General features: G+C 61.6%; 64 protein-coding genes and 1 pseudogene. 11 read left to right on the plus strand and 54 right to left on the minus strand.

What is annotated here, in order from left to right; all coding sequences use genetic code 11:
• Positions 1-149: 149 nt before the first annotated feature.
• The 4 genes from J2X56_RS26295 to J2X56_RS26310 form a co-directional block, all read right to left on the minus strand.
• Entirely contained in the window at positions 150-1,079 is a 930-nt protein-coding gene (locus J2X56_RS26295) for a branched-chain amino acid ABC transporter permease (RefSeq protein ID WP_310164073.1), read from the minus strand.
• 132 nt (positions 1,080-1,211) lie between these two features.
• On the minus strand, positions 1,212-2,150 hold the full coding sequence (locus J2X56_RS26300; RefSeq protein ID WP_121037782.1) for a delta(1)-pyrroline-2-carboxylate reductase family protein: 939 nt from the start codon (positions 2,148-2,150) through the stop codon (positions 1,212-1,214).
• Positions 2,151-2,168: 18 nt separating this feature from the next.
• Positions 2,169-3,179 (minus strand): trans-3-hydroxy-L-proline dehydratase, encoded by a 1,011-nt coding sequence (gene lhpH / locus J2X56_RS26305; protein WP_134134509.1) that lies wholly within the window; start codon positions 3,177-3,179, stop codon positions 2,169-2,171.
• Positions 3,180-3,385: 206 nt separating this feature from the next.
• Positions 3,386-4,522 (minus strand): branched-chain amino acid ABC transporter substrate-binding protein, encoded by a 1,137-nt coding sequence (locus tag J2X56_RS26310; protein ID WP_121037777.1) that lies wholly within the window; start codon positions 4,520-4,522, stop codon positions 3,386-3,388.
• Between the two features lie 379 nt (positions 4,523-4,901).
• Between J2X56_RS26310 and J2X56_RS26315 the strand changes: the two genes are divergently transcribed.
• On the plus strand, positions 4,902-5,366 hold the full coding sequence (locus J2X56_RS26315; protein WP_008334229.1) for an Lrp/AsnC ligand binding domain-containing protein: 465 nt from the start codon (positions 4,902-4,904) through the stop codon (positions 5,364-5,366).
• Here the strand turns inward: J2X56_RS26315 and J2X56_RS26320 are convergent.
• Positions 5,356-6,360, minus strand: coding sequence for an AraC family transcriptional regulator (locus tag J2X56_RS26320; protein ID WP_310164078.1), 1,005 nt, complete (start codon positions 6,358-6,360; stop codon positions 5,356-5,358). The two genes, J2X56_RS26315 and J2X56_RS26320, sit on opposite strands and share 11 nt — an antisense overlap.
• A gap of 152 nt (positions 6,361-6,512) precedes the next feature.
• Here J2X56_RS26320 and J2X56_RS26325 point away from each other — a divergent pair, with 152 nt between their 5' ends.
• Positions 6,513-7,046: a carboxymuconolactone decarboxylase family protein gene (locus J2X56_RS26325; protein ID WP_034340480.1), complete on the plus strand. Its 534-nt coding sequence runs from the start codon at positions 6,513-6,515 to the stop codon at positions 7,044-7,046.
• A gap of 180 nt (positions 7,047-7,226) precedes the next feature.
• On the opposite strand, the gene J2X56_RS26330 is transcribed toward J2X56_RS26325, so the two are convergent.
• From J2X56_RS26330 to gpmA, 7 genes are all read right to left on the minus strand, one after another.
• Positions 7,227-9,266, minus strand: coding sequence for a TonB-dependent receptor (locus tag J2X56_RS26330; protein ID WP_134134513.1), 2,040 nt, complete (start codon positions 9,264-9,266; stop codon positions 7,227-7,229).
• Between the two features lie 185 nt (positions 9,267-9,451).
• A complete protein-coding gene (locus J2X56_RS26335) occupies positions 9,452-9,853 on the minus strand; it encodes a hypothetical protein (RefSeq protein ID WP_121037766.1) in 402 nt (133 codons plus the stop codon).
• An 80-nt stretch (positions 9,854-9,933) separates the two neighbouring features.
• The gene (gene dksA, locus J2X56_RS26340; RefSeq protein WP_182993485.1) at positions 9,934-10,419 is read right to left on the minus strand and encodes an RNA polymerase-binding protein DksA; all 486 of its coding nucleotides are present in this window, start codon (positions 10,417-10,419) and stop codon (positions 9,934-9,936) included.
• Positions 10,420-10,849: 430 nt separating this feature from the next.
• Positions 10,850-11,605 (minus strand): HesA/MoeB/ThiF family protein, encoded by a 756-nt coding sequence (locus J2X56_RS26345; protein ID WP_204726237.1) that lies wholly within the window; start codon positions 11,603-11,605, stop codon positions 10,850-10,852.
• 83 nt (positions 11,606-11,688) lie between these two features.
• Positions 11,689-13,185, minus strand: a complete 1,497-nt coding sequence (locus J2X56_RS26350) for a S41 family peptidase (RefSeq protein WP_039789587.1) — start codon at positions 13,183-13,185, stop codon at positions 11,689-11,691.
• Positions 13,186-13,188: 3 nt separating this feature from the next.
• The gene (locus J2X56_RS26355) at positions 13,189-14,568 is read right to left on the minus strand and encodes a peptidoglycan DD-metalloendopeptidase family protein (protein WP_199724995.1); all 1,380 of its coding nucleotides are present in this window, start codon (positions 14,566-14,568) and stop codon (positions 13,189-13,191) included.
• A gap of 125 nt (positions 14,569-14,693) precedes the next feature.
• A complete protein-coding gene (gene gpmA, locus J2X56_RS26360) occupies positions 14,694-15,440 on the minus strand; it encodes a 2,3-diphosphoglycerate-dependent phosphoglycerate mutase (RefSeq protein ID WP_006464885.1) in 747 nt (248 codons plus the stop codon).
• Between the two features lie 160 nt (positions 15,441-15,600).
• Here gpmA and J2X56_RS26365 point away from each other — a divergent pair, with 160 nt between their 5' ends.
• From J2X56_RS26365 to J2X56_RS26385, 5 genes are all read left to right on the plus strand, one after another.
• On the plus strand, positions 15,601-16,014 hold the full coding sequence (locus J2X56_RS26365) for a rhodanese-like domain-containing protein (protein ID WP_145607766.1): 414 nt from the start codon (positions 15,601-15,603) through the stop codon (positions 16,012-16,014).
• Positions 16,011-16,271: a glutaredoxin 3 gene (grxC, locus tag J2X56_RS26370; RefSeq protein WP_034340510.1), complete on the plus strand. Its 261-nt coding sequence runs from the start codon at positions 16,011-16,013 to the stop codon at positions 16,269-16,271. Before J2X56_RS26365 ends, grxC begins: the two co-directional genes overlap by 4 nt.
• A 51-nt stretch (positions 16,272-16,322) precedes the next feature.
• Positions 16,323-16,817, plus strand: coding sequence for a protein-export chaperone SecB (gene secB / locus J2X56_RS26375; RefSeq protein ID WP_013232209.1), 495 nt, complete (start codon positions 16,323-16,325; stop codon positions 16,815-16,817).
• Between the two features lie 118 nt (positions 16,818-16,935).
• Positions 16,936-17,385 carry an SH3 domain-containing protein gene (locus J2X56_RS26380; protein WP_039789605.1) on the plus strand — a complete coding sequence of 150 codons (450 nt, stop codon included), beginning with the start codon at positions 16,936-16,938 and terminating at the stop codon, positions 17,383-17,385.
• 17 nt (positions 17,386-17,402) lie between these two features.
• Positions 17,403-18,407, plus strand: coding sequence for an NAD(P)H-dependent glycerol-3-phosphate dehydrogenase (locus J2X56_RS26385; protein ID WP_310164092.1), 1,005 nt, complete (start codon positions 17,403-17,405; stop codon positions 18,405-18,407).
• Between the two features lie 163 nt (positions 18,408-18,570).
• On the opposite strand, the gene J2X56_RS26390 is transcribed toward J2X56_RS26385, so the two are convergent.
• The 6 genes from J2X56_RS26390 to J2X56_RS26415 form a co-directional block, all read right to left on the minus strand.
• Positions 18,571-18,825, minus strand: coding sequence for a hypothetical protein (locus J2X56_RS26390; RefSeq protein ID WP_034340521.1), 255 nt, complete (start codon positions 18,823-18,825; stop codon positions 18,571-18,573).
• Positions 18,826-19,262: 437 nt separating this feature from the next.
• On the minus strand, positions 19,263-19,853 hold the full coding sequence (locus tag J2X56_RS26395) for a GNAT family N-acetyltransferase (RefSeq protein WP_121037753.1): 591 nt from the start codon (positions 19,851-19,853) through the stop codon (positions 19,263-19,265).
• Between the two features lie 67 nt (positions 19,854-19,920).
• Complete coding sequence (locus J2X56_RS26400; protein ID WP_310164096.1) at positions 19,921-20,568, minus strand: HAD-IA family hydrolase; 648 nt, start codon at positions 20,566-20,568, stop codon at positions 19,921-19,923.
• A gap of 58 nt (positions 20,569-20,626) precedes the next feature.
• Positions 20,627-21,781, minus strand: a complete 1,155-nt coding sequence (gene ccsB / locus J2X56_RS26405) for a c-type cytochrome biogenesis protein CcsB (protein WP_134221062.1) — start codon at positions 21,779-21,781, stop codon at positions 20,627-20,629.
• 93 nt (positions 21,782-21,874) lie between these two features.
• Positions 21,875-24,040 carry a cytochrome c biogenesis protein ResB gene (locus J2X56_RS26410; protein WP_121037744.1) on the minus strand — a complete coding sequence of 722 codons (2,166 nt, stop codon included), beginning with the start codon at positions 24,038-24,040 and terminating at the stop codon, positions 21,875-21,877.
• A gap of 277 nt (positions 24,041-24,317) precedes the next feature.
• Complete coding sequence (locus tag J2X56_RS26415; protein WP_121037741.1) at positions 24,318-24,980, minus strand: cytochrome c; 663 nt, start codon at positions 24,978-24,980, stop codon at positions 24,318-24,320.
• A 204-nt stretch (positions 24,981-25,184) separates the two neighbouring features.
• Between J2X56_RS26415 and yihA the strand changes: the two genes are divergently transcribed.
• Positions 25,185-25,934 (plus strand): ribosome biogenesis GTP-binding protein YihA/YsxC, encoded by a 750-nt coding sequence (gene yihA / locus J2X56_RS26420; RefSeq protein WP_121037738.1) that lies wholly within the window; start codon positions 25,185-25,187, stop codon positions 25,932-25,934.
• 291 nt (positions 25,935-26,225) lie between these two features.
• Complete coding sequence (gene hemB / locus J2X56_RS26425) at positions 26,226-27,245, plus strand: porphobilinogen synthase (RefSeq protein WP_039789615.1); 1,020 nt, start codon at positions 26,226-26,228, stop codon at positions 27,243-27,245.
• A 168-nt stretch (positions 27,246-27,413) separates the two neighbouring features.
• Here hemB and J2X56_RS26430 read toward each other — a convergent pair whose 3' ends face one another.
• The 3 genes from J2X56_RS26430 to J2X56_RS26440 all read right to left on the minus strand — a co-directional run bounded on the left by J2X56_RS26430 (position 27,414) and on the right by J2X56_RS26440 (position 31,613).
• Positions 27,414-28,625 carry an ABC transporter substrate-binding protein gene (locus tag J2X56_RS26430; RefSeq protein WP_121037735.1) on the minus strand — a complete coding sequence of 404 codons (1,212 nt, stop codon included), beginning with the start codon at positions 28,623-28,625 and terminating at the stop codon, positions 27,414-27,416.
• A gap of 118 nt (positions 28,626-28,743) precedes the next feature.
• Entirely contained in the window at positions 28,744-30,333 is a 1,590-nt protein-coding gene (locus J2X56_RS26435) for an aldehyde dehydrogenase (NADP(+)) (RefSeq protein ID WP_121037732.1), read from the minus strand.
• Between the two features lie 140 nt (positions 30,334-30,473).
• A complete protein-coding gene (locus J2X56_RS26440) occupies positions 30,474-31,613 on the minus strand; it encodes an iron-containing alcohol dehydrogenase (protein WP_121037729.1) in 1,140 nt (379 codons plus the stop codon).
• Positions 31,614-31,815: 202 nt separating this feature from the next.
• Between J2X56_RS26440 and J2X56_RS26445 the strand changes: the two genes are divergently transcribed.
• Positions 31,816-32,760 (plus strand): LysR family transcriptional regulator, encoded by a 945-nt coding sequence (locus tag J2X56_RS26445; protein WP_121037726.1) that lies wholly within the window; start codon positions 31,816-31,818, stop codon positions 32,758-32,760.
• A gap of 67 nt (positions 32,761-32,827) precedes the next feature.
• Here J2X56_RS26445 and J2X56_RS26450 read toward each other — a convergent pair whose 3' ends face one another.
• The 3 genes from J2X56_RS26450 to cutA all read right to left on the minus strand — a co-directional run bounded on the left by J2X56_RS26450 (position 32,828) and on the right by cutA (position 35,748).
• The gene (locus tag J2X56_RS26450; RefSeq protein ID WP_006464905.1) at positions 32,828-33,466 is read right to left on the minus strand and encodes a peroxiredoxin; all 639 of its coding nucleotides are present in this window, start codon (positions 33,464-33,466) and stop codon (positions 32,828-32,830) included.
• 110 nt (positions 33,467-33,576) lie between these two features.
• Positions 33,577-35,367, minus strand: a complete 1,791-nt coding sequence (gene dsbD, locus J2X56_RS26455) for a protein-disulfide reductase DsbD (protein ID WP_121037723.1) — start codon at positions 35,365-35,367, stop codon at positions 33,577-33,579.
• Between the two features lie 33 nt (positions 35,368-35,400).
• A complete protein-coding gene (gene cutA / locus J2X56_RS26460) occupies positions 35,401-35,748 on the minus strand; it encodes a divalent-cation tolerance protein CutA (RefSeq protein WP_121037721.1) in 348 nt (115 codons plus the stop codon).
• Between cutA and J2X56_RS26465 the strand changes: the two genes are divergently transcribed.
• Positions 35,747-35,881 carry a hypothetical protein gene (locus J2X56_RS26465; protein WP_256497793.1) on the plus strand — a complete coding sequence of 45 codons (135 nt, stop codon included), beginning with the start codon at positions 35,747-35,749 and terminating at the stop codon, positions 35,879-35,881. The genes cutA and J2X56_RS26465 overlap by 2 nt on opposite strands.
• A 16-nt stretch (positions 35,882-35,897) precedes the next feature.
• Here J2X56_RS26465 and rplQ read toward each other — a convergent pair whose 3' ends face one another.
• From rplQ to J2X56_RS26615, 30 genes and pseudogenes are all read right to left on the minus strand, one after another.
• Complete coding sequence (gene rplQ, locus J2X56_RS26470; RefSeq protein ID WP_008334167.1) at positions 35,898-36,293, minus strand: 50S ribosomal protein L17; 396 nt, start codon at positions 36,291-36,293, stop codon at positions 35,898-35,900.
• Positions 36,294-36,480: 187 nt separating this feature from the next.
• Complete coding sequence (locus tag J2X56_RS26475) at positions 36,481-37,458, minus strand: DNA-directed RNA polymerase subunit alpha (protein ID WP_006464909.1); 978 nt, start codon at positions 37,456-37,458, stop codon at positions 36,481-36,483.
• Positions 37,459-37,564: 106 nt separating this feature from the next.
• On the minus strand, positions 37,565-38,188 hold the full coding sequence (gene rpsD, locus J2X56_RS26480) for a 30S ribosomal protein S4 (protein ID WP_008334157.1): 624 nt from the start codon (positions 38,186-38,188) through the stop codon (positions 37,565-37,567).
• Positions 38,189-38,350: 162 nt separating this feature from the next.
• Positions 38,351-38,755: a 30S ribosomal protein S11 gene (rpsK, locus tag J2X56_RS26485; protein ID WP_006464911.1), complete on the minus strand. Its 405-nt coding sequence runs from the start codon at positions 38,753-38,755 to the stop codon at positions 38,351-38,353.
• A gap of 42 nt (positions 38,756-38,797) precedes the next feature.
• Positions 38,798-39,163 carry a 30S ribosomal protein S13 gene (gene rpsM, locus J2X56_RS26490; RefSeq protein ID WP_006464912.1) on the minus strand — a complete coding sequence of 122 codons (366 nt, stop codon included), beginning with the start codon at positions 39,161-39,163 and terminating at the stop codon, positions 38,798-38,800.
• Positions 39,164-39,191: 28 nt separating this feature from the next.
• On the minus strand, positions 39,192-39,305 hold the full coding sequence (gene rpmJ / locus J2X56_RS26495; RefSeq protein ID WP_013232189.1) for a 50S ribosomal protein L36: 114 nt from the start codon (positions 39,303-39,305) through the stop codon (positions 39,192-39,194).
• Positions 39,306-39,335: 30 nt separating this feature from the next.
• On the minus strand, positions 39,336-39,554 hold the full coding sequence (gene infA, locus J2X56_RS26500) for a translation initiation factor IF-1 (RefSeq protein ID WP_005663428.1): 219 nt from the start codon (positions 39,552-39,554) through the stop codon (positions 39,336-39,338).
• A gap of 32 nt (positions 39,555-39,586) precedes the next feature.
• Entirely contained in the window at positions 39,587-40,918 is a 1,332-nt protein-coding gene (gene secY / locus J2X56_RS26505) for a preprotein translocase subunit SecY (RefSeq protein ID WP_013232188.1), read from the minus strand.
• Positions 40,919-40,937: 19 nt separating this feature from the next.
• On the minus strand, positions 40,938-41,372 hold the full coding sequence (gene rplO / locus J2X56_RS26510; RefSeq protein ID WP_008334147.1) for a 50S ribosomal protein L15: 435 nt from the start codon (positions 41,370-41,372) through the stop codon (positions 40,938-40,940).
• A 26-nt stretch (positions 41,373-41,398) separates the two neighbouring features.
• Entirely contained in the window at positions 41,399-41,578 is a 180-nt protein-coding gene (gene rpmD / locus J2X56_RS26515; protein ID WP_006464916.1) for a 50S ribosomal protein L30, read from the minus strand.
• Positions 41,579-41,588: 10 nt separating this feature from the next.
• Positions 41,589-42,107: a 30S ribosomal protein S5 gene (gene rpsE, locus J2X56_RS26520; RefSeq protein WP_006464917.1), complete on the minus strand. Its 519-nt coding sequence runs from the start codon at positions 42,105-42,107 to the stop codon at positions 41,589-41,591.
• A 12-nt stretch (positions 42,108-42,119) separates the two neighbouring features.
• Positions 42,120-42,482, minus strand: a complete 363-nt coding sequence (gene rplR, locus J2X56_RS26525; RefSeq protein WP_008334143.1) for a 50S ribosomal protein L18 — start codon at positions 42,480-42,482, stop codon at positions 42,120-42,122.
• A gap of 12 nt (positions 42,483-42,494) precedes the next feature.
• Complete coding sequence (gene rplF, locus J2X56_RS26530) at positions 42,495-43,028, minus strand: 50S ribosomal protein L6 (protein ID WP_008334141.1); 534 nt, start codon at positions 43,026-43,028, stop codon at positions 42,495-42,497.
• 10 nt (positions 43,029-43,038) lie between these two features.
• Complete coding sequence (gene rpsH / locus J2X56_RS26535) at positions 43,039-43,434, minus strand: 30S ribosomal protein S8 (protein ID WP_006464920.1); 396 nt, start codon at positions 43,432-43,434, stop codon at positions 43,039-43,041.
• A gap of 14 nt (positions 43,435-43,448) precedes the next feature.
• Positions 43,449-43,754 (minus strand): 30S ribosomal protein S14, encoded by a 306-nt coding sequence (rpsN, locus tag J2X56_RS26540; protein WP_008334139.1) that lies wholly within the window; start codon positions 43,752-43,754, stop codon positions 43,449-43,451.
• Positions 43,755-43,761: 7 nt separating this feature from the next.
• On the minus strand, positions 43,762-44,301 hold the full coding sequence (rplE, locus tag J2X56_RS26545; protein WP_006464922.1) for a 50S ribosomal protein L5: 540 nt from the start codon (positions 44,299-44,301) through the stop codon (positions 43,762-43,764).
• 5 nt (positions 44,302-44,306) lie between these two features.
• On the minus strand, positions 44,307-44,621 hold the full coding sequence (gene rplX, locus J2X56_RS26550; protein ID WP_121037719.1) for a 50S ribosomal protein L24: 315 nt from the start codon (positions 44,619-44,621) through the stop codon (positions 44,307-44,309).
• A gap of 9 nt (positions 44,622-44,630) precedes the next feature.
• Positions 44,631-44,999 carry a 50S ribosomal protein L14 gene (gene rplN, locus J2X56_RS26555; protein WP_006464924.1) on the minus strand — a complete coding sequence of 123 codons (369 nt, stop codon included), beginning with the start codon at positions 44,997-44,999 and terminating at the stop codon, positions 44,631-44,633.
• A gap of 196 nt (positions 45,000-45,195) precedes the next feature.
• On the minus strand, positions 45,196-45,468 hold the full coding sequence (gene rpsQ / locus J2X56_RS26560; protein ID WP_034333526.1) for a 30S ribosomal protein S17: 273 nt from the start codon (positions 45,466-45,468) through the stop codon (positions 45,196-45,198).
• Positions 45,465-45,659, minus strand: a complete 195-nt coding sequence (gene rpmC / locus J2X56_RS26565) for a 50S ribosomal protein L29 (RefSeq protein ID WP_006464926.1) — start codon at positions 45,657-45,659, stop codon at positions 45,465-45,467. Before rpmC ends, rpsQ begins: the two co-directional genes overlap by 4 nt.
• Before the next feature lie 13 nt (positions 45,660-45,672).
• Entirely contained in the window at positions 45,673-46,092 is a 420-nt protein-coding gene (gene rplP / locus J2X56_RS26570; RefSeq protein ID WP_008334136.1) for a 50S ribosomal protein L16, read from the minus strand.
• Positions 46,093-46,094: 2 nt separating this feature from the next.
• Positions 46,095-46,913: a 30S ribosomal protein S3 gene (rpsC, locus tag J2X56_RS26575; RefSeq protein ID WP_008334135.1), complete on the minus strand. Its 819-nt coding sequence runs from the start codon at positions 46,911-46,913 to the stop codon at positions 46,095-46,097.
• Between the two features lie 9 nt (positions 46,914-46,922).
• A complete protein-coding gene (gene rplV, locus J2X56_RS26580) occupies positions 46,923-47,255 on the minus strand; it encodes a 50S ribosomal protein L22 (protein WP_008334132.1) in 333 nt (110 codons plus the stop codon).
• Positions 47,256-47,261: 6 nt separating this feature from the next.
• On the minus strand, positions 47,262-47,537 hold the full coding sequence (gene rpsS / locus J2X56_RS26585; protein WP_006464930.1) for a 30S ribosomal protein S19: 276 nt from the start codon (positions 47,535-47,537) through the stop codon (positions 47,262-47,264).
• A 10-nt stretch (positions 47,538-47,547) separates the two neighbouring features.
• Positions 47,548-48,375, minus strand: coding sequence for a 50S ribosomal protein L2 (rplB, locus tag J2X56_RS26590; protein ID WP_006464931.1), 828 nt, complete (start codon positions 48,373-48,375; stop codon positions 47,548-47,550).
• The gene (rplW, locus tag J2X56_RS26595; protein WP_006464932.1) at positions 48,375-48,692 is read right to left on the minus strand and encodes a 50S ribosomal protein L23; all 318 of its coding nucleotides are present in this window, start codon (positions 48,690-48,692) and stop codon (positions 48,375-48,377) included. The genes rplB and rplW overlap by 1 nt, the downstream gene beginning before the upstream one ends.
• A complete protein-coding gene (rplD, locus tag J2X56_RS26600; protein WP_006464933.1) occupies positions 48,689-49,309 on the minus strand; it encodes a 50S ribosomal protein L4 in 621 nt (206 codons plus the stop codon). The genes rplW and rplD overlap by 4 nt, the downstream gene beginning before the upstream one ends.
• A 2-nt stretch (positions 49,310-49,311) precedes the next feature.
• On the minus strand, positions 49,312-49,980 hold the full coding sequence (gene rplC, locus J2X56_RS26605) for a 50S ribosomal protein L3 (RefSeq protein ID WP_013232185.1): 669 nt from the start codon (positions 49,978-49,980) through the stop codon (positions 49,312-49,314).
• 151 nt (positions 49,981-50,131) lie between these two features.
• Positions 50,132-50,449, minus strand: a complete 318-nt coding sequence (rpsJ, locus tag J2X56_RS26610) for a 30S ribosomal protein S10 (RefSeq protein ID WP_006464935.1) — start codon at positions 50,447-50,449, stop codon at positions 50,132-50,134.
• Between the two features lie 98 nt (positions 50,450-50,547).
• A pseudogene (locus J2X56_RS26615) lies at positions 50,548-50,644 on the minus strand (elongation factor Tu); the annotation flags it as partial.

Raw genomic sequence — 50,644 nt, forward strand, 5'->3', positions numbered from 1 at the left:
ATCAGCGCCAACAGCGCCAGCAGGCTGAACCGCGCCTGCTGGGGGTTGCGCTTCATGTCGAAGGTCATGAGAGCCATAGTGTTCTCTTCCGATTTCTTAAGTTTCTAAGTTTCTGTTTTTAAGTTTTTAAGGTTTTAAATCTTAAAAACTCAGGCCCGATCCGCCACACGCTCACCCATGATCCCGGACGGACGCAAGGTCAACACGATGATCAGCACGATGAAGGCGAAGATGTCCTGATAATTGCTGCCCAGGAAGTTGCCAGTCAGGTCTCCGATGTAACCGGCACCCAGACTCTCGATCAGGCCCAGCAGGATGCCGCCCAGCATGGCGCCGTAGATGTTGCCGATACCACCCAGCACGGCCGCCGAGAAGGCCTTCAGGCCCGGCACGAAGCCCATGGCGAATTGCGCAGTGGAGTAATTGGCAGCCCACATCACGCCGGCAATCGCGGCCAGTGCGGCACCGATGGCGAAGGTGACGATGATGACGCGATTGGCGTCCACGCCCATCAAACCGGCGATGCGCGGGTTCTCGGCGGTGGCGCGCATGGCGCGGCCCATCTTGGTCTTCTCCACGATCAGCACCAGGCCGATCATCGCGGCCAGGGCCAGGATCAGCAGCATGATCTGGGTCGGCGAGATCAGGGCACCGGCGATGTTGACCGGGGTCGAGGGCATGATCTGCGGGAACGGCAGCGGCCTGCGGCCCCAGATCATCATGGCGAAGGTCTGCAGCAGGATCGATACGCCGATGGCGGTGATCAGCGGCGCCAGGCGCGGCGCATTGCGCAGCGGACGGTAAGCGATGCGTTCGATCAGCAAGCTCACGATCACGCACACCGGAATGGCTCCGACGATGGCGATGATCAGCTTGACGATGCCCGGCAGGTCAGGCGCGACCTGCTGCACCAATTTGAGGATCGACAGGCCGACCATGGCGCCCACCATCAGGATGTCGCCGTGGGCAAAGTTGATCAGGTTCAGCACCCCGTACACCATGGTGTAGCCCAGGGCGATCAGTGCGTACATGCTGCCTAGCACCAATCCGTTGATGATCTGCTGGATGAAAATGTCCATGAAACGGTGTCTCCTTCAGGAGGATGATTGTTGTGAAACGTCAGGAAACTGCAAGGAAACCGCAAACGCACGGGCGTTCGCGAAAAAAGCGTAAATTATTTATCAAATTAAGCGCGCATGCACGCGCAATTTTCATATCCCCAGTGTGGTGCGCATCACGCGCGCTGCCGCCAGGTCCCACGCGGCCTGGCCCACGGTCTTGAACACCGGCAGCGCCCCCGCGCTGTCGAGCGTGTTCACCGCCGTCTTGCCGGCCAGCACATCGCCGATGCCGACCACCCCCGCCCAGTCCACCTTGGCCTGGATCAGGTCGCCTGCTTCGTGATGCGCGCCGGCGAGGTCATCGACCACGATACGGCGTGCATGCAGCAGGCTGGCCGGGAACTCCACCATGTCCGGCTTGAAGGCACCGACGCCGATGGCCAGCGTATCGGCCGCGATCTGTTCGGGAATCACGGCCACGCGCGACGTAGTCAAGGCAATCACCACATCGGTGCGCGGCAAATCCTGTTGCAACATCTGTGCCGGGAGCGGACTGGCCACGACTTGCGGATGGCGTTCGCTGATGGCCTGGCAGAAAGCCTGGGTACGCGCGAGGTCACGCGCGGCCACCCAGAACTGACGGACACCAAACACTTCCGCCAGCGCATCGGCATGCGCCGCCGCCTGCGCGCCGGTACCGATCAACAGCGCCGATTGCGGCGTGCGCGGCAACAGCGTGCGAATGCCCAGCAGACTCATGGCTGCGGTGCGGCGCGCCGTGACGGTCGGGCCATCCATCAAGGCCAGGCGGCGGCCGGTATCGGTTTCGAAGGCAATCACCTCACCCTGGATCGCCGGCAGCTGATGGCGGGCATTGTCGCCATGCACGGTGATGAGCTTGGTCACCGAGAGATCCTCGGCAATGGCCGGCATGCCCAGCAAGACGCTGTTGGCATCAATGGGAACGACCTGGCGTTCCGGGGCGCGAATCGCACCGCTGGCCAGTTCCTGCGCGGCGCGTGCGAGGGCATCGACCAGCGCGGAATAAGGCAGTGCCTGCGCGGTCTGGAGGGAATCGAGGATGTGCATGGGAATCCTGTGGGGAAGTCAGCGCAGGAAGAAACCGGTCGGGAAGGGATCGGAGTCTTCCAGCACCCACTGGTTGGTACTCATGATGTGGGCATGGCCGCTCACCTCGGTGAGCGCGCCATCGAAGTCACCCACCTTGGTGGCAGCAGTCACGCGCACGCCGAAGTTGCTGCCGACGATGCTGCCGTTGACGTAGTGCTGGTTCAGCGCCAATTGTCCGCGCAGGAACAGCTGGGCCGCGCGGCCCGAGGTACCGGTGCCGGTGGGCGAGCGGTCCACTTCGCGGTCGGCGAAGATGCAGACGTTGGACTGGTCCGCGCCGGGGAAATTGGGTTCGCTGTCGATGATGGTGCCATACAGCGTATTGAGGCCCGGCTCCAGCGGATGCGCGATGGCGACCTTGGCCATGACGGCGGCCTTGGTCTCGGCACCCAGCTGGATCAGCTGGCGCACCAGTTCAGGCTTGACGGTGAGGCCGGCCTGCGCCGCGTTGATGTAGTAGTAGAAGGCACCACCGAAGACGATGTCACCGGTGATCTTGCCAAACCCGGACGTCTCGACTTCGACGTCGCGGCGATAGATGAAGGCGGGCACGTTGTTGAAGCTGACCTTGCCGGCGCGCACGCCATCCCACTCGACGAAGGCTTCGATGAAGCCGGCCGGGGCATCAAAGCAGATGCGCGTCCGCGGCTGGGTACGTTCAACGTAGCCCATCTCGACCAACACCTTGCCGAGGGCGATGATGCCGTGGCCGCACATGTCGCTGTAGCCTTCGTTGTGGATGAAGATGACGCCGAAGTCGGCGCCGGCCGTGACCGGGGGCAGCAGGTAGGCACCATACATGTCGGCATGGCCGCGCGGCTCGTTCATCAGGAAGCGGCGCAGGTCGTCGCGATGTTCGCGCAGCCAGGCGCGCTGTTCCAGGATGGTGCCGGCCGGGATCTTGGGCAGGCCCGAGACAACGATGCGCAGCGGCTCACCGCCGGTGTGGGCATCGATGGTCTGGACGGTACGGGTATAGCTGAGCATGGTCTTCCTTCCGGGTATGCTGCGGGTCCGCCTGGGCAGAGGGTAACACTGCGGACCGGACATGGGCCCTGCAAGCGGGTACGGCAAGCCGCTCCCGGCCGGTCGGAGCCGGCGGGAAGCGGGACACTGCAATGTGGAGCTGGGATCTGGGCCTGGCGCGCCACCCGCGACTGCGGGCGGCGGGATCAAGCCCGGGGAAGGACCGATCAGTAGCTGGTCAGGGGAACCGGCAGACCATCCTTGAAGCGATAGACCGTCACGGGCGATTGCTTCAGGTCGTGGTTGGCGTCGAAGTCGTACTGGCCGGCCACGCCCTTGTAGCTGATCTTGGCCATGGCCGGACCGAAGGCTTTCGGATCGACCGAGTTGGCCTGCTTCATGGCTTGCGCGATCAGCATCATGCCATCGTAGAAGGAAACTGCATAGGTTTCAGCAGGACGGCTGTACTTCTTCTGGTAGTCGTCAGCGAAGACCTTGCCATCCTTGGCCTTGTCCAGCATGGTGCCGCCCTGGGTGCAGTAGACGGTTTCACCGATGGCATCGCCACCCAGGCGACCCATTTCCGGCGAACAGATGCCGTCGCCGCCCATCAGGGGTACGTCAATGCCCAGCTGCTTCATCTGGCGCTTGATCGGGCCGCCTTGGGGAGCGTAGCCGCCCAGGAACACGGCGTCGGGCTTCTTGCCCTTGATGGAGGTCAGGATGGCGGTGAAGTCGGTAGCCTTGTCGTTGGTGAAGTCCTTGCTGATGACTTCGATGCCGTTGGCCTTGGCGACCTTGGCGAATTCCTCGGCCAGGCCCTGGCCGTAGGCGGTGCGGTCATCGATGACGGCCACGCGCTTGAGTTTCAGTTCCTTGGCTGCGTACAGGGCCATCTTGCCGCCCAGCTGGCTGTCGCTGGCAGCCACGCGGAACAGGGTGGCAAAACCTTGCTGGGTGATCTTGGGGTTGGAGGCCACGGTGGCCACCACGATGCCGGCATCGTTGTAGACGCGCGAAGCAGGAATGGTCACGCCCGAGTTGTAGGGACCGACGATGGCCTTGACGCCCTGGTCAGCCAGCTTCTGTGCCACCGCCACGCCTTGCTTGGGGTCGGCCTGGTCATCTTCGGCCAGGACTTCGAACTTGATCTTCTTGCCACCCACGGTGATGGGTTGCGCATTCAGACGCTCGACGGCCATCATCAGGCCGCCCTGGTTGTCCTTGCCGGCCGATGCCTGGGGACCGGTCAACGGGCTGGAGAAACCGATCTTGACGACCTGGGTTTCCTGCGCCATGGCGAAAGCAGGGATCAGCGCCAGCGAGGCGGCGATGATGTTGAGTCCGGAGACGCGCTTGAACATGGGGTGTTTCCTCTCTTCTAGAAAGTCAGACTGCGGTGGGTGATTGCATTGAAAACGCCGGAAAAGCAGGATTTGCGCCATCCCCCGCCTCGTGGGCAGGAGCGGTGCATTCCGTTGATGCCGGGCCGACCGCGTCAGGCCGGTTTTCACCGCCGCGCGCAGGCTGGACCTGGCAAACAAAACTCGTCAAATCTGTTGTCGAGATACTGCTGTGATCCGCGCAGAAACGAGGTGAACTTCGCTTCATGCCCGCATTACGTTATGTTTTTTATGAGGGAGGATTCTATTGACTCTTCCTTGATATTAGGCGCGCTTATTCCCCTTATAATCGGAATAAAATTTTCTCTATATATTTTTAACTGAATAAAGTTCAGAAACCATGGCCGGACTCGACAAGATCAGCAAGAAAATTCTGGCGGAGCTGCAAAACGACGGCCGCATCAGCAACGTCGACCTCGCCGCTCGCGTGAACCTGTCGCCGGCCGCTTGCCTGGAGCGGGTTCGCAAACTGCAGGAAGCCGGCTATATCCTGGGTTATGCGGCGCAGTTGAATCCGGAATTGCTGGATGTCTCCCTGCTGGTCTTCATCGAGGTGGTGCTGGACCGCACCACGCCGGATGTTTTTGCCGAATTCAAGAAGAGCGTGCAGAGCATCCCCGAGATCATGGAATGCCACATGGTGGCCGGTGGCTTCGATTACCTGGTCAAGTCGCGGGTCAAGGACATGAACGCCTATCGTGAATTCCTGGGCAAGTCGCTGCTGCAATTGAAGGGTGTGCGCGAGACGCATACCTATGCGGTGATGGAAGAAGTGAAGAACACCATCCGCCTGCCTATCCGCTGATCCCCACGGCATCCACGGAATCGTTCCCCGCCACAGCCTGTCCCTGCTCCAGCCTGCCCCTGCGCCGGTACGCCCCCGGCCCCATTCCGCTGAACTTCTTGAATACCCGGTTGAACGCTGCTTCGGACTGATAGCCCACAGTTTCGCCGATCTGTGCCGTGCCCATTTTGCTGTAGCTCAATAGCTGCGCGGCACGCGCCATGCGCAATTGCTGCAGGAGTTCGCTTGGCGTAGTGGCGCCGACCTCCTGGAAGCGCCGCACGAAGGTCGCGCGCGACATGTGGCACAACGCTGCCAGCCGAGGCAGCGTCCAGTCCTGCTGCGGGGCCTCCAGCATGGCCTGCATCGCATGTTGCAGGCCGGGATGGGCCAGCAGCGCCAGCAAACCCGGCTGCGGTCCGCCCTGGGCCAGCCAGGCACGCAGGGCCAGTCCGAACAGCGCCGCCGCCAGCCCGGCCACCACCGCCTGCGCGCCGGCGCGCAATTCTCCGCGGCCATCGGCGCCCCCGCACTCGTTGCGCAGCAGGGTGGCCAAGGTGTGCAGACCATCCCCTTGCGGCAGCTGCTGGCCCCGTACCAGCAAGACTTCCGGCAGCGCCTGCATCAAGGCGTTGGAGTGCGGGGCATCGAAATGGAACTGCCCGCAGAGGAAATCCGACAGGGGCTGCGCGCCGCCGCCATCCTCATCATTCACATTCAGTTGCACCGGCGCTGCAGTCACGCCCGGGCGCGCCGCAATGGCTTCGCCGACAGGCGCGATGAAGAGATCATGCGCTGCGCCACGGGTGAGCACCACCAGGTCGCCAGCCTCCAGCAGCACAGGCTCGCCCGCCGCCAGGCGCAGCTGCGCCCGGCCCTCCAGGATGAAGTGATACGGCGCCACGCCCGCTGGCAAGGCCGCATGCGGCAGGTTCCAAGGCTGGCCGAAACGGCAGCGGATATCCAGCGCGGCACGCACCGGATGCAGGGAAAGGAGGCGGCTGAGGGCATCCATCATTTTCCTTGATTGAGCTTTTTGAGCAATTTTATGTCATTTTCAGGCATTCATAATTCCAATCTGTAAGCCTACAGTACGTCCATGCGCAACACGGACCAGCGGCAATCCTGCCCCGGCCAAGGCGCTGACCTTCACCAAGGAGAAATATCATGCCCCGTTTGAACACTGCCCCCATCAGCGAAGCCAGCGGCCAGGCCGCCCAACTGTTTGCCGCCATCAAGTCTGCAGTCGGCATGGTGCCCAATGCCTACGCCGGCATCGGCAGCCTGAGCCCGGTAGCGCTGGAGTCGGCCCTGCACCTGGATGGCGCCCTGCGCAAGAGCAGCCTGTCGGCCAAGGAAATCGAAGCCATCAAGCTGGCCGTGAGCGAACAGTCCGGTTGCGATTACTGCCTGGCCGCCCACGCGCTCATGGGCAAGAAGGCCGGCCTCTCCGCCCAGGCCATCGACGGTGTGCGCCATGACCGCCCCTCGGGCGATGACCGCCTGGATGTGCTGGCCGACTTCGCGCGCCGCCTGGTCGCTACCCGTGGCACCGTTCCCGCCGATGTGGTCGAACGCGTGCGGGCCGTCTACAGCGATGCCCAGATCGTCGATACGCTGCTGGCCGTCACTGCAATTACCTTCACCAATCTGTTCAATCGTGTGAACGATACTGTTCTGGATTTCCCGCCGGCACCGTAATCGGCCAGTAAAAAATCCGGAAAATTGACTCATTGCTTCATACGCGCCATACAGGCGAAAAAAAGCCCGGCAGCCTCCTTGCGGAGACGGCCGGGCAAGCTGCGCTGGCGGGAGGCGCAGTCTCCCGCCGGCACCCGGTGACGCCGCTGCCCGGGGCAGCTGGCGTTTCATTCATATCGGTCAAAAGGCGGTGCGTACCCCCACGATGAAGTTGCGGCCACCCAGCGGTACCGTTTCGCGTAACACCGACGTGGACAAACGGATGTCCTGGTTCAGCAGGTTGCGGGCCAGTGCGAACCAGGTCAGCTTCACGCCGTTGAGACGCTGGGTATAGGACAGGTTGGCGTCCAGCTGGGTGTAGGACGGGGTTTCGTAGGTTTCGAAGGACGCCAGGCGATCCTGCTTCTGCGCGCGCAAGACCTTCACGCCGCTGGCCCAGGGACCGGTCTTGTAGCCCAGCTCGATGCCGTAGCGGGTGGACGGCTGCAGGGGCAGGTTGCCGAGATTGTCGAGCGTGCCGCGCGAGGTATCGGCAAAGACCCGGCCGGAAACGCCTTCGCCGTTCCAGTTGTACGTGACCTCGGCTTCCACGCCGCGGATGGTGGCATCTCCCTGCGACCAGAAGCGCTGGGTGAATTCGCCATTGGGATCGGCCGCGCCAGTATCGTCCACCTGGCCGTTGGTACGGCCGTAGATGTAGTTGTTGACCTTGTTGCGGAACACATTGCCCTTCCAGCGCACCAGTCCTTCGGTCTTCTGCAGGCTCAACTCGATGTTGTGTGAAGTTTCCTTCTTCAGCTGGTTGTCGCCGATGTCGTAGGTGGAGGTCGATTCATGCGGGCCGTTGGAGTACAGCTCTTCCACCGTCGGTGCGCGCTGAGCGAAGGAATAGGTCAGGCCCAGGCCATAACCGGGCTGGAAGGTCCACAGACCGCCGGTAGACCAGGAGATCAGGCTGAAATCGCGTCCCGGCAGGCCGCTGCCGCTGTCCGGTCGGCGGCTCACGCTCTCGGCGCGCAGGCCGGCACTGGCCAGTACCTGGCCGAACTGCCGCTCTTCCACCAGGAAGCCGGCAAACGAGGTCGAACGCGTGGGCGGAGTCAGCTCGGAGACCCCGGTATCGGGCGTGAGGGCCGAGTAGTTGCTTTGCTCGGTCTGCACGCCGAAAGTGCCGTGCCAGCCGGCCAGCGGTGCGTGCGTCAGTTCCCAGCGGGTCTGCAGGGCGCGGTTGGAGAAGACCGTGTTGGGCGTGCCATCCTCCGCCTTCTCGATGTGGGTGTAATCGGTGTATCCCATGCGGAAGCGGAATTTCTCGATGCCGGCGAAGGGATGATTGACGACGGTATCGAGGTCGTAGCGGTTCTGGTGCAGGTCGATGAAGGATTTTTCATCGGTCGGAATCCCGTAGTGATCGTCCAGGGTCGCCACCGACAGGCCGACGTAACCCCAGTTGGTCACATAGGAAATGCCGCCACCCAGGCTGGTCTCGTGGGTGAAGGAATTGGGCAGGCGGCCCGATGCGCTGCTGCTGTCGCCCTGACGGGCGTTACCGGGGATCTTGTAATTGTCGGTATCGCGGTAGTTGCCGTCCAGGTGCAGGCCGATCTGGCCGGCCGAGGTATCCAGCGAGAAGGACGTGTTCTTTTCGCCATCGACGGTACCATAGCGGCCTTCGACGGTGCCGGTGGGCTTGCCGACCAGCTCGGTGGGGATACGGTCATTGACCACGTTGACCAGGCCGCCGATGGCACCCGAGCCATACAGCAGCGCGGCCGGACCGCGCAGGATTTCGATCTGGCGGGCGGTAGCGGCTTCGGTGGCGACCGCATGGTCGTTGGAGACGGTGGAGACGTCGGAGACGCCCATGCCGTTCTGCAGGATCATCACGCGCGGACCTTCCATACCGCGGATGATGGGACGCGAAGCGCCGGCACCGAAGGCGCTGGCGGACACGCCCAGTTCACCCGAAAGGGTGTCGCCCAGCGAGTTGCCGAGCTTGTTGCGCAGTTCGTCCCCGGCGATGACCTTGGCGGGCGTGAGGACTTGTACATCCTCCTGAGAGGCGAAGGGGGTGGCAGTGACGACGATGGGTTGCAGCGCCGGTTGGGCAGCGGTTGCAGGGGTCGCGGTGGTGTCAGCCGTCTGGGCCGAAGCCGAAGCGGACCAGGCCGCCAGAGCCGAGAAGACGGCCGAGGCGATGCGTTGGCGTTGAAGAGCCATGTGAATTCCTTGTTATGCGCGAAGCGCCGCCCGCCTTGTCGTGAGGGTGGATGGGGCGGCGCGGATACACCGGCCGTCGGCACGCGATCGCACGCAGCGGCGGCGTCAGGACGACGCCGCGCCACGCACGGATGCGCGAGCGACAACCGGTAACCAGTAATGCGGGTCTTGCAGGGAGAAGGAATTCAGCGCGGCGGGGCGCGCGAGGAGAAATGGCAGTTCAGCGGCGCGTCCCAGGATGCGAAGGCCAGCCACAAGGCCAGCACGCGCACCGGCGGCAGCAACGGAAGGGGAGGAAAATCGACATGCACACCCGCCGACAAGGCGGCGGCGTCATAGGCCACGCAGGAGTGGTGCAGGCCATGGGCGTGGTGGTGATGGGCATCATGCCCGTCGGCGGCAGCGAGTTCGGCGTGCGCCTCCTCGCCCTCGTCGAACAGGGCTTCGCTGATCAGCGAATGGACCGTCCCCGGTGCCCAGCCGGCGTGCGCAATACCGTGCACGAAACCCAGCATCTGCGCGAACAGCAGCGACATCGCCAGCAGGGCGATGACGGTGGAGCTTCGCAGGGCGCGCAGACGGTGCATGAGGCGGGACCAGGTTGGAAACGACAGCGGCACTGCGCCTGCGCACCGCATGGCGCAGGCGTCATCGTGCGAGGCGAGTATCAGTCGCCGTAGAGTTTCTGCTTCAGTTCGCGGCGTTGCTGGGCTTCCAGCGACAGGGTCGCGGTCGGACGCGCCAGCAGGCGCGGGATACCGATCGGTTCGCCCGTTTCTTCACACCAGCCGTACTCGCCGTTGTCGATGGAGACGATGGATTGCTGCACCTTCTTGAGCAGCTTGCGCTCGCGGTCGCGGGTGCGCAGTTCCAGCGCGTGTTCTTCCTCGATGGTGGCGCGGTCAGCCGGGTCCGGCACCAGCACGGTTTCGCGCAGGTGTTCGGTGGTTTCATCCGCGTTCTTGAGCAGATCCTTTTCCAGCTGCTGGAGACGGGCCTTGAAGAAAGCAAGCTGCGCTTCGTTCATGTAGTCCTTCTCGTCCATCTTGAGGATTTGTTCCTCGGTCAGCAACTGCGCTGCAGGGGTAGTTTTGGGAGTCTTGGTTGCCACTTCGCTTACTTTCAATACTACGGGTTTTTCAACTATATCCATTCCCGGCTGATGCACGGCTGCCGGAACAGGTCGCTTGTGAATCCACTTCCCTTGCCGCGTTGGCACCTCTTCGATTGACGTTGACGCGATCAGTGCGCAGGTCCGGGCCGTCAGGACCGGGGCGCGCTGCCGATGGCGTACGCTTTTTCGCGGTCAAGGATTGTACACCAACGATTCCGTATGCCAAGCCTTTGGCGCGGCGGCCCGCTGGCCATCTCCTCGGGCGGCGTTCCGGTTCATGGAGCGGTTCATGACTTCCCCTGTGACGGGCTAGGCGGGGCGGGCTGATCGCGCTTGTGAATTGTCGTCGTTCGGAACATCAGCCTGGCGCATGCTGCATGCTATTTGCATTGCAACATCCATCCGTGTTTATACCAGAAGAACGGGGGCCGATGGAAGCGACGATGCGTGCCATCCACAGCGCCCGCGTCTATCCGTGCCGCCGGGCACACACCGGGCACTGGCGGTCGCGGCCGATGCCGATGCGGGTCCATTCCATCTCGCGCGCATCCAGGATCAGGAGGCGTCCCGCCAGCGAGCGGCCGATACCGGCCACCAGCTTGATGGCCTCGGCCGCCTGCATGGTGCCGATGATGCCGACCAGAGGCGAAAACACGCCCATGGTGGAACATTGCACCTCCTCGAACTCGCGCTCGGGCGGGAACAGGCAGGCATAGCAGGGGCTGGCCTCCTGGCGCGGGTCGAAAACGCTGATCTGGCCATCAAAGCGGATCGCTGCCCCCGACACCAGCGGCACCCCGGCTGCCACGCAGGCGCGGTTGACCGCATGGCGGGTGGCGAAGTTGTCGCTGCAGTCCAGCACCACATCGGCCGCCGCTACCAGCGCCTGCAGGCGCTCGCCTTCCACCCGCTCGGCCAGCGCCGTGACCTGCACGCCGGGGTTGATCTGCTGCAAGGCTTCGCGCCCGGACGCCACCTTGGGCTGGCCCACGCGCGCGGTGGTATGCATGATCTGGCGCTGCAGGTTGGTCAGATCGACGGTGTCGTGATCCACCAGGGTGATGTGGCCCACCCCGGCCGACGCCAGGTACATGGCCGCCGGCGAGCCCAGGCCGCCGGCACCGATGACCAGCGCATGGCCTTGCAGCAGGCGGGTCTGGCCTTCGATGTCGATCTCGTCGAGCAGGATGTGGCGCGAGTAGCGCAGCAGCTGTTGGTCATCCATCGTCATATCCGACACGGTTGAGATGAAAAAAAGGGCCGCTGGCAAGTGCTAGCGGCCCGATGTGCCTGCCCGCAGGCGGCGTATTACTTGGTGGTGTCGATCTTCTCGGCGGGCGCCTTGTTGTCCTTGCGCTCGTCCTTCACCGGGGTGTCGTTCTTGCCTTCTTCATTGCGCACTTCCGGCTTGGCGTTGGAAACCTTCACCGGCAGGCCCTTCAACTGGTTCAGGGCCTGGGTCAGCTGGAAGTCGTCCTTGCTGCCGAAGTCGAGCGGCTTGCGCTTCTTCTCGGCGGCAATCAGGCGCTCTTCGGACTGCTCATCCATGGCCTTGGCCTTGACCTCGGCGGACTTGTCGGTGTCGTTGGTCAGGTGCTTGGAGAGATCGGCTTCACGCAGGCGCAGGCCGTTCAGGCCGTCGCCATCGGGGTACTCGTCCACCATGATGTCCGGCACGATGCCGCGCGCCTGGATGGAACGGCCCTTGGGCGTGTAGTAACGGGCGGTGGTCAGCTTGACGGCGGTGTTCTTCTCCGGCGGCAGCGCGATCACCGATTGCACCGAGCCCTTGCCGAAGGACTGCGTACCCATGATGGTGGCGCGCTTGTAATCCTGCAGGGCACCGGCCACGATTTCGGAAGCCGAGGCCGAGCCGCTGTTGATCAGGACCACCATCGGCACCTTCTTGATGGCATCCGGCAGGCGCGACAGCGGATCCGACAGGGGATTGGCGGCGTAATACTCGCGCTTGGCGTAAAAGGTCTGCTTGGAGCTCGGCAGCTGGCCATTGGTGGAGACCACCACCGAATCCTTGGGCAGGAAAGCCGCCGCCACGCCGATGGCGCCCGGCAGCACGCCGCCCGGGTCATTGCGCAGGTCCAGCACGATGCCCTTCAGGTTGGGTTCCTGGGCGTAGATGGCGGCCAGCTTCTTGGACATGTCGTCCACCGTCGGCTCCTGGAACTGGGTCACGCGCAGCCAGGCGTAGCCGGGTTCGACCACCTTGGACTTGACGCTCTGCACGCGGATCTCCTGACGAGTGATGGTCAGGATGATGGGCTTGTCTTCTTCCTTGCGGGCGATGGTCAGGGTGATCTTGGTGTTGGGTTCGCCGCGCATCTTCTTGACGGCTTCATCCAGGGTCAGGCCCTTGACCGGGGTGCTGTCCAGGCGGGTGATCAGGTCACCGGCCTTGATCCCGGCGCGGAAGGCCGGTGAATCCTCGATGGGGGAGATGACCTTGACGTAGCCATCTTCCATGCCGACCTCGATGCCCAGGCCCACGAACTTGCCCATGGTCCCTTCGCGCAGCTCCTTGTAGGCCTTCTTGTCCAGATAGGCGGAGTGCGGGTCGAGCGAAGCGACCATGCCGGAAATGGCTTCGGTCAGCAGCTTCTTGTCATCGACCTGCTCGACATAATCTGACTTGATGAGACCGAACACGTCGGCCATCTGGCGCAGCTCCTCCAGGGGCAGCGACGCCGTTGCATTCTTTTGCGCGATGGCGTCGAACTGAATCATCGCAGTGGCACCTGCCACCATGCCCAACCCGATCAAACCGATATTCTTGAGTTTGCTGCCCATGTGTCACCTAGAAGTTACCCACCCCTGTGGGTCGAATGCGCGGCCTTGATACCGCATTTCAAAGTATAAACCCGATTGCTCATTGCCGCCGCTGTTGCCTGCAGTGGCAATGGTTTCCCCGGTCTTGACCAGGTCACCGGCGCGTTTCAATACCGACTGGTTGTTGCCGTAAATCGTCATGTACTGGTTGCCGTGATCGACGATGATCAGGTTGCCGAAACCGCGCAACCAGTCCGCGAAGACCACGCGTCCTGCTGCCACTGCCCGCACTTCCGCGCCTTCCTGGGCGCGCAGGAACAGGCCCCGGCTGGTCGGTCCGTCGCCGCGGCGGCTACCGAATTTCGATACCAGCTCGCCCCTGACCGGCAGATGCAATTGTCCGCGCAGGCTGGCAAAGGGCTTGCCGAAATTGTCCGCCTGCGGCTCGGGCAGCGTGTCGTTGCGTCCCAAGGAAGCCTGTTGCGGCGGTTCGTCATCATCGATGGCGTCGGCCGGATCGGGCATCTTCGGCGCCGGCTTGCCTTCCTTGGCGGCCTTGGCCGCTTCGGCGGCGCGCTTCTCGGCGCGGGCACGCTGTTCAGCCAGACGCTTCTCGCGTTCGGCCTTGGCTTTGGCCAATTGTTCCTGGCGACGTTTCTCGCGAGCTTCGGCTTCGGCCTTTTTCTGCTGCTCGATAATCTGCGCCAGCTTGTCCACCAGACTGGAGAGGCGCTGCTGATCCTGCTCGATGCGGCCGGCTTCCTGGCGCTGGGCATTGAGTTTGGTGGAAAGCTGCGAAAGCAAGGTCTGGCGGCGGCCCTTCTCGCGTTCCAGTACCTTCTTCTGTTCCTGTTCTTCCTGGGCGATTTCATCCAGTTCGAACTTGGCATTCTGGGTGTCGGCCTTGTTGGCGCGGATCGCCTGCTGGTTGGCACGCAGGGTTTCAATCAGTTTGGCCTGGGCTTGCGAGACATAGCCCATGTACTGCAGCTCGCGATTGATGCGATTGGGATTGTCGCCGGAGAGCAGCAGCTTGATGCGGTCCTCGTTGCCGGCCACGTATTGCTCGCGCAGCAGCTTGGACAGCTGCGCCTGCTGGGCGTTGACCAGCGCGGTCAGTTCGTTCAACTGCTTGACCAGCTGCGCCAGGCGCGCTTCGGTGGCCTGCTGCTCCTGCGCCAGATCGCGCAGCGAACGATTGGCTTTGGAGATCGCCTGTTCGGAAGCGGCCAGGGCGTCGGCGGCATTGTCCTTGGCAGTCTCGGTCTGGTCGATATCGCGCTTGAGCGTAGTCAGGCGCTGTTGCAGGTCGGCCTGTTCCTTCTCGGCGGCCTGCTTCTGCCGGGTCCGCTCGGTGATCGGCTGGGCCTGCACCGCGGCACACAGCAGCAGACCGCAAGCCATCGTCGCCAGCAAGCGAAAGGCTCCCCGCGGCGCGCCCGACAGGAGGGCGGAGCGCGCCGGTGGAATGCACTTTCCGGAAAGGGACGCCGCCTGTGCGGCGGGCGTCTTGCTGGAGCAACGCAGTTTTATTTCGACTTCCCTTGATTGGCCACGGCCTTGAGCGCTGCTTCGATGGCGGACTGGTCGCCCAGGTAGTAGCTCTTGATCGGCTTGAGGTCGGCGTCCAGTTCATAGACCAGCGGCTGGCCGTTGGGGATGTTCAGGCCGACGATGTCGTTGTCGCTGATGCCGTCCAGGTACTTGATCAGGGCGCGCAGGCTGTTGCCGTGGGCCGAAATGATGATCTGCTTGCCAGCGCGAATGGCCGGGGCGATGGAGTCATTCCAAGCCGGCAGCACACGCGCCACGGTGTCCTTCAGGCATTCGGTCAGCGGCACCTGCTCGCGCGAGAGGCCGGCGTAGCGGGCGTCGCCGAAGGCATCGCGCTCTTCGCCCGGGGTCAGCGGGTTGGGCGGGGTATCGTAGCTGCGGCGCCAGACCAGCACCTGCTCGTCGCCGTACTGGGCGGCGGTTTCGGCCTTGTTCAGACCTTGCAGGGCGCCGTAGTGGCGTTCGTTGAGGCGCCAGTCGTTCTTGATCGGGATGTACATCTGGTCCATTTCGTCCAGCGTCGTCCAGAGGGTGCGGATGGCGCGCTTCAACACCGAGGTGTAGGCCAGGTCGAAGGAGAAACCGGCTTCCTTGAGCAGCTTGCCGGCCTGGCGGGCTTCAGCCACGCCCTTTTCGGTCAGGTCGACGTCGACCCAGCCGGTGAAGCGGTTGGCCAGGTTCCAGGTCGATTCGCCGTGGCGCATGAATACGATTTTGTACATAGCAGGACTTGTATTGATGATGGATAAACCGCTGCGGCTGCCCCAAAGATCGACTACGCGAGACCGGGTGCACGCCTTAAACTAGACTGTTCGGTCCGGATGCAAACCGCGAATGCTTCTATTTTATAATGCCGGGATTCAGTAAACTCATTGGACTGCCGTGAAATTCATCATCGACAATATTTTCCTGATCGCCCTGGCCTTGGTCTCGGGCGGTGCGCTGCTGGTTCCCTACCTGCAGCAGCGCGGCAACAAGCTGAGCCTCTTGCAGGCCACGCAGATGCTCAACCAGGGCAAGGTGCTGGTGCTGGATGTGCGTGAACCCGAGCAATTCGCCGCCGGCCACCTGCGCGACGCCCGCAACATCCCCTTGAAAGAGTTGCCGCAGCGCATCGGCGAGCTCGACAAGCTCAAGGGCCGCCCGGTCATCGTGGTGTGCCAGACCGGCACCCAGGCCAACCGTGCCGAAGCGTCGCTGAAGAAGGCCGGCTTCACCGAAGTCTACGGCTTGAACGGCGGCATCGCCGCCTGGCAAGGCCAGGGCCTGCCGCTGACCACCAAGGAGGCAAAATGAGCGCTCCCGTGACCATGTACTGCACCGCCGTGTGCCCGTATTGCATGATGGCCGAGCGTTTGCTGGCCAGCAAGGGAATCACGCAGATCGAGAAGATCCGCGTGGATCTCGAACCTCAGCAGCGTGAGCTGATGATGCAAAAGACCGGCCGCCGTACCGTGCCCCAGATCTATGTCGGCGACACCCATGTCGGTGGCTTCGATGACCTGAGCGCACTGGACCGTGCCGGCAAGCTGGACCCGCTGCTGCAAGCCTGACGCCAGGGCAGCACACTCCCCCTATCGATTCACCGAACCTGAAAGAGATCCATGTCGGAACAGAACCAAGAAGCCCAACAGCAACCCGTTTTCCAGATCCAGCGCGTCTACCTGAAGGATCTGTCGCTGGAACAGCCGAATTCCCCGGCCATCTTCCTGGAACAGGAAGCCCCTTCGATCGAAGTGTCGGTGGACGTCGGTGCCGAAGCGCTGGCTGAAGGCGTGTTCGAATCGACCGTGACCATCACCGTGACCGCCAAGGTCAAGGACAAAGTCGCCTTCCTGGTCGAGGGCAAGCAAGCCGGCATCTTCGAGATCCGCAACGTGCCGGCCGAACAGCTGGACCCGCTGCTGGGCATCGGCTGCCCCAACATCATCTACCCGTACCTGCGCGCCAACATCGCCGACGCCATCACCCGCGCCGGTTTCCCGCCGGTGCACCTGGCCGAGATCAACTTCGAGGTGTTCTACCAGCAGCGCCTGCAGGCACTGGCCGAGCAACAAGGCGCGACCCTGGTCAACAACGGCTCCACCGCCGTCAACTGATCGGGTTTCACCCCCTGTCCGCCTGCCGGGCCGGCCGCATCCTCTGCGGCAGCCCGGCACGACAACGAGCCGCCGCAGCCTGTGCTGCGGCGCTTTCCCTTCTGCGGAGACCTTCACGATGAAACGCCTGCCCCTGATTCTTTGCGCAACCCTGCTCGGCGCCTTCATGGCCAAGGATGCCCTGGCCCTGGACTTCAAGTCGGTCGGCGCCTCGCCCGCCATCATGTATGACGCCCCGTCCGAAAAGGGCCGCCGTGTCTATGTCGCGCCGCGCGGCATGCCGGTCGAGGTGGTGCTGACCTATGGCGACTGGAGCAAGGTCAGGGATGCCGCCGGCACGCTGTCCTGGATCTCCTCCAAGGCCTTGACGCCCAAGCGCATGCTGGTGGTGTCGGTGGCCAATGCGCGCATCTTCAATGCTGCCGATGAAGGCAGCCCGGTGGTCTTCACGGCCGACAAGTCGGTCCTGCTGGAGATGCTGGAAAGCCCCAACAACGGCTGGGTCAAGGTCCGCCACCGCGACGGCCAGAGCGGCTTCGTGAAGGCCGGCGATGTCTGGGGCGATTGAGCGAAGAGCGGCCTGAGATGAAAATCACCATTCTGGGCGCTGGCGCATGGGGTACCGCGCTGGCCATTCCCCTGGCGCGTAAGCATCAGGTCGTGCTGTGGGGGCGCAATGCCCTGGCCATGAAGGCCGCCAGCGAGCAACGCGAAAACGGCCTCTACCTCCCCGGATTCGCGCTGCCGCCCGAACTGGCGGTGAGTTCGGACTTCGATGCCGCCGTGCGCCACGTCTGCGACGACCCATCCGATTCGCTGCTCATTGCCGCCTCATCGGTGTCCGGCCTGCGTGAGCTGGCGGGGCATTTGCGCGCCTATGCCATTCCCAACCTGGTGTGGCTGTGCAAGGGCCTGGAAGAAGGCACGCGCCTGCTGCCGCACCAGGTGGTGCAGGAAGTGCTGGGTTCAGGCGTGGCTGCCGGAGTGCTCTCCGGCCCCTCCTTTGCCCAGGAAGTGGCGCGCGGCCTGCCCTGCGCGCTGACCATCGCCGGTGCCGATGCGGCGCTGTGCGAGCGTGTGGTCGCGGCGGTGCATGGCAACAACATCCGCATCTATTCCAGCGATGATCTGGTGGGGGTGGAGATCGGCGGCGCGGTCAAGAATATCCTGGCCATCGCCACCGGCGTGGCCGATGGCCTGCAACTGGGCTTGAACGCCCGTGCAGCATTGATCACCCGCGGCCTGGCTGAAATCACGCGCTTGGGCGTGGCGCTGGGCGGACGTGCAGAAACCTTCATGGGACTCTCAGGGGTGGGCGACCTCATCCTGACCTGCACCGGCGACCTCTCGCGCAACCGGCGCGTCGGTCTGGGACTGGCTCAAAACAAGAAACTGGACGATATCGTCGCCGAACTCGGCCACGTGGCCGAAGGCGTGCGCTGCGCACAGGCCGTGCGGGCGCTGGCGCGCGAAAAAGGCATCGAGATGCCGATCACCGATGCGGTGGCGGCAGCCTTGTTCGACGGCGTGTCGGTGCAGGACATGGTGGCCCGGCTGCTGGCGCGGGATCCGCGCGAAGAAAGCCTGTAAGACAGCCTCTCCCGCTCGCACACTGGGACGGGAGATTCACCAAACCTCACCTGAAAGTGAAGCGGAGAAAATGACAGCCGGAGCAGAAATGCCTCCGGCTGTTTTTTATCGCCCGAGAATTCGGAGAGGATTCAGGCGGGTTGTTGCCTGAATCCGCCCTGCTTCAACGCGCGATGATGTCGCTTTCCATCTTGGGACGCTTGAAGCGTTGCGGCGAACCGCCTTCGAGCGCGTCATCCATCTGCTTGGAGATCTTGTCGTAGCGCGCGCTGCAGTCATCGTCCTGAGGGACGGCTTCTGCGCCCTTCAGGCGCTTGGCCAGACGGGTACTGCGCGCTTCCCCGCCCATGACGTATTGCTGGGCGGCGCGGCCGGCGTGGTTATTGTTCGTGGTCTTGTTGCGTTGTATGGCTTGCATCGTATTTCCTCTTACGTCGCTGACGCTCAACGTTCTTCCATCCTGAGTTGTTGTTCGGAAGAACACGCAGCGCCCCGGAAGATGTTGCCTGCTGCCTTGATTCCGGGAGACTGCTCCAGATACACAAGCACTGCGTTTCTTGACAGTGCTTTAGGTATGTAACGCCCGAGCGGCATTTTGGAATACGCGAAAAGTCAGTATTTTGTCAGCCAAATTGAAATTACTGCTCGCCGGCAAATTCATGCGGCTGCGCAAAAAATGACGCAAACCCGCTACCATCAAGGCTGACAGCGCTGTCAGAATGCGCAGGATTGTGCACTTTTGCTGAACAAAAAAAAGAGAAAAAAAATGTTGCGAAACGTATCTTCCTTCACGAGACGCATCAAAAATACGACGAAAAATTACCAAGAAGAATATTTATCACCCGCTGCGACAACTCATCCGTGCACCGGCACGGGCAGACCGAGATCCGCCGGGACGAGTGAAAAAACCTTCGCATCGCGCGGCTCACCATGAAAGACCAGGCGATTGCGCGCCAGGCATTCCAGCGTGGCACCCGCCTTCTCCGCCACCCTCTGGCTACGCAGGTTGCCAGCCTGGGCCACGATTTCCAGGCGGGTGAGCCCGGTCCTGGAGAAGGCGAAAGCCGCCGCCGCCCGCGCGGCAAGGGCGGCGATGCCGCGGCCGGTGTAGCCCTCACGCACCCAGTAGCCCAGGTTGGCCATCTGGTTCAGCTGGCTGACCTGATTGATGGCCACCGAGCCGATCACCAGGCCGTTGCTGCGATCGATGATGTTGAAATCGTAAGCCGCGTGTACATGCCATTGCTCGATGGAGCGCTGCAGGAACAGCTTGGCGTCCAGCAGGCCGTAGTCGGGCGTACACCAGGCTTCCCACTGGCCGATGGCATCGCGCGACTGGCGCACCGCGTCATACAGCGCCGGGGCCTCGCGCAGGCCGAGCGGGCGCACTTCGATGGCGCGGTCGCAGTAGATGATTTGCCGTTCGCGGTCGATGGAGCGGAGCATGGGATCCGTGGATGAAGTTTCTTTCAGATCTTACCGAAATTGGACGGTGCCGGAACTGTCCCTGCGGTCAGCCCAGTTGCGCCCGCAATTGCGCCAGATGGGTGATGACCGCCACTTCCGCGGGCAGCTCCGGATGCACGCCATGCTCCTGCAAGGCGATCACACGCATGCCCGCTGCCAGCCCGGCTTGCACGCCCGGCAGGCTGTCTTCCACCACGGCGCAGCGCCGGGGCGGGACGCCCAGGCGTTCTGCGGCGAACAGGAACAGGGCGGGATCGGGTTTCCAGCGTTGCACGTCGTAGGCGCTGAAGATGCGGCCGGCAAAATGCGGCAGCAGTCCGGTCACGCGCAGGCACAGCTCGATCTTGTGATGCGGGGCGTTGGACGCCAGGGCAAAGGGCAGGTGCAGCTGCTCCACCATCTCGACGGCACCGCTGATGGGTTGCAGGTGCTGCTCCAGCATGCCGCCCATGAGGGCGCGCAGTTCCTGCTCGAAGTGGCCCGGCAGGGTCTGGCCATGCAATTGCTCGATGTGCGAGATGCACCACTTCATGCTCACGCCGCGAAAACGCGCCAGCGCCTCGTCGGGGCTGAGGGTGACGCCGTAAGTGGCCACGTACTCGGACCAGGCCCGGGCGGCCACCACTTCGCTGTCGACCAGGGTGCCGTCACAGTCGAAGATGACCAGTTCGGGCGCGGCAGGGGGCTGCTTCATCATTGCTCCTTGTTGTTCGGGGGCGTTGGCCGCCCTCTTCAAGGAGCCGCCAAACCCATCAAAGTTCGCCGTAGGAATGCAGGCCCGAGAGGAACATGTTCACTCCCAGGAAGGCAAACGTCGTCACCAGCAGGCCCACCAGCGCCCACCAGGCGGCGGTGCGGCCACGCAGGCCCTTCATGAGGCGCATGTGCAGCCAGGCGGCATAGTTGAGCCAGACGATCAGGGCCCAGGTTTCCTTGGGATCCCACGACCAGTAACCGCCCCAGGCTTCAGCGGCCCACAGCGCCCCCAGGATGGTGGCGATGGTGAAGAAGGCAAAGCCGACGGCGATGGCCTTGTACATCACGTCATCCAGCACTTCCAGCGTGGGCAGGCGATCGGCCAGGATGCCGCGCTCGCGCAGCAGGTAGGCCACCGCCACCATCGCCGCCAGGGCGAAGGTGCCGTAGCCGATGAAGTTGGCCGGCACGTGGATCTTCATCCACCAGCTCTGCAGCGCCGGCACCAGCGGCTGGATCTCGGCCGCATCCCGCGAGACGGTATACCACATCAGGAAAGCGACCGCCGCCGTGATGACGGTCAGCACAAAAGCACCCAGCTGGCGCGTGGCGTAACGTTCTTCGTAGTACAGGTAGAAAAGGGCCGTAATCAGGCAGAACAGGACGAAAACTTCATATAAATTGGAAATGGGGATGTGGCCTACATCCGGGCCGATCAGGTAGGACTCGTACCAGCGCACCATCATGCCGGTGAAGCCCAGCACCACGGCCGCCCAGCACAGGCGCGAGCCGATCGCGCTGCCGGTGCCGGCGGTGGTGGCCAGGCCGCCCCAGTAGAACAGCGTGGAGAGGCAGAACAGCGCGCTCATCCACAGGATCGCGGACTGGCTGGAGAGCATGTACTTGAGGAAGAATTTCTTGTCCGCCAGTTCCAGCGCGCCGCCATACATGGCGATGGCCCCCAGCGAGAGCACGGCGATCACCAGCATCAGCAGGCGAACCGGCTTCCAGTGCCAGCCCAGCCAGGCGAAGGTCGGTGCGGCCAGCAGCAGCACGGCCTTCTCGTAGTAATCCATATAGCTGCCGAAGCGCCCGAAGGCGTACAGCGATCCGGCCACCAGCGCGGCGGCGTAGATCCAGTCGACGAGACTGAGCCGCCGGAAAAAGCCTTGCTCTTGCTCGTAGGCCTGGTTTGCTTGGGTCAGTTGCATTGCGTTCTCCACTGCTGCTGTCCCGGCACATGCGCAAGCCAAGCCTGCCCCATGTGCCGGGGGATCGCCGCCATTACCGGCGGCATGAAGGGTTCAGGCCGAGGGACCGGGGGCGGGCTGGCCCGCGCCGGTCAGACGGTCTTTCATCTGTTCGAATTCCTTGTCGAAGTCCAGCGTGCGGCGCTGCGTGCTCATGGCCAGCAGGGCCTGGCTGCCCTGGCCATCGGGACCGGGCTTGATCCAGATCCACAGGCGCCGTTCACGAATGTACAGCATCGCGAACACGCCCAGTACCAGGAACAGGCAACCCAGGTAGACCACCTTCTTGCCCGGTGAACGCGTCACCTGCAGCACCGAGGCCTTGATCTCCTGGAAACTCGTGAGCTGCAGGAACACCGGTGCCGGATAGAAGGCCGCATCGGCCAGGGCATTGATGGCCAGTTGCAGGTAGCGGCCATGCTTCTCGTCGCTGGCTACCGGAGCGAGACCCTCTTGGGCGCGCGCGGCTTGCCACAGCTCCCACATGCTGCCGTTGAGGATCTTCATGAAGATGTCGGCGGCCTTTTCCTGTTCGGCCGCGGGCAGTTGCTCCAGGAAGCGCGTCACGGCGATGTAGCCGGAGACCTTGCCGTCGCCGGCAAAAATGGTCAGCCCGCGCAGGGCCGATTGTTCCAGTTGCTCCCGCAACACGGGCGAGGCTTCGCGCCCGCTGCTGATGGCCTGCCGCGCATAGCGGCGTGCGGCTTCCTGGCGCAAAGCCGGATTGGCCAAGGCCGCGCGCAGGCGCATCCACTCGGCGACGCTGTCGTTGTCATCGGCGGGAATGCGCAGGTAACGGAAGGGCTGGTCGGGCTGCTCGCGCATGCCGGCCAGGAAGACATCGGCACCATCGATGGGCAGCGACTGCATGTAGTTGAAGTATTCGCGCGCCTGCCCGGTCTTGTCGCGCAGCTTGTACTGCACGCTCGGGCCGACATTCTTGAAGTCCTTGCTGTTGGCATTCTTGGCACTGGAGCCGAGGTGCTTGTCCAGGCCGTCCATGAAGCCGCGATTGACATTCTTGCCCACGTTGACCGCGCGCGCATCGCCCGAGGTCGAGCCGGAGGCCTGGCCGGAGGCGGCGGCCTGCATGTTCTCGACGTTGAAGGGACGGAAGCCGCTCCACTCGATGGTGTAGTCACCGCTGCTGGAGGACAGCGGCGTGGTGCCGTTGACCTCGCCGGCCAGGTCGAAGTGGCTGTTGCTGCCGCCGCGCATCGGATAGGCGACCAGCTTGAGCTTGCTGCCGCCGTCCTCGAAGCTGGACTGATAGATCGCCACGCCCTTGTAGATCAGCGGTTCGTTGACCTTGATGGTGGCGGCGGTTTCCTTGCCGGTTTCATGGTCGCGCACCACCACTTCGCTGGCGAAGAGCTTGGGCATGCCGGTCGAGTAGAAGTCGATGATGAAACGCTTCAACTGGATGGTGAAGGGCAAGTCCTGGATCATCACGCCATCCTTCTGCGGGATGATGGCGGTGCTGCTGCTGGAGCCTTCAGGAATGAGCGTGTTGCCGCGGAAGGTCGGGTTGTTCAGGCCCAGGCGATAGCGTTCGGGGATCTCGGAAATGATGCCATTGCCGGCAAAGGCCGACTTGCCATAGAACCATTGCTGGAAGCGGATCGGCAGATCCGAATCGAGCAGGCCGCCCAGGCAGATGATAACGATGGCCGCGTGCGCGAAAATGTAGCCCCACTTGTTGGCCGCCCCCTGCTTGGCCGCCAGCAGCGTGCCGCCTTCCTTGTCGGCCAGCCTGGTCTTGTAGCCGCGCGCGCCGACCTGGCGCTGCAGCCGCGCCGCAGCCTCGGCCGGGGCTTCGGCAGTCGTCCATTCATGCTTGTGATGGAAATTGCGCAGCGACTGCTCGCGCACGTTGTCGCGCCAGCTCTTCACATCGCGCAACATCTTCGGCGCATTGCGGGCGATGCACAGCGAGGTCGACAGCACCAAGAAGCCCATGATCAGCAGGAACCACCAGGCCGAATACACCGCATACAAACCGGCCTTGCCGAAGATCTCGAACCAGAACGGACCGAACTGGTTCACGTAGTTGGGCATCGGTTCGTTCTGCTTCATCACCGTGCCGATCACCGAGGCGATGGCAATCAGCGTCAGCAGGCTGATCGCAAAGCGCATCGATGAGACCACTTCGACGGCCTCGCCGAGCCAGCGCTGGCGAGTCCTGATCTGGATTCCTTGGGTACTGCTGCCCGTCGTCATATTCCTGCCTTACCGGACCGGGCCTGCCGGTTCCGCTTACCTGGGGGGATCTCCTTGCCGGTCGGCAAAGCGATGCGAACCCGGATTTTACCGCTCCGGGGGAAAGTCCGTGATACGCGCCTGCGTAGCCCGGGTATGCCGGGGCGATTATCTGGTCCGGCGGGGAGGGATCATGCCGTGTTGGACGATGTTTCACCACGACGTGCGTCAAGCTGCATGAAAAAAGGCGGCACGCCGGCCGCCTCTTTCCTGCCCGCGCCGTGTGGCGGCAGGCTGATTACTTCAGGCCGGCGATGTAGTCGGCCACGGCTTTGATTTCCTTGTCCGACAGGCGGTCGGCGATGGCGGTCATCTGGGCGCTGTTGGTGCGCGCTCCGCCACGGAAGTTGGTCAGCTGGGCCACCGTGTAATCCTGGTGCTGGCCGGCCAGGCGCGGATACTGGGCCGGGATGCCGGCCCCATTGGGGCTATGGCAGCCAGCGCAGGCCGGCACGTTCTTGGAGGCGATGCCGCCGCGCCAGATGTGCTTGCCCAGCTCGATGGTGTCCTTGTTCTTGGCGGCACCCGGCTTGGGCGCCTGGGCAGCCAGGTAGGCCGCGACGTTGTGGATGTCTTCATCCGAGAGCGCCTTGGCCAGCGGCGACATCACCGGGTTGTTGCGGTCAGGGGTACGAAAGTTGAGCAGCTGCTTGGCGATGTAGGCCTCATGCTGGCCGGACAGCTTGGGATTCTGGGTGATGGTCGAATTGCCGGCTGCGCCGTGGCAGGACATGCAGGCCACGATGTTGCGGGCATTGTCGCCATTGGTGTAGAGGGCTTCCCCCTTGGCCGGATCGGCCTTGATCGGGGCTTTCTTGTCATCGGCCGCATGGGCCGCCGAGGACACTGCCAGCACGGCAGCAAGAACGGTATACAACAGTGGGGAAAAGGCACGGTTCATTCGTCACCCTAATACTTATTGTGGAATTGAGAGATTTTGCCCGTTCGGCGGCTGGCTGCCCCCTGCCCAAATGCCTGTTGTTTGACCTGTCTCCAATGGCCGCCATATTTTTTGCTTGCTTGGCGTCAACGAGGCGCTGGGTTTCGGGCCATTGTACAATAGCTTCTCCGCGTTTTTCCCTCCTCTTTCGGATTTCCCCCCACCATGTCGCAACTTTGGCAAGCCCGTTTCTTCACCACCGTCAATCACCTGCGGGACCTGCCCAAGACCAGTGTGCCGGAAATCGCCTTCGCCGGCCGTTCCAACGCCGGCAAATCCAGTGCCATCAACGTGCTGTGCAATCAGAAGCGCCTGGCCTTCGCCTCCAAGACACCGGGACGCACCCAGCACATCAACTATTTCTCGCTGGGCGGCGCCCACGTCGGCCAGCACCGCAATGACGAGGCGCGCCCCGACGAGATCCGCGCCATGCTGGTGGACTTGCCCGGCTATGGCTACGCCGAGGTCTCCGGCTCGGCCAAGCATCACTGGCAAGCCCTGCTGGGTGATTACGTGCGCCAGCGCGAGCAACTGGCGGCGCTGGTGATGATCGTCGATTCGCGCCGTCCCTTCACCGACCTGGATATCCAGATGATCGAGTGGTTCGCCCCCACCGGCAAACCCATCCATTGCATCCTGAGCAAGGCCGACAAGCTCAACCGCAACGAATCCACCAATGCCCTGCGCCAGGCCCAGACCTTCCTGCAAAGCTATGTGGATGCGGATGGCCAGCCCTTCCCGTTCACGGCCCAACTGTTCTCGGCGCTGAAGCGCATCGGTCTGGACGAAGCCAACGACAAGATCCTGGAACTGGCCGGCCTGAACCAGCCAGTTGAGACGGCCGAGCCGGTGGCACCGGCAGCGCTGGCCAATGAAGCTGCTGGCAGCGCCGACACCAACACACCGCAAGCCTGATCGCCGACAAGGCAAGATCTTTCCGGACGGAGTACAACGCATGAATAAAAAAACCCCGGAGAACAGGGAAATTCTCCGGGGAAGAACGCCTTTCGCTTGCGCGATCAGCCCCGCTCAGGGAGGGAAGGGGAAGCGGGAGGTGAAAAAATCACCTGCCGCCAAGATAATGCAAGTCTCGGAAATTGGAGCAGATCTGTAATCAAAGGAATCAAATCTCCGAAGATAGCGATATTTGCCTCGAAATAATTCCAAGATAGCCTCAAATAACATCTAATTTTTGAAAGCTGACCTATGTCCTTGACCGATTTCAGTTCCAACGCCGGCTACCCTGCCCTGCGCATGCGCCGCATGCGCCGCGACGCCTTTTCTCGCGCCCTGATGGCCGAAAACGTCATCACCAGCGCCGACCTGATCTACCCCGTGTTCGTGCAGGAGGGCCAGAATCTGCGCACGCCCGTGGCCTCGCTGCCGGGCGTGGAGCGCCTCTCGCTGGACACGCTGCTGCCGGTGGCCGAGGAATGCGTGAAGCTGGGCGTGCCGGTGCTGGCGCTGTTCCCGGTGATCGATCCGGCCCTGAAGACGCCCGACGGCATCGAAGCCACCAACCCCGACGGCCTGGTGCCGCGCGTGGTGCGCGCCCTGAAGGACCGCTTCCCCGAACTGGGCGTGCTGTGCGACGTGGCGCTCGACCCCTACACCAGCCACGGCCAGGACGGCGTGCTGGACGAAACCGGCTACATCCTCAACGATGAAACCATCGCGCTGCTGGTCAAGCAGGCGCAAACCCAGGCCGATGCCGGCGTGGACGTGGTGGCCCCCTCGGACATGATGGACGGCCGCATCGCCGCCATCCGCGCCATGCTGGAAGCCCAAGGCCATATTTACACCCGCATCATGGCCTACTCCGCCAAGTACGCCTCGGCCTTCTACGGCCCCTTCCGCGACGCCGTCGGCTCGGCCGCCAACCTGGGCAAGGGCAGCAAGGCCACCTACCAGATGGATCCGGCCAACAGCGACGAAGCCCTGCGCGAAGTGGCGCTGGACCTGCAGGAAGGTGCCGACATGGTCATGGTCAAGCCCGGCATGCCCTACCTGGACATCGTGCGCCGCGTGAAGGATGAATTCCGCGTGCCCACCTTCGCCTACCAGGTCAGCGGCGAATACGCCATGATCAAGGCCGCCGCCCAGAACGGCTGGCTGGACCACGACAAGACCATGATGGAAGCCATGATGGCCTTCAAGCGCGCCGGCGCCGATGGCGTGCTGACCTACTTCGCGCTGGACATCGCACGCAAGCTCAAGCAGGGCTGATCGGCCCATCGGCAGATCAGACAGATCAGGCAGGTGAAAAAAAACGCACCCCGGTCACCCGGGATGCGTTGAACATGGTCCGATCCACATCAGACTTCTTGCTCAAAACCTGGCGGGCGGCGGCTTCACCAGCGCCACCCGGCTTGATGCTTCATGGCGCCGCTGCGTTCACTTCCACAGTGCGCACTTGGATTCCGCCTTGGTCATGTAGGCTTGCTCGCCGGGGATGGTCTGCACCAGCTTGTAGTAATCCCATGGGCGCTTGGATTCGGAAGGTTTCTTCACCTCCATCAGGTACATGTCATGCACCATGCGGCCGTCCGGGCGCACCACACCATTGCTGGTGAAGAAATCCTTGATGCGGTTCTTGCGCAGGTAGTCCATGACCTGGTCGGCATCGGTGCTGCCCACGGCCTTGACCGCCTTCAGGTACTGGCCCACGGCCGACGCGTCACCGGCCTGGAACATGGACGGCATCTTCTTCATTTTCAGGAAGTAGCGATTGGCCCAGGCACGGCTCTCATCGTTCAAGTCCCAGTACCAGCCATCGGTGAGGTACATCCCTTGCGTCATCTGCAGACCCAGCGAATGGGTATCGTTGATGAAGATCAGCAGGCCGGCCAGCTTCATGGTCTTGTTCACGCCGAATTCATTGGCGGCCTTGATGGCATTGATGACATCGCCCCCGGCCACGGCCAGCCCCAGGATCTGCGCCTTGGAGGACTGCGCCTGCAACAGGAAGGACGAGAAATCCGAAGTCGCCAGCGGCACGCGAGTCGCGCCGATGACATTGCCGCCATTGCTCTTGACGACCTCGCTGGTGTCCTTCTCCAGCGAAGTACCGAAGGCATAGTCCGCCGTCAGGAAATACCAGGACTTGCCGCCCTGGCGCGTGATGGCCGCGCCCGTGCCGCGCGCCAGGGCCGTGGTGTCGTAGGCGTACTGGACGGTGTAGGCATTGCACTCCTCATTGGTCTGGCGGGTGGTGCCGGCACCGACCGAGATGAAGACCTTCTTCTTCTCGCCCGCCACCTTGCCCATGGCCAGGCTGGCGGCCGAGTTCACGCCGCCGACCAGCATGTCCACGCCATCGCGGTCGAACCACTCGCGAGCCTTGTTGGCGGCGATGTCGGCCTTGTTCTGGTGGTCGGCAAAGACCAGTTCCACTTTCTTGCCGTTGATGGTGCCGCCGGCATCGGCAATGGCCATGCGGATGGCTTCGACGCCGCCCTGGCCGTCGAAGTCGGCATAGGTGCCGGACATGTCAGTGATGAAGCCGATCTTGATGGTGTCGCCCTTCGCCTGGGCGGATGGCAGGGTGGCTGCGCCCAGCAGGGCACAGGCGGCCGACAGCGCGGCGCGCCGGATGAATGCGGTCATGGGGTCTCCTCCTTTGGGGGTCCTGGAATGTGATTCTTGTTGCGACCCCGCAATCGAGTGCGGGGAAGGTCTTGCGGGACCGGCAGTGCCTCGCCGGTCCGATCCTGCGTGTGGATGATCAGCCGACGGTAGCGCGCGTCTGTTCGCCATCGACCAGGCGCAGCAGGCCCAGCGGGTTGGCGTTCTGCAGCGCGGCCGGCAGCATCGCGTCCGGATAGTTCTGGTAGCACACCGGGCGCAGGAAGCGCTCGATGGCCAGCGTGCCCACCGAAGTGCCGCGGGCATCCGAGGTGGCCGGATAGGGACCGCCGTGGACCATCGCATCGCACACCTCGACGCCGGTCGGGAAGCCATTCAACAGCAAGCGGCCGGCCTTCTGCTCAAGGATCGCGATGAGGTCCTGGTTGCCTTGCAGGTCACCGATTTCGGCTTGCAGGGTGGCAGTCAGCTGGCCATTCATCTTGGCGGCGAAGTCCAGCAGTTGCTCACGGCTTTCCAGCTCGACGATCACGGTGGCGGGGCCGAAGACTTCTTCTTCCAGCGGCGCTTCCTTGGAGAACAGCAGGGCAGCGTCGGCCTTGAACAGGTGCGGCACGGCCTGGGTATAGCTGGTGCCGCCGGTGGCGATGACCTTCACGCCCGGCAGCTGGGTCAGGCGCGCTACGCCGCCGTTGTAATGGGTCAGGCCGCCGCTGTTGAGCATGGTAGCCGGGTTGGTGCCACCGAAGGCGGCCGACAGCTTCTCGATGAAGGCGGTCAGTTCCGGCGAACGCACGCCCAGCAGCAGGCCGGGACTGGTGCACAGCTGGCCCACGCCGACCGTGACGGAACCGGCCAGGTCCTTGGCGATGGCGTCACCGCGCAGCTTCAGGGCTTCGGACATCAGGATGATGGGATTGATGCTGGACATCTCGGCAAACACCGGGATCGGCTGCGGACGGGCGGCGGCCATGTCGCACAGGGCGCGGCCACCGCGCAGCGAGCCGGTGAAGCCGACGGCCTGGATGCCGGCGCTCTTGACCAGTTGGGCACCGACGCGGTCGCCGTAGATCATGTTGAAGGTACCGGCCGGCATGCCGGTCTTCTTGACGGCGCGCTCGATGGCGTTGGCCACCAGTTCGGAAGTGACCAGGTGGCCGCTGTGGGCCTTGAACACTACCGGGCAGCCGGCAGCCAGGGCGGCAGCGGTATCGCCACCGGCCACCGAGAAGGCCAGCGGGAAGTTGCTGGCACCGAACACGGCCACCGGACCCACGCCGATCTTGTACTGGCGGATGTCCGGGCGCGGCAGCGGCTGGCGTTGCGGCAGGGCGGTATCGATGCGGGCACCGTAGAAGTCGCCGCGGCGCAGGACCTTGGCGAACAGGCGCATCTGGCCGCTGGTGCGGGCGCGCTCGCCGGCCAGGCGCGGGGTGGCCGGCAGGGCGGTTTCACGGGCCACGGCGGCCAGGAAATCGTCGCCCAGGGCATCGATCTCGTCGGCGATGGCTTCCAGGAACAGCGCGCGCTGTTCAGCCGGAACGGCGCGGTACAGCGGATAGGCCTTCTCGGCCGCATCCACGGCGGCGGCGACTTCGTGCTCGGTGGCAGTCAGGAAAGGGGTTTCGAAGAGGGCACCGGTGGCCGCGTCCACGCTGTGCAGGGCGACGTCGCCCTGGCCGCTGCGCTGGCCGCCGATGTAGTTGTGTCCTAGGATCTTGTCGCTCACGTTGTGCTCCTGCTGGTGTCGTTGATGCCGCCCGGGGCCGGGTCAGGCAAGAAAGCTGCGCCCGCGCGAGGCAGGAGCAGCTGAGGGGGAAATGCGCAGCAGGCCCTTGGTGGCCTGCACGCGCTGTTCATTGTCGGCCATCACATGGATTGCTGCAGCATGTTCAGGTAATCCTGTTCCGAGGCTTCGCGCGGATTGGTCTTGTGGCTGTGGTCGGCCAGGGCACCCTTGATGATCTGCGGGAACAGGGATTCGCTCACGCCCAGCTCGCGCAGCCCGGCCGGCAAGCCAAGGCGGCGGCTCATGTCGCGGATGGCCGGGCCGATCCCGGCACCGCTGGCCAAGCCCATGGCGTGGGCCATGCGCGCCATCTTGTTGTCCTTGACCATGCTGGGCGCGCTTTCGTTGAAGGCGATGATGGCCGGCAGGAAGATCGCGTTCAGGGTCCCATGGTGCAGCTTGGGATTGATGCCGCCCAGCGAGTGCGACAGGCTGTGCACGCAACCCAGCCCCTTCTGGAAGGCCATGGCGCCCTGCATGGAGGCGCTCATCATGTTCAGCCGCGCTTCGCGGTCACCCGGTTCGCGCGTGGCGCGTTCGATGTGCGCCCAGGCGCGCCACAGGCCATCCAGCGCGATGCCGTCGGCGGGCGGGTTGAAGGCGGGGGCCATGAAGGTTTCCAGACAGTGCGCGATGGCATCCATGCCGGTGGCAGCGGTCATCAGCGGCGGCAGGCCCAGGGTCAGTTCGGGGTCGCAGAGGGCCAGCTTGGGCACCAGGTGCGGCGAGATGATGCCGACCTTGCGTCCATCGTCAAGGATCAGGATGGCGCCCCGGCCGACTTCGCTGCCGGTGCCGGCGGTGGTCGGGATGGCGATCACCGGTGCGGTCTTGGCGGTGATGTTGGCCAGGCCGCCTTCGATGAGCGCAAAGGATTTCAGCGGGCCTTCGTGGGTGCCGCAGACGGCCACGCCCTTGGCCAGGTCGATGGAGGAACCGCCGCCAACAGCCACGATGCCATCGCAGCCATGCTCGCGGAACAATCCCACGGCAGCGCGCACGGCACCCTCATTGGGGTTGGGCGGGGTCTGGTCATAGACCACGGTGCCGGCCCCGTCCTTCAACTGGCCCAGGACCTTGTCCAGCAAGCCGGCGTTGCGAATGCCCGGGTCGGTCACCACCAGCGGCTTCTTGATGCCCAGGCGGTCGCATTCCTGCTGCAGCAGCGCCAGCGCGCCGTAGTCAAACTGGACTTGGGTAATGTAGTTGATGAGTGCCATTACATAGCCTTGATTTATAGATGTCTCCACCGGGTCCGCCATCGGCGGGCTTGCTCCGAAACCTTCAAAGCCGGTGCTTCCCAATGGGGTCCCGCTTTGGAAAGCCAGACTCTAAGCCATCAAGGGGCGCTTGGCTAATGAGACCTGTTGATATGGGTATAACCAACACTCATACTAACGACTTCTTTGAAGAGGATTTTCCATGCACACCACCTTGCCCTCGCTGGCCTCCATCACTTCGCGCCTGCACCTGCGGCAGTTGCGGCTGCTCATCGCGCTGTCCGACCATGGTTCCCTGCTCAAGGCGGCCGAGCAGGTGGCGCTGACCCAGCCGGGGGCGAGCAAGGCCTTGCAGGAGATCGAGAGTACGCTTGGTGCGCAATTGTTCACCCGCACCAATCGCGGGCTGGAGGCCACCGAGCTGGGCCATTGCGTGATCCGCTATGCGCGGCTGATCCAGACCGACCTGACCCACCTGCGTGAAGAAATGTTATCCATCATGCAAGGCCATGGTGGACGGCTGGCGGTGGGCACCATCATGGGCGCGGTGCCGCTCTTGACCGATGCGCTCACGCAATTGCTGGAGGCGCATCCGACCCTGTCCGTGGAGATCGTGGAAGACACCAGCGCCCGCCTGCTGCGCCTGCTGGACCAGGGGCGGCTGGACCTGGCGATCTGCCGCACCAGCATCAGCCAGCGCCCGGACCTGTATGACGCGTTCAACATCCACGAGGAAGAGCTGGCCGTGGTGGCCAGCGTGCAGCATCCGCTGGCTGAAGCGAGCAGCCTGCAACTGGCGGACCTGGCCGATTCGCGCTGGGTGGTCTATTCGGCCAACATGCCGATGCGGCTGACGCTGGAGCGCGAATTCCACGATGCCGACCTGCGCTTCCCGCTGCACCTGATGGAAACCACCTCGGCCTTCACCACCTTGTCGCTGCTGCAGAAGAATCCGCACTTCGTGGCGCTGCTGTCGGTGGATGTGGCGCAGTTCTGCACGCGCTTCGGCATGACGCGCATCCTGCCGCTGAAGCTGCATACGCGCAGCGAGCCCTATCAGCTGGTGACGCGGCGCGGTACGCTCCTGTCGCCGGTGGCGCGGCTGTTCGTGGATGGATTTGCACGCGGGGTGGCCTCGGCCGCCTGAGCAGGGGCCAAACAAAAAGCGCTCCCGGAGGAGCGCTTTCGCTTTATTGACGCGGCGAACGCAGCAATTACTTGTTCGGCTGCGGCGTAATGCGCAGGTACGGACGCGGCGACTTGTAGCCCTTCGGATATTTCTGCTTGATGACTTCCTCATCCTTGACCGACAACGGGATGATGACGTCGTCGCCATCCTTCCAGTTGCCCGGGGTGGCCACGGTGTAACCGTCGGTCAGTTGCAGCGCATCGATGACGCGCAGCACCTCGTCGAAGTTGCGGCCGGTGCTCATCGGGTAGGTGATGATGAGGCGAACCTTCTTCTTCGGGTCAATCACGAAGAGCGAACGCACGGTCGCCGTTTCGGACTGGTTCGGATGGATCATGTCGTACAGGCCCGCGACCTTCTTGTCGACGTCGGCCACGATCGGGAAGCCGACCACGGTCTGCTGGGTTTCCTCGATGTCCTTGATCCACTGGTTGTGGGCCTCGGCACCATCCACGGACAGCGCGATGGCCTTGACGTTGCGCTTGTCGAATTCGGGCTTGAGCTTGGCAGTCAGGCCCAGCTCGGTGGTGCAGACCGGCGTGAAGTCGGCCGGGTGCGAGAACAGCACGACCCAGGAGTCACCCGCCCAGTCGTGGAATTTGATCTTGCCGATCGAGGATTCTTGCTCGAAATCCGGTGCGGTATCGCCCAGGCGCAGCGTCATGGTGGTCTCCTTGGTGGACAGAATGAAAACAGAAGGCTGACTATAACGCGAGGCCAGCCTCAGGCCAACGACTATAAAGTGCTTTTCAAATTACATTGCGACATGTGGAACTACAGATTTTGCAGCGTAGAGATGAACCTGTCGGCATCCTGATAACCGATCACGCGGCGCTGTGCCAGTTCCCGGCCATCGGCATCGAAAAACATGATGCCGGGCGGACCGAACAGATTGAAGCGCTTCAGCATGGCGCGGTCGTCGGCATTGTTGGCGGTGACGTCGATCTGCAGCAGCAGCATCTGGCCGAAGCGTTCCTTCACACGCGGATCAGTGAAAGTGAAACGTTCCATTTCCTTGCAGGAAACGCACCAGTCGGCATAGAAATCCAGCATGACCGGGCGACGCTGGCCGGCGGCGTTTTCCTTCAGGGCTGCATCCAGCTCGGCGCTGGAGCGGACGCGCACGAAGTCGGTGGCCTGCGCGGCGGCTGACTGGCCGCGCAGATGCGAGAGCGGCGCCAGCGGATCTCGGCCACCGGTGGCCACGCTAACCAGTTGCAGCAAGCCCAGCGTGACCACCACCAGGCCGAGTGCCCGGGATATCCATCCAGCCGGGCGCGTCCACAGCAGGAAAGCGCCATAGCCGACCCCCAGCGCCGCCCAGCCAGCCACCTGCAACCATGAAGGGATCACCGGCGAGACCATCCACAAGGCCGTGCCCAGCATCAATACGCCAAAGAAGCGCTTGACCGCATCCATCCAGGCGCCGGCGCGCGGCAGCAGGGCACCGGCCGAGGCGCCGACCAGCAGCAGCGGCACGCTCATGCCCAGTGCCATGGAAAACAGGGCGCTACCGCCCAGTACCACGTTGCCGGTCTGGCTGATGTACAGCAAGGCCCCGGCCAGGGGCGCTGCCACGCAGGGACCAACGATCAGCGCCGAAATCGCGCCCATCAGGAAGACACCGACCCATTTGCCACTGCCTCCACCGGAGGCTGTGGATAATCTGGATTGCATCGAGGCGGGGACTTGCAGAGTGTAGAGGTCGAACATCGACAATGCGAGGCCGGCCATCAGCAAGGCAAACGCGCCCAGCACCCAAGGGTTCTGCAGATAAGCAGACAAGCCCTCTCCCAGCATCCCGGCGGCTACGCCCAATGCCGTGTAGACCAGGGCCATGCCCAGCGAATAATCCACCGAGAGCAGGAAGCTGCGCCCGCGTCCGCCGCCGGCGCTCGGCTGCTGTCCGACGATGATGGAGGACAGGATGGGCAGCATCGGCAGCACGCAGGGCGTAAAGGACAGCCCGATGCCCAGCAGGAAGAACAGCGAGAGGATGCTCCACAGCTTGCCGCCCTTGAGCACGGCGGCAATACCATCGATATCGCTGCCGCCCGTGCTGGGCGCATCCGCATTGACGCCCGCCGGAGTGACGTTCTTGCCAATATCCTGGGCCGACATCGCCAGCTTCAAGGTCATCGGTGGATAACACAATCCCTTGTCGGCACAGCCTTGCGATACTGCCGAAATGACAAAATCCTTCACTGCCCCGCTGACCGGAATCCGGGCAGTCACCGACTGATGGTAGGTTTCAACTTCCTTCTGGAAGTTTTCGTCATACTTGCGTTTACCCGCCGGGAATTGCGGCTCGCCCAGCGTCGCGCCTTCGGCGCTGAAGTGGAAGCGGTCGCGATACATGTAGTAGCCATCTGCAATCCGATAGCTCAGCTCCAGCGTCTGGGCGTCAACCATGCGGCCGGTGAGCTGGAACGCTTGTTCGGGCGGCAGGTAATCCTCAGCCGCCTTGGCAGCCTTGGCCACCAGCAGGCCGAGCAGGGCCAGCAGCGCCAATACGATCAGCAGGGGATATCTTGTCAGGCGCGTGCGTCGGTTGATGCGGTTCAACGGTGTTCCTCGTTCGATGGGAATGCTCTGAGCTTATACGCGCAGAGGACGTGCGGTCTCATCCTGCATCCACGCCAGATAAGCCGGCAGACCCGCCGTGATGGGCAAGGCGATGATCTCGGGCACGTCGTAGGGATGGGCGTGGACAATGGCCTGCTGCAGTTCCTGGTAGCGGCCCTGGGTGGTCTTGATCAGCAAGGGGATCTCGCTATCGCGCTGGACCTTGCCCTGCCAGCGATAGACCGACTGCACAGGCGACAGAATGTTGACGCAGGCGGCCAGACCTTGTTCCACGAGGGTATTGGACAAGCGTTCAGCCAAGGCCTGGTCGGGCAGGTTGGCCAGTACCAGCAAAGGCTGGTTCAACAGGGATGCGGACATGAAAGGACTCCTTGCAGAGTCCGTATTCAACCACATCCGGAGGCCAGGCGTGACGGCGCACATCAGCCGGATGAAAGAAAATGCAGCCGCGCAAAACAAAAAAGCCAGGCAGAGCCTGGCTTTTTCTTTGTGAAGCAACGTCCGGTGAATTATTCAGCGGTCGGTGCGTCAGCAGCGTCGGTGACTTCCGGACGATCGACCAGCTCAACGAAGGCCATCGGTGCGTTGTCGCCTTGGCGGAAGCCCATCTTCAGGATGCGCAGGTAGCCGCCGTTACGGGCAGCGTAGCGCGGGCCCAGTTCGGAGAACAGCTTGCCGACGATTTCGCGATCGCGCAGGCGGTTGAAGGCCAGGCGCTTGTTGGCCAGGGTGTCGGTCTTGCCCAGGGTCAGGATCGGCTCGACGACGCGGCGCAGTTCCTTGGCCTTCGGCAGGGTGGTCTTGATGGCTTCATGACGCAGCAGCGAGACAGTCATGTTGCGCAGCATGGCCAGACGGTGGGACGAAGTACGATTCAGTTTGCGGAGACCGTGACGGTGACGCATGGTAATTTCCTTTCAGGTTACAGTTTTGATCCAGTTCTTCTATCGGCAGGCCTGCTGGGCTGTCCTGACCGCGGACCGGTAAATATCGGATAAAAGTTCTTTGCTACGGATACGACGAATACTTCAGGTACTGCTTCCTATCAGCCTGGCGGTGCGGCTCGCACCGCAGCCCGCCAGGTGACGTGAATTACTTTTCCAGACCAGCCGGCGGCCAGTTTTCCAGCTTCATGCCCAGGGTCAGGCCACGCGAAGCCAGGACTTCCTTGATTTCGTTCAGCGACTTGCGACCCAGGTTCGGGGTCTTCAGCAGTTCGTTTTCGCTGCGCTGGATCAGGTCGCCGATGTAGTAGATGTTCTCGGCCTTCAGGCAGTTTGCCGAACGGACGGTCAGTTCCAGGTCGTCGACCGGACGCAGCAGGATAGGATCGACCTGCGGTGCGCGCGACGGTGCTTCTGCAGTCGCTTCGGTGCCTTCCAGGGCAGCGAACACGTTCAGTTGATCAACCAGCACGCGGGCCGATTGGCGGATCGCTTCTTCCGGGGTGATGACGCCGTTGGTCTCGATGTTCATGACCAGCTTGTCCAGGTCGGTACGCTGTTCCACGCGAGCGGATTCGACGGCGTAAGACACGCGGCGAACCGGCGAGAACGACGCATCCAGAATGATGCGGCCAATGGTCTTGTTGGTGTCTTCGGACAGGCGACGCACGTTACCCGGCACGTAGCCACGGCCCTTTTCGACCTTGATCTGCATGTCCAGCTTGCCGCCACCGGTCAGGTTGGCGATGACGTGATCCGGATTGATCAGTTCGACGTCGTGCGGCAGATCGATATCGGAAGCCAGGACGGCGCCTTCGCCTTCCTTCTTCAGGGTCAGGGTGACTTCGTCACGGTTGTGCAGCTTGAAGACCACGCCCTTCAGGTTCAGCAGAATGTCGACCACGTCTTCCTGCACACCGTCCAGCGAGGAGTACTCGTGCACGACGCCAGCGATGGTGACTTCGGTGGGAGCGTAACCGCTCATGGTCGACAGCAGGACGCGACGCAGCGCGTTGCCCAGGGTGTGACCGTAACCACGCTCGAACGGCTCCATCACGACCTTTGCGTGACCGGGGGCCAGGGTTTCCACTTCGATGATGCGGGGCTTCAACAAACTGTTTTGCATGAATTGTCCTTTTCAATACCCTCGGCTCGTTACACCGATAAGGCTGATGGCAGTTCGGAAAAATGCCCACCATGAGGTGGGCACAGGGGTACGGCGGTACTACGAATTAACGCGAGTACAGTTCGACGATCAGCGATTCGTTGACGTCGGCAGCGATTTCGCTACGGTCCGGCGAGGACTTGAAGGTGCCTTCCAGCTTCTTCGAATCCACGGAAACCCACTGCGGGAAACCGTTCGACTCGGCCAGCGACAGGGCTTCGGCGATACGCACTTGCTTCTTGGCCTTTTCACGGATGGCGATGACGTCGCCAGCCTTGACGGAGTACGAAGCGATGTTCACGACTTGACCGTTCACGGTCAGGGCCTTGTGGGACACCAGCTGACGCGCTTCAGCGCGGGTCGAGCCGAAGCCCATGCGGTAGACGACGTTGTCCAGGCGCGATTCCAGCAGCTTCAGCAGGGTTTCGCCGGTGTTGCCCTTGCGGCGGTCGGCTTCAGCGAAGTAGCGGCGGAACTGGCGCTCGAGGACGCCGTACATGCGCTTGACCTTCTGCTTTTCACGCAGCTGGTTGCCGTAGTCGGAGGTGCGGGCGCCCGAAGTGCGGCCGTGCTGACCCGGCTTGGAATCCAGCTTGCACTTGGAATCCAGCGAGCGGCGTGCGCTCTTCAGGAACAGGTCGGTGCCTTCGCGGCGGGAGAGTTTTGCTTTCGGTCCGATATAACGTGCCACGGTATTTCCTTTATCAATGACGTCCCATGTTGCCGGACGCTAGTCTGACCTGCATGCGGCCAGACAGTGGTCTTAAGAACAAAACCCGCCAAGGTGATTGGCGGGTGATTTGCCTGCGCTTTTGCCTGACGAACAGGCGAAAGCGCAAGATTATACTACAACTTAGATGCGACGGCGCTTCGGCGGACGGCAGCCGTTGTGCGGGACCGGAGTCACGTCCTGGATCTGGGTGATCTTGATGCCCAGGTTGTTCAGAGCGCGCACTGCGGATTCACGGCCCGGGCCGGGGCCCTTGATACGCACTTCCAGGTTCTTGATGCCGCATTCGATGGCAACCTTGCCGGCGCTTTCAGCGGCGACCTGGGCTGCGAACGGAGTCGACTTGCGCGAACCCTTGAAGCCAGCACCACCCGAAGTTGCCCACGACAGAGCGTTGCCCTGACGGTCGGTGATCGTGATGATGGTGTTGTTGAACGAAGCGTGAACGTGCGCGATGCCTTCAGCAACGTTCTTCTTGACTTTCTTACGAACACGCGATGCTGCTGCGTTGTTGGGGGACTTTGCCATAATTTCTTCCTTGAATCCGACCAGTGCTTGCGCCTGCCGGGATTATTTCTTCAGCGATTGAGCGGCCTTGCGCGGACCCTTGCGAGTACGGGCGTTGGTGCGGGTGCGTTGACCACGAACCGGCAGGCCACGACGGTGACGCAGACCGCGGTAGCAACCCAGGTCCATCAAACGCTTGATGTTCATGGACAACTCACGGCGCAGATCGCCTTCCACGACGAACTTGGCGATTTCGTCACGCAGCTTTTCCAGCTCGTTATCGTCCAGGTCCTTGACCTTCTTGTTGGTCGGAACGCCGGTAGCAGCGCAAATGTCTTGTGCGCGCGGACGGCCAATACCATAGATGGCGGTCAGGCCGATTACGGTGTGCTGATGGTTGGGGATGTTGACCCCTGCAATACGTGCCATTCGTTATTCCTCGATCAATAACGTTAAGTTAACCCTGGCGCTGCTTATGGCGAGGTTCGGTGCAGATCACACGAACGATACCATTGCGCTTGATGATTTTGCAGTTGCGGCAGATCCGCTTGACTGATGCGAGCACTTTCATTGTGGCCCTCTTTCTTTCAATGTTTCACTGTTACTTGGTTCGGAACACGATACGTGCCCGGCTCAAATCGTAAGGCGTCAGTTCCACCGTTACCTTATCGCCGGGCAGGATACGGATGTAATTCATGCGCATCTTGCCGGAAATATGGCCGAGTACAACGTGACCGTTTTCCAACTTAACCCTGAATGTCGCGTTGGGCAGATTTTCAAGAATCTCGCCCTGCATCTGAATAACGTCGTCTTTTGCCATTCCGTGTCTTCTTCCCTGGAGCATGAGCCCGCTTATCGCGGTGTCATGCCACCCTTGAAATTAGCTTTGCGGAGCAACGATTCATACTGCTGAGACATCACATAGTTCTGCACTTGGGCCATGAAATCCATCGTCACGACCACAATGATCAGCAGCGATGTGCCACCGAAGTAGAACGGTACCTTCCAGCGTGCGATCAGGAACTCTGGCAGCAGGCACACCAAGGTGATGTACACGGCGCCGGCCAGGGTCAGGCGCATCAGGATCTTGTCGATATAACGCGCTGTCTGGTCACCCGGACGGATACCCGGAACAAAAGCACCACTCTTCTTCAGGTTGTCTGCCGTTTCCTTGCTGTTGAACACCAGTGCGGTGTAGAAGAAGCAGAAGAAGACGATAGCCACCGCATACAGCAAGGCATGGATCGGTTCGCCTGGTGCCATCGATGCCGCCAGATCCTTCAGGAAACGAATGAAGGGATTCGACGTATCACCGGAGGTGAACCAGCTGGTGATCGTGGCCGGGAACAGAATGATCGACGATGCAAAGATCGGCGGAATCACGCCAGCCATGTTCAGCTTCAGCGGCAAGTGGCTGCTCTGGCCACCGTAGATCTTGTTGCCGACCTGACGCTTCGCATAGTTCACCAGGATCTTGCGCTGGCCACGTTCGATGAAGACCACCAGGAACGTCACCAGAGCCACGATCACGCAGATCAGGATTGCCGACAGGGCGTTCATCGAACCGGTACGGACCAGCTCGAACAAGCCACCCAGAGCATTCGGCAGACCTGCCGCAATACCGGCGAAGATGATGATCGAGATGCCATTGCCCAGACCACGTTCAGTGATCTGTTCACCCAGCCACATCAGGAACATCGTACCGGTAATCAAGGTCACCACCGTGGTCAGACGGAAGGCCAGACCCGGATCCAGCACCAGGCCGGCTTGCGATTCCAGCGCCACCGCGATGCCCAGCGCCTGGAAGGTCGCCAGCACCAGGGTGCCGTAACGGGTGTACTGCGTGATCTTGCGACGACCGGCTTCACCCTCTTTCTTCAATGCTTCCAGCTGCGGCGAGACCACCGACAGCAGCTGCATGATGATCGATGCCGAGATATACGGCATGATCCCCAGTGCGAAGATCGTGAAGCGCGACAGGGCACCACCGGAGAACATGTTGAACATGCCCAGAATGCCGCCCTGATTCTGCTTGAACAGCTGCGCCAACTGCGTCGGATCAATACCCGGAACCGGGATATGTGCACCGATGCGATAAACGATCAACGCCCCCAGCAGGAACCACAAACGACCCCAGGGGAATCCTTTTGCGGCACCTTTTGCTAATTGAGGAGTAGTTGCCAATTAATGCTCCGGGACCGGATCACTCAGCGATGGAACCACCGGCAGCTTCGATAGCGGCCTTGGCACCAGCGGTTGCGATCAGACCCTTGACGGTTACCTTCTTGGTCAGTTCGCCAGCCTTGATGATACGCACGACACGAGCCAGTTCCGACACGAGGCCGGCTTGCTTCAGTGCCAGCACGTCGATCTCGGCGACGGGCAGCTTTTCCAGGTCGGACAGGCGTACTTCAGCCTTGTAAGGCGTTGCCAGCGACTTGAAACCGCGCTTGGGCAGACGACGTTGCAGGGGCATCTGGCCGCCTTCAAAGCCGACCTTGTGGAAACCGCCCGAACGCGACTTCTGACCCTTGTGGCCACGACCAGCGGTCTTGCCCAGGCCAGAGCCGATACCACGACCGACGCGACGCTTAGCGTGCTTGGCGCCGTCTGCGGGTTGGATAGTGTTTAATTGCATGATTCGCTCCGTTCGCAAGCCGCGGCTTACGACACAACTTTCACAAGATAGGACACTTTGTTGATCATGCCGCGCACCGACGGGGTGTCTTCCAGTTCGGACACCGAGTTGACACGACGCAGACCCAGACCGCGCACGGTAGCGCGGTGGTCCTGACGAGTACCGATCAGACCCTTGACCAGTTTGACTTTGATTGTGTTAGCCATCTCGATCACCTTAGCCCAGGATTTCTTCGACCGACTTGCCGCGCTTGGCAGCAATTTCAGCCGGAGTGTTCATCTTCGACAGACCGTCCAGGGTGGCACGGACCATGTTGTAGGGGTTGGTCGAACCAGTCGACTTGGCCACCACGTTGGTCACGCCCATCACCTCGAAGATCGCGCGCATCGGACCACCGGCGATGACGCCAGTACCGTCCTTGGCCGGCGAGATCATCACCGACGAAGCGCCGTGCTTGCCGATGACGGTGTGTTGCACGGTACCGTTCTTCAGGGTCACCTTGATCAGCTTGCGACGAGCTTCTTCCATCGCCTTCTGCACGGCAACGGGCACTTCCTTCGACTTGCCCTTGCCCATGCCGATACGGCCATCGCCGTCACCGACCACTGCCAGCGCTGCGAAACCCATGATGCGGCCGCCCTTCACCACCTTGGTGACGCGGTTGACCGCGATCATTTTTTCGCGCATGCCGTCATCTGGCTTGTCGCTTTGCGTTTTCGATTGCATTTTTGCCATGATCGATAATCCTTAGAACTTCAGGCCGGCTTCACGCGCAGCCTCAGCCAGCGCCTTGACGCGACCGTGATAACGGAAACCGGAGCGGTCGAATGCGACTTCAGTCACACCGGCCTTCAGAGCCTTCTCCGCCACGCGCTTGCCGATCAGGGCAGCAGCGGCAGCATTGCCGCCCTTGCCGGTCTGACCTGCCAGCTGGGCGCGGACTTCTGCTTCCAGGGTGGAAGCGGAAGCCAGCACGTTGGCGTCGGGGCCGATGACGCTGGCGTAGATGTGCGTGTTGGTACGGTGCACAGCCAGACGATTCACCTTCAGTTCTGCGATCTTGGCGCGAGTCTGAGTCGCACGGCGCAGGCGAGATTGTTTCTTGTCCATCGTCAACCCCTATTACTTCTTCTTGGTTTCTTTGAGCGTCACCACTTCGTCAGCGTAGCGCACACCCTTGCCCTTGTAGGGCTCGGGTTCGCGGTACGCGCGAATTTCAGCGGCGACCTGGCCAACCACCTGGCGATCGATACCCTTGATCAGGATTTCGGTCTGGGTCGGGGTCTCAACCTTGATGCCGGCGGGCATCTGGTGAACGATGGGGTGCGAGAAGCCCAGCGACAGGTTCAGCTTGTCGCCTTGTGCTTGTGCACGGAAACCCACGCCAACCAGGTTCAGCTTCTTTTCGAAGCCCTTGGTGACGCCGTTGACCATGTTGTTGACCAGAGCACGCAGGGTGCCCGACATCGCGTTGGCTTCGCGGCTGTCATCAGCCACTTCGAAGCTCAGCGAGCCATTGTTGTTGACCACCTTGACCTTCTTGGTCAGCGGTTGGGTCAAGGAGCCCAGCGGGCCCTTGACGGTGATTTGCTCTGCAGTGATGGTCGCTTCCGCGCCATTCGGCAGTGCAACAGGCATTTTACCTACACGAGACATCTTGCACTCCTTAGGCCACGTAGCAAATCACTTCGCCACCGACACCGGTTGCGCGTGCTTTGCGATCAGTCATCACGCCGCGCGGCGTGGACACGATTGCCACACCCAGGCCATTCATGACGTTGGGGATATCGTCCTTGCCCTTGTAGATGCGCAGACCCGGACGGGACACGCGCTCCAGGCGCTCGATGACCGGACGGCCAGCGTAATACTTCAAACCGATTTTCAATTCAGCCTTGCCATCAGCGGCAACCACGGCGAAATCTTCGATATAGCCCTCGTCCTTGAGGACGTTGGCAATGGCGACCTTCACTTTGGAAGACGGCATGACGACGGTAGTCTTGTTCACGCCTTGCGCATTGCGGATACGGGTCAGCATATCGGCGATAGGATCGCTCATACTCATTGCTTCTTCTCCTATTACCAGCTAGCTTTGGTCAAACCCGGGATTTCGCCGCGCATGGCGATTTCACGGACCTTGATACGGCCCAATCCGAACTTGCGGAAAGTACCACGGGGACGGCCAGTCAGCGCGCAACGGTTGCGCTGGCGGGTCGGAGCAGAGTTACGCGGCAGAGCCTGCAGCTTCAGGCGGGCTTCGTAACGCTCTTCTTCCGACTTCGATTGGTCGTCGATAATAGCCTTCAACTCGGCGCGCTTGGCAGCATACTTCTTCACCATTTCTGCGCGCTTCTGTTCACGGTTAATCAGTGCCAGTTTTGCCATGGCATCCTCAGTTTCTGAACGGGAATTTAAATGCGGCGAGAAGCGCCTTCGCTTCGTCGTCGGTCTTTGCAGTCGTGGTGATGCTGATGTTCATGCCACGCAGTGCATCGATCTTGTCGTACTCAATTTCGGGGAAGATGATCTGCTCTTTCACACCGATGTTGTAGTTGCCACGACCATCGAACGCACGACCGGACACGCCACGGAAGTCACGCACGCGCGGCAGGGCCACGGTGATCAGACGATCCAGGAATTCGTACATGCGGGCGCCACGCAGGGTCACCATGCAACCGATCGGGTAGCCTTCGCGGATCTTGAAACCTGCGATAGCCTTGCGAGCCTTGGTCACCACCGGCTTCTGGCCAGCGATCTTGGTCAGATCGCCAACGGCGTGCTCGATGATCTTCTTGTCCGCAACTGCTTCGGACAGACCCATGTTCAGGGTGATCTTCAGGATGCGCGGAACTTCCATCACCGACTTGTACGAATACTTCGTAGTCAGATCGGCGACGACCTTATCTTTATAAAACTGTTGAAGACGTGCCATGATGTTTAAACCTTAACGACTTCGCCGTTGGACTTGTAAGCGCGGACCTTCTTGCCGTCCACTTCCTTGTAAGCCACACGATCTGCCTTGCCGGCCGCAGCGTTGAACAACGCGACGTTCGACACATGAATTGGCATCAGCTTATCGACGATGCCGCCAGTTGCACCCGTCATCGGGTTCGGACGGGTCGCCTTCTTTGCGACGTTCACGCCTTCCACGATGACATAATCGGCGTCCACACGAGCAGTCACGACACCGCGCTTGCCCTTGTCTTTGCCGGTCAACACGATGACTTCATCGTTTTTACGAATCTTTGCCATGACTACTCCTTACAGAACTTCAGGCGCCAGGGAGACGATCTTCATGAAGCGCTCTGTACGCAGCTCACGAGTCACCGGCCCAAAGATACGGGTGCCGATGGGCTCCAGCTTGGCGTTCAGCAGGACGGCAGCATTACCATCGAACTTGACCAGCGAACCATCCTGACGACGCACGCCCTTGGCGGTGCGAACGACGACAGCGTTATAAATTTCACCCTTCTTGACGCGACCACGCGGTGCTGCGCTCTTGACAGTAACCTTGATCACATCGCCAATGCCCGCATAGCGGCGCTTGGAACCACCCAAGACCTTGATGCACAGAACTTCGCGCGCACCAGTGTTGTCGGCCACTTCGAGCCGGCTTTCAGTTTGAATCATGATATTTTCTTTCCCAACTTAATCCGCTTCGCAGGATGCGCTGGCGGTCAGTCTTGGTCCTGTTAGCAAGCGAACTCGCTAGTTAGGGGACGAATAGAGCTACTCTTGAGCCTTTCTTTGCAAACTTTACTTTGCAAAGAAAGAGCTCGATATTATGGCACCATAATATCGAGCACGCAAGTACTACCTTTGCTACTTAAACGATTTGTGCTTCCTGTACCACACGGGTCACAGTCCACGCCTTCGTCTTGGAGATCGGACGGCTTTCGGTGATTTCCACCACATCGCCGGCCTTCGCCGTGTTTTGCTCATCATGCGCGTGGTACTTCTTGGTGCGCTTGATGATCTTGCCGTACAGCGGGTGCTTCATTTGACGCTCGATTTCGACAGTGACGGTCTTATCCATCTTGTCCGACACAACTTTGCCAATCAGCGTGCGCTTGAGCGCTTGTTTCACTTGATCGTTCATTGTTGGCCATCCTTCGAGTTGATCACAGTTTTCACACGTGCGATGTCGCGACGTACCTTCTTCAGCTGTGCGGTATTGTTCAGTTGCTGGGTCGCAATTTGCATGCGCAGGCTGAACTGAGCTTTCAACAGCTCGCCCAGTTCCTTTTCCAGTCCTGCCTTGTCCTTACCGCGGAGTTCAGATGCTTTCATGTTCCGCTCCTAATTATTGACCGACTTGGCGAACAACGAAAGTCGTCGACAGCGGCAATTTGGCAGCAGCCAAACGGAACGCCTCGCGCGCCAGGGCTTCGTCCACACCGTCCATCTCGTACAGTACCTTACCCGGCTGGATTTCAGCCACGTAGTACTCCGGATTACCCTTGCCGTTACCCATACGCACTTCTGCGGGCTTCTGGGAAATTGGCTTGTCCGGGAAAACGCGGATCCAGATACGACCACCGCGCTTGATGTGACGGGTCATCGCACGACGAGCAGCTTCGATCTGACGGGCAGTGATACGGCCGCGGCCGGTTGCCTTCAGACCAAAATCGCCGAACGAGACGGCGGTTCCGCGGGTGTGCGAAATGCCGGTGTTACGACCTTTTTGTTCTTTACGATATTTTCTACGTGCTGGTTGCAGCATGATTATTCTCCTGCTTTCTCAGCCGATACACCGGCATCGGCAGCTTGAGGACGACCACCGCCACGCTTTGCACCGGCGCCAGGAGCACCAGTCTTGGAGCGGGGACGTGCACCCGGCTTGCCGTCGTCACGACGGGGACCACGACGCTTCTTGTCGTCTTCCAGTTCGCCGACCAGCACCGGCGATTCGCCGTTTGCCAGGCGATCGCCCTTGTAGACCCACACCTTCACACCGATGATGCCGTAGGTGGTTTCAGCTTCGCCGAAGCCATAGTCGATATCGGCACGCAGGGTGTGCAGAGGCACACGGCCTTCGCGGTACCATTCGGTACGTGCGATTTCGATGCCGTTCAGACGGCCCGACGACATGATCTTGATGCCTTGAGCGCCCAGACGCATGGCGTTCTGCATCGCACGCTTCATGGCGCGACGGAACATGATGCGCTTTTCCAGCTGCTGGCAGATCGAGTCAGCGATCAGCTGAGCATCGGCTTCCGGCTTGCGGATTTCTTCGATGTTGACGTGCACGGGCACGCCCATCAGCTTGGCCAGTGCCGACTTCAGCACTTCGATGTCTTCACCCTTCTTGCCAATCACAACGCCCGGACGGGAGCTGTAAATGGTGATGCGGGCGTTCTTGGCCGGACGCTCGATGACCACGCGGCCAACCGAAGCGTTCTTCAGCTTCTTCTTCAGGTAAGCGCGGACCTTCAGGTCCTCGTTGAGCATGTCGGCAAAGTTGTTGTTGCCTGCATACCAACGCGAGCCCCAGTTACGCGTAACCGCCAGACGGAAACCGGTTGGATGAATCTTCTGTCCCATCGTGACTCCTTAGTTTCCGACGGTCACGTAAATGTGACACGACTGCTTGGAAATACGATCACCACGGCCCTTAGCACGCGCCGTGAAGCGCTTGAGGACCGCACCCTTTTCCACATAAATGGTCTTGACTTTCAGCTCGTCAATGTCGGCACCATCGTTGTGTTCGGCGTTCGCGATTGCGGACTCCAGAACCTTCTTGATGATGACCGCGCCCTTCTTGGGGCTGAAGGCCAAGATATTCAGTGCCTGATCAACTTTTTTACCGCGGATCAGGTCTGCAACCAGGCGGCCTTTCTGGGCCGACAGGTGCACACCGCGCAGAGTAGCTTTAGTTTCCATCATAGGACCTTATTTCTTAGCCTTCTTATCGGCAGCGTGACCCTTGAAAGTACGGGTCAGCGCGAATTCGCCGAGCTTGTGACCAACCATGTTTTCCGACACATAGACCGGCACGTGTGCCTTGCCATTGTGCACGGCAATCGTCAGGCCGATGAAGTCCGGCATGATGGTCGAACGACGCGACCAGGTCTTGATCGGCTTCTTGTCCTTGGTAGCCTGGGCAGCCTCAACCTTTTTCACCAGGTGGGCGTCGCAGAAAGGACCTTTTTTCAATGAACGTGTCATGTTTTATCCTTTATTTCTTGCCGCGACGCGAGACAATCATCGAAGTCGTACGCTTGTTGCTACGAGTCTTCTTGCCCTTGGTCTGCTGGCCCCACGGGGAAACCGGGTGACGACCAGCGGCGGTCTTGCCTTCACCACCACCGTGCGGGTGATCCACCGGGTTCATGACAACGCCACGAACGGTCGGACGCACACCGCGCCAACGGGTTGCACCGGCCTTACCGATCTTGCGCAGGTTGTGCTCGCCGTTACCGACTTCACCGATGGTGGCGCGGCATTCGATGTGAACGCGACGCACTTCACCGGAGCGCAGACGAACCTGAGCGTAGGTGCCTTCGCGTGCCATCAGCACGACAGCGGCGCCAGCGGTACGGGCGATTTGCGCGCCCTTGCCCGGCAGCATTTCCACGCAGTGGATGGTGGTACCGACGGGGATGTTGCGGATCGGCAGAGTGTTGCCCGACTTGATCGGAGCTTCAGAACCGCTGATCAGCTGATCGCCAACCGACACGCCCTTGGGAGCGATGATGTACTTGCGCTCGCCGTCCGCGTAGCACAGCAGTGCGATGTGCGCGGTACGGTTCGGGTCGTATTCGATACGCTCAACCTTGGCAGGGATACCATCCTTGTTGCGACGGAAGTCGACAACACGGTAGTGCTGCTTGTGACCACCGCCGATGTGGCGGGTGGTGATGTGGCCGTTGTTGTTACGGCCGGCGGTCTTGGACTTCTTTTCGACCAGCGATGCCAGCGGACGGCCCTTGTACAGGTCGGGATTGACGACCTTGACCATGCCGCGCCGACCGGGCGAGGTCGGCTTCACTTTTACGAGTGCCATTATTTAGCCTCCTCGGTGAAGTTGATTTCTTGACCCGGCTTCAGGCTGACGAAAGCACGGCGGGTGTGGTTGCGGCGGCCCATACCGTTGCGCGAGCGCTTCTGCTTGCCCTGACGGTTGGCGACTTGCACCGATTCCACTTCCACCTTGAACAGCAGTTCGACGGCGGCCTTGACTTCCAGCTTGGTGGCGTCCTTGGCGACCAGGAAGACGACTTGCTCGTTCTTCTCGGCGACAAAGGTTGCCTTTTCGGAGATCACCGGTGCCAGCAGCACCTTCATCAGGCGCTCTTCGCTATGTTTCACGATTGCGTTCATGCCAGCAACTCCTCAATCTTTGCCAGAGCCGGCTTGGTGATCAAGACATTCTTGAAGTACACCAGCGACACGGGATCAGCTTGACGCGGCTCGACCACCAGCACGCCCGGCAGGTTGCGCGAGGCCAGCAGCAGCTTTTCGTCCAGGCTGTCGGTAATAACCAGCACCGATTCCATGCCCATGCCCTTCAACTTCTGGGCCAGCAGCTTGGTCTTCGGGGCTTCGACGGCGAACTCTTCGACGACCGACAGGCGGCCTTCACGTGCCAACTGGGAGAGGATCGAGCAGACACCTGCGCGATACATCTTCTTGTTGACCTTGTGGGTGAAGTTTTCGTCAGGCGAGTTCGGGAAGATACGGCCACCACCGCGCCACAGAGGCGACGAGGACATACCGGCACGTGCACGGCCAGTACCCTTTTGACGCCAAGGCTTCTTGGTGGTGTGGCTGACTTCTTCACGATCCTTTTGCTTGCGGTTGCCGCTACGAGCGTTGGCTTGGTAGGCAACCACGACCTGGTGGATCAGGGCTTCGTTGTAGTCACGACCGAAAATGGTATCCGGTGCGGCGACGTTCGAAGCAGCTTGACCTTGGTCATTCAGGAGCTTCAGTTCCATTATTAAGCCCCCTTCTTCGCTTTGACTTTGACTGCCGGCGAAACGATCACTTGACCGTTCTTGGCGCCAGGAACGGCACCCTTCACCAGCAGCAACTGACGCTCTGCGTCCACACGGGCGATTTCCAGGTTCTGGACGGTGGTCTTGACATCACCCAGATGACCGGTCATGCGCTTGCCGGGGAACACGCGGCCCGGATCCTGCGCCATACCGATGGAGCCAGGAACGTTGTGCGAGCGGGAGTTACCGTGGGTCGCGCGACCCGACGAGAAGTTGTAACGCTTGATGGTACCGGCGTAGCCCTTACCGATCGACACGCCTTGCACGTCGACTTTCTGGCCAGCTTCAAACATGCCGATGCCAACGACGTCGCCAGCCTTCAGTTCGGCAGCCTTGGAAGCGTCAACACGGAATTCTTTGAGGACAGTACCTGCCTCGACGCCAGCTTTGGCGAAGTGGCCGGCGGCGGCTTTCACCACGCGCGAAGCGCGGCGTTGACCGAAGGTCACCTGAACAGCGGAATAACCATCCACTTCAGGCGTTTTGATTTGAGTCACGCGGTTGTTGGACACGTCCAGCACGGTCACAGGGATCGAATCCCCATCTTCCGTGAAGATGCGCATCATACCAACCTTGCGACCAACAAGGCCCAGGCTCATTGTTTTCTCCATTCCCGCCTGCGATTGGGCGGGGCTGATGTTCGTACTACCATAAATTATGGGCCCTGCAAACGCAAAACCCACATCGAAGCCGAGCATTATAGCCCGTAAAACAAAAGCGCACAACCGAGGTTGTGCGCTTTTCCAACACTATGCCAGCTGATTACTGCAGCTTGATTTCAACATCAACGCCAGCGGGCAGGTCCAGCTTCATCAATGCGTCAACCGTCTTGTCGGTCGGATCGACGATATCCATCAGGCGCTGATGGGTACGGATTTCGAACTGATCGCGGGAGGTCTTGTTGACGTGCGGCGAACGCAGAACGTCGAAGCGCTGGATGCGGGTCGGCAGGGGAACCGGGCCCTTGACGACAGCGCCGGTACGCTTGGCGGTGTCAACGATTTCCAGTGCGGACTGGTCGATCAGACGATAGTCGAAAGCTTTCAGACGGATACGGATTTTTTGGCTAGGAACCGACATGATTTTCCTTTAAAGAACGAACCGGGGATGGGAATCATCCCCGGCGATGTTAAAAATGCGACTAGTGTTACTGGGTACTGCTACTGCTGATCCGACGATCAGTCGAAGATCTTGGCAACCACGCCGGCGCCGACGGTACGGCCGCCTTCACGGATAGCGAAGCGCAGACCTTCTTCCATGGCGATCGGGTTGATC

The organism is Herbaspirillum sp. 1173, from assembly GCF_031455335.1.
GTDB classification, from domain to species: Bacteria; Pseudomonadota; Gammaproteobacteria; order Burkholderiales; family Burkholderiaceae_D; genus Herbaspirillum; species Herbaspirillum huttiense.

Excerpts from the sequence above, each read along its gene's own strand:
- J2X56_RS26295 (WP_310164073.1), bottom strand. The coding sequence starts at position 1,079 with ATGGACATTTTCATCCAGCAGATCATCAACGGATTGGTGCTAGGCAGC.
- J2X56_RS26300 (WP_121037782.1), bottom strand. The coding sequence starts at position 2,150 with ATGCACATCCTCGATTCCCTCCAGACCGCGCAGGCACTGCCTTATTCC.
- lhpH (WP_134134509.1), bottom strand. The coding sequence starts at position 3,179 with ATGCTCAGCTATACCCGTACCGTCCAGACCATCGATGCCCACACCGGC.
- J2X56_RS26310 (WP_121037777.1), bottom strand. The coding sequence starts at position 4,522 with ATGTTCAAGCGCGTCTCCGGACTCAACATCATCGCCGCCTCGCTGGCG.
- J2X56_RS26315 (WP_008334229.1), top strand. The coding sequence starts at position 4,902 with ATGGCCGGACTCGACAAGATCAGCAAGAAAATTCTGGCGGAGCTGCAA.
- J2X56_RS26320 (WP_310164078.1), bottom strand. The coding sequence starts at position 6,360 with ATGGATGCCCTCAGCCGCCTCCTTTCCCTGCATCCGGTGCGTGCCGCG.
- J2X56_RS26325 (WP_034340480.1), top strand. The coding sequence starts at position 6,513 with ATGCCCCGTTTGAACACTGCCCCCATCAGCGAAGCCAGCGGCCAGGCC.
- J2X56_RS26330 (WP_134134513.1), bottom strand. The coding sequence starts at position 9,266 with ATGGCTCTTCAACGCCAACGCATCGCCTCGGCCGTCTTCTCGGCTCTG.
- J2X56_RS26335 (WP_121037766.1), bottom strand. The coding sequence starts at position 9,853 with ATGCACCGTCTGCGCGCCCTGCGAAGCTCCACCGTCATCGCCCTGCTG.
- dksA (WP_182993485.1), bottom strand. The coding sequence starts at position 10,419 with ATGGATATAGTTGAAAAACCCGTAGTATTGAAAGTAAGCGAAGTGGCA.
- J2X56_RS26345 (WP_204726237.1), bottom strand. The coding sequence starts at position 11,605 with ATGGATGACCAACAGCTGCTGCGCTACTCGCGCCACATCCTGCTCGAC.
- J2X56_RS26350 (WP_039789587.1), bottom strand. The coding sequence starts at position 13,185 with ATGGGCAGCAAACTCAAGAATATCGGTTTGATCGGGTTGGGCATGGTG.
- J2X56_RS26355 (WP_199724995.1), bottom strand. The coding sequence starts at position 14,568 with ATGGCTTGCGGTCTGCTGCTGTGTGCCGCGGTGCAGGCCCAGCCGATC.
- gpmA (WP_006464885.1), bottom strand. The coding sequence starts at position 15,440 with ATGTACAAAATCGTATTCATGCGCCACGGCGAATCGACCTGGAACCTG.
- grxC (WP_034340510.1), top strand. The coding sequence starts at position 16,011 with ATGAGCGCTCCCGTGACCATGTACTGCACCGCCGTGTGCCCGTATTGC.
- secB (WP_013232209.1), top strand. The coding sequence starts at position 16,323 with ATGTCGGAACAGAACCAAGAAGCCCAACAGCAACCCGTTTTCCAGATC.
- J2X56_RS26380 (WP_039789605.1), top strand. The coding sequence starts at position 16,936 with ATGAAACGCCTGCCCCTGATTCTTTGCGCAACCCTGCTCGGCGCCTTC.
- J2X56_RS26385 (WP_310164092.1), top strand. The coding sequence starts at position 17,403 with ATGAAAATCACCATTCTGGGCGCTGGCGCATGGGGTACCGCGCTGGCC.
- J2X56_RS26390 (WP_034340521.1), bottom strand. The coding sequence starts at position 18,825 with ATGCAAGCCATACAACGCAACAAGACCACGAACAATAACCACGCCGGC.
- J2X56_RS26395 (WP_121037753.1), bottom strand. The coding sequence starts at position 19,853 with ATGCTCCGCTCCATCGACCGCGAACGGCAAATCATCTACTGCGACCGC.
- J2X56_RS26400 (WP_310164096.1), bottom strand. The coding sequence starts at position 20,568 with ATGAAGCAGCCCCCTGCCGCGCCCGAACTGGTCATCTTCGACTGTGAC.
- ccsB (WP_134221062.1), bottom strand. The coding sequence starts at position 21,781 with ATGCAACTGACCCAAGCAAACCAGGCCTACGAGCAAGAGCAAGGCTTT.
- J2X56_RS26410 (WP_121037744.1), bottom strand. The coding sequence starts at position 24,040 with ATGACGACGGGCAGCAGTACCCAAGGAATCCAGATCAGGACTCGCCAG.
- J2X56_RS26415 (WP_121037741.1), bottom strand. The coding sequence starts at position 24,980 with ATGAACCGTGCCTTTTCCCCACTGTTGTATACCGTTCTTGCTGCCGTG.
- yihA (WP_121037738.1), top strand. The coding sequence starts at position 25,185 with ATGTCGCAACTTTGGCAAGCCCGTTTCTTCACCACCGTCAATCACCTG.
- hemB (WP_039789615.1), top strand. The coding sequence starts at position 26,226 with ATGTCCTTGACCGATTTCAGTTCCAACGCCGGCTACCCTGCCCTGCGC.
- J2X56_RS26430 (WP_121037735.1), bottom strand. The coding sequence starts at position 28,625 with ATGACCGCATTCATCCGGCGCGCCGCGCTGTCGGCCGCCTGTGCCCTG.
- J2X56_RS26440 (WP_121037729.1), bottom strand. The coding sequence starts at position 31,613 with ATGGCACTCATCAACTACATTACCCAAGTCCAGTTTGACTACGGCGCG.
- J2X56_RS26445 (WP_121037726.1), top strand. The coding sequence starts at position 31,816 with ATGCACACCACCTTGCCCTCGCTGGCCTCCATCACTTCGCGCCTGCAC.
- J2X56_RS26450 (WP_006464905.1), bottom strand. The coding sequence starts at position 33,466 with ATGACGCTGCGCCTGGGCGATACCGCACCGGATTTCGAGCAAGAATCC.
- J2X56_RS26465 (WP_256497793.1), top strand. The coding sequence starts at position 35,747 with ATGAAAGGACTCCTTGCAGAGTCCGTATTCAACCACATCCGGAGGCCA.
- cutA (WP_121037721.1), bottom strand. The coding sequence starts at position 35,748 with ATGTCCGCATCCCTGTTGAACCAGCCTTTGCTGGTACTGGCCAACCTG.
- rplQ (WP_008334167.1), bottom strand. The coding sequence starts at position 36,293 with ATGCGTCACCGTCACGGTCTCCGCAAACTGAATCGTACTTCGTCCCAC.
- J2X56_RS26475 (WP_006464909.1), bottom strand. The coding sequence starts at position 37,458 with ATGCAAAACAGTTTGTTGAAGCCCCGCATCATCGAAGTGGAAACCCTG.
- rpsK (WP_006464911.1), bottom strand. The coding sequence starts at position 38,755 with ATGGCAAAGTCCCCCAACAACGCAGCAGCATCGCGTGTTCGTAAGAAA.
- rpsM (WP_006464912.1), bottom strand. The coding sequence starts at position 39,163 with ATGGCACGTATTGCAGGGGTCAACATCCCCAACCATCAGCACACCGTA.
- rpmJ (WP_013232189.1), bottom strand. The coding sequence starts at position 39,305 with ATGAAAGTGCTCGCATCAGTCAAGCGGATCTGCCGCAACTGCAAAATC.
- infA (WP_005663428.1), bottom strand. The coding sequence starts at position 39,554 with ATGGCAAAAGACGACGTTATTCAGATGCAGGGCGAGATTCTTGAAAAT.
- rplO (WP_008334147.1), bottom strand. The coding sequence starts at position 41,372 with ATGCAATTAAACACTATCCAACCCGCAGACGGCGCCAAGCACGCTAAG.
- rpmD (WP_006464916.1), bottom strand. The coding sequence starts at position 41,578 with ATGGCTAACACAATCAAAGTCAAACTGGTCAAGGGTCTGATCGGTACT.
- rpsE (WP_006464917.1), bottom strand. The coding sequence starts at position 42,107 with ATGGCAAAAATGCAATCGAAAACGCAAAGCGACAAGCCAGATGACGGC.
- rplR (WP_008334143.1), bottom strand. The coding sequence starts at position 42,482 with ATGGACAAGAAACAATCTCGCCTGCGCCGTGCGACTCAGACTCGCGCC.
- rplF (WP_008334141.1), bottom strand. The coding sequence starts at position 43,028 with ATGTCTCGTGTAGGTAAAATGCCTGTTGCACTGCCGAATGGCGCGGAA.
- rpsH (WP_006464920.1), bottom strand. The coding sequence starts at position 43,434 with ATGAGTATGAGCGATCCTATCGCCGATATGCTGACCCGTATCCGCAAT.
- rpsN (WP_008334139.1), bottom strand. The coding sequence starts at position 43,754 with ATGGCAAAACTGGCACTGATTAACCGTGAACAGAAGCGCGCAGAAATG.
- rplE (WP_006464922.1), bottom strand. The coding sequence starts at position 44,301 with ATGGCACGTCTTCAACAGTTTTATAAAGATAAGGTCGTCGCCGATCTG.
- rplX (WP_121037719.1), bottom strand. The coding sequence starts at position 44,621 with ATGGCAAAGATTCGTAAAAACGATGAAGTCATCGTGTTGACCGGCAAA.
- rplN (WP_006464924.1), bottom strand. The coding sequence starts at position 44,999 with ATGATTCAAACTGAAAGCCGGCTCGAAGTGGCCGACAACACTGGTGCG.
- rpsQ (WP_034333526.1), bottom strand. The coding sequence starts at position 45,468 with ATGAACGATCAAGTGAAACAAGCGCTCAAGCGCACGCTGATTGGCAAA.
- rpmC (WP_006464926.1), bottom strand. The coding sequence starts at position 45,659 with ATGAAAGCATCTGAACTCCGCGGTAAGGACAAGGCAGGACTGGAAAAG.
- rplP (WP_008334136.1), bottom strand. The coding sequence starts at position 46,092 with ATGCTGCAACCAGCACGTAGAAAATATCGTAAAGAACAAAAAGGTCGT.
- rpsC (WP_008334135.1), bottom strand. The coding sequence starts at position 46,913 with ATGGGACAGAAGATTCATCCAACCGGTTTCCGTCTGGCGGTTACGCGT.
- rplV (WP_008334132.1), bottom strand. The coding sequence starts at position 47,255 with ATGATGGAAACTAAAGCTACTCTGCGCGGTGTGCACCTGTCGGCCCAG.
- rpsS (WP_006464930.1), bottom strand. The coding sequence starts at position 47,537 with ATGACACGTTCATTGAAAAAAGGTCCTTTCTGCGACGCCCACCTGGTG.
- rplB (WP_006464931.1), bottom strand. The coding sequence starts at position 48,375 with ATGGCACTCGTAAAAGTGAAGCCGACCTCGCCCGGTCGGCGCGGCATG.
- rplW (WP_006464932.1), bottom strand. The coding sequence starts at position 48,692 with ATGAACGCAATCGTGAAACATAGCGAAGAGCGCCTGATGAAGGTGCTG.
- rplD (WP_006464933.1), bottom strand. The coding sequence starts at position 49,309 with ATGGAACTGAAGCTCCTGAATGACCAAGGTCAAGCTGCTTCGAACGTC.
- rplC (WP_013232185.1), bottom strand. The coding sequence starts at position 49,980 with ATGGAGAAAACAATGAGCCTGGGCCTTGTTGGTCGCAAGGTTGGTATG.
- rpsJ (WP_006464935.1), bottom strand. The coding sequence starts at position 50,449 with ATGTCGGTTCCTAGCCAAAAAATCCGTATCCGTCTGAAAGCTTTCGAC.